Source organism: Methanomicrobium mobile BP (genome assembly GCF_000711215.1).
Taxonomy (GTDB): Archaea; Halobacteriota; Methanomicrobia; order Methanomicrobiales; family Methanomicrobiaceae; genus Methanomicrobium; species Methanomicrobium mobile.
In genome coordinates this window covers 288,358-336,021 of sequence record NZ_JOMF01000006.1, presented here as the reverse complement: position 1 = coordinate 336,021, position 47,664 = coordinate 288,358, and the positions used below count along the sequence as shown (strand labels likewise).

Below are 47,664 nucleotides of genomic sequence, written 5' to 3'. Positions count from 1 at the left end.
TACTAACGTCCGATAATTCAGTAATTGGTTTAGGTCCGTTAAAATCCAGACGAAATCCGTTATGTTATATCTGGTATGATACTTTTTGTGCAGGTTCACTGTTCCTGTAAAGAAGTCTTCAATTGCGGCCATAGCAGCAGGGTCACACCCGGACTCATTCCGAACCCGGAAGTTAAGCCTGCTCACGTCGGATGCGGTACTCAGATACGCGAGTTCTCGGGAAACATCCAACGCTGCAATTGTCTGAGATTGGATTGAAGTTTTGTGATTGTTTTGTAATTGTTTTGTAATTGTTTTGTAATTGTTTTGTAATTGTTTGATGTAAGAGCGGATGCTCTGGTGTTTTGAAGTTTTCAGATTTCCGACCGCAGGTTAGGTGCGGCATGTCTTCACTGTTCTTTACCGGAACTCTGCGTGGATTGTGTCTTCAGCGCGATTTTTCTGTATGCGATGTTATGTGATGCACTGTCCGTTTCCCGCAAAGGCTTCACAATTGTGAAAAAGAAGAATAATTGATACTTCGTTTTAAAATATCTTTATAAATTTCTAATTTTACAAACTGGCGGTAAAATAGCGATTTGCCTGTAAACATTTCATATCAAACCGATAGTTTTTAATCATGCAACCGCTAACATTTAGAGGCACTACGTGTGCACTGCAACTGTGCCAAGGTGGCGGAGCGGCTACGCGGTCGCCTGCAGAGCGACTATTACTCCAGTTCAAATCTGGACCTTGGCTTCTCCCTTCCGAAAGGACAGGGACTATTCAATTGCGGCCATAGCAGCAGGGTCACACCCGGACTCATTCCGAACCCGGAAGTTAAGCCTGTTCACGTCGGATGCGGTACTCAGATACGCGAGTTCTCGGGAAACATCCAACGCTGCAATTGTCGGCAATGAATCGAAGTTTTTCCGCAGTTTTCTAAGTTATCTGTGTTTTCTATGCTTTTTCTGAGTTATTCTAAGTTATTCTAAGTTATTCTAAGTTTTTTATGTTTTTTATGTTTTTGAGTTTTCTGAGTTTTTATGAGTTTTTTGTTCGGGAGCGCAAGCTGTCCATCCCGTGATTTTCAATATATTCAATATATGCCGTCCTTAAAAATCTCTTTTGCCGCCGATTCTTTCAGCATAAATATAATTATCTAACAATTCCCATTATTAAGTTACAATGGTAAGGGTAGGTCTGTTAGGTTGCGGCAACGTAGCTGAAGTGGTGGCGGGCAAAGAGAACGGTATCGACATTGTCGCTCTCTATGACCTCGACACAAAGCGTGCAAAGTACCTCTCGGAGATATCGGGAGCGCCGGCTTTCGAGAAATTCGAGGATTTCCTCGCATGCGATATGGATATCGTGGTTGAAGCCGCATCCGTGGGCGCGGTCTGCGCAAACGCCGAGGCAATCCTTAAATCCGGCAGAGACATGGTCATACTCTCGGTCGGCGCACTTGCCGACCCCGACTTCAAGCGGAAACTCATCAAACTTGCCGAAGAAAACAACTGTAAGGTGCGTATCCCCAGCGGCGCCGTAATCGGACTCGACAACCTCAAAATAGGTCAGATATCGCCTATGAGCGAACTCAAACTCCGCACGACCAAAAATCCGCGGTCGCTCAAGCTTGACGTCACCGAAAGAACCCTCGTCTTCTCCGGAAGAGCCGACGAATGCATAAAGAAATTCCCCAAGAACATCAATGTTGCAATCGCTCTCGAGACGGCGGGCGGCAGACCCGTCGAGGTCGAATTGTGGGCAGACCCCGCGGTAACGAGGAACACCCACGAAATCTTCGCAAAAGGCGATTTCGGCGACATATACATGAAGATTGAGAACAACCCCTGCCCCCAGAATCCGGCAACAAGTTATCTGGCGGCGCTCTCGATAATAACGCTCCTGAAGAATCTCGGAAAATCCATAATAATAGGCACATAATACGGATCGGAAAAACCATGACAGTAATCGACGAAATAAAAAAACTCAAAGCGGAGAAGAACGCGGTCATACTCGCTCACAACTATCAGCCCAAAGAGATACAGGATCTGGCAGACTGCCTCGGAGACAGCCTGGAACTTGCAAGGGAAGCAAAGAAGACCGACGCCGATATAATAGTGCTCTGCGGCGTCATGTTCATGGCGGAGACGGCAAAGATAATCAACCCCACGAAGAAAGTCCTCATTCCCAATCCGAACGCCGGCTGTAAACTTGCCGATTACGTAAACCCCGCCATGATAAAAGCGGAAAGGAAAGCATATCCCGACGCCGAAGTCGTCCTCTACGTCAACTCGACCGCGGAATCGAAGGCGGAGGCGGACATAACCTGCACATCATCGAATGCCGTCGCGGTATGTAAAAGCCTCAAATCAAAGCGGATACTCTTCGGACCCGACTCCAACCTTGCCTCGTGGGTGGCCGAACAGCTCCCCGAAAAAGAGATAATTCCGCTTCCGTACGGCGGATGCTGTCCGGTTCATGCCGAAATCAAACCCCAAACCGCACGCGAGGCAAAGGCTGCCGGCTACACCGTCATCTGTCATCCCGAATGCCCCAAAGCCGTCCGCGACGAATGCGACGTCGTGGCATCGACAGGAGGCATGCTTAAGGAAGCCGCAAACGCCGACAGATGGGCAGTGCTTACCGAACGCGACATGACATACCGCTTAAAGTGCAAATATCCGGAAAAGGAATTTAAGGGCTATGAATCGGCATTCTGCGAGAACATGAAGCTGATAACCCCCGAACTGCTCAGGGACTCTCTGCGCGACGAGACAACCGAGGTTGTCCTGCCCGACGCTCTCATAAAGGGTGCCGGAAGAGCAATCGAGAGAATGCTCAATATCTGAAGGGCACATAACGCGGCATAACACAGGTTTCATCATGACGATATCACCCAAACTCATCGCATATCTCGAAGAAGATATCGCGGGCGGCGACATAACCACCTCGGCAATAGTGCCGAAAGGGAAGACGAGCGCGGTTATCGTCTCGAAGGACGACGGCATAATCGCGGGCTTAAGCGAGGCGAAGGATATCTTCAATTACTGCGGAGCCGATGCCGAGATCAAAAAAGCCGACGGATCGCGGGTCGCAAAAGGCGACATCGTCATGGAGATATCGGGCGATTCCCATGCCGTTCTGATGGCGGAGAGGACGGCGCTCAACATAATAGGCAGGATGAGCGGCATTGCCACCAAGACCGCCCGCATCTCCGCAAAAATAAAAAGGATTAACCCGAACTGCAATGTCGCGGGCACGAGAAAGACCTCCCCGGGATTCCGCGAGTACGACAAGAAAGCCATCTTCCTCGGCGGCGGCGACCCGCACAGATACAATCTCTCGGATGCCTTCCTGATAAAGGACAACCACCTCGAACTCTGCACGATAGCCGACGCCGTTGCAAAGGCGAAAGCCTATTCCGTCTATAAACTTGTCGAGATAGAGGTCGAGAACACCGCCGATGCCCTTGCCGCAGCCGCCGCGGGTGCCGACATAATCATGTTCGACAACATGACCCCCGATATGATAAAGCGCACGATTGCGGCGCTCTCGGAGAAGTATATCGGAAAAGGCATAACAATCGAGGTCTCGGGCGGAATCCGCGAGGAAAATCTCGGCGATTACGTAATCCCGGGCGTCGACAGAATAAGCATGGGCGAACTCACGCATTCGGTCAAAAACTTCGACGTGTCGCTTGACGTAAAGCCCGCACTCAAGACCGTAAACATCGTGAAAACCGTTAAAATTTGAAGATTTTCCCTTCTCTCTTTTCCCCGTTATTCCGTTGCAGCAGTTAAATACGGTTAAAATATATTGAACAGGGCATTCAGAATTATACCCGTCACGAATCCGAGCGAGAGGGTATAACAGCAGACCGCAAGCGAGATCTTAAGCCCCATCTGCCTGTATAAGACCGCTATCGTCGAGACACAGGGCACAAAGAGAACGCTTACGACGGCAAAGACGTAGAGCTGCGCCGCACTCATAACCGCACCGAGATTCGCCGTTCCCGACAAGATAGCAAGCGTCTCGAACGCCATCTCCTTTCTCAGAATGCCGAAGAGAAGCGATGTCGAGGCATAGTCGGGAAGCCCGAGCGCCGAATACATGAATCCCTCGAAAAGCACCTGGAAAGCCGCGATAACGCCGAAGAACTGCAAAATGCCCAGAACAACGCTGGATACGAGGAGAAGCGGCATGGCAATGAAGAGGAACTCCTTCATCCTCAGCCACGCCCTTGTAAGCGTCTGCTTTGCACGCGGTTTGCGCATCGGCACCATCTCGAGAATCATGCCGAACTGGTCGCCCGGGGTGATCTTTGTAAGCACAATACCCGTCAGTATGATGAGAACAAAGACAATCAGGTAAATCGAGAGCGCCGCGAAGAGACCGACGAAGGTAAAGACAATACCCGCGATTATTACCGTTCTTGCCGAGCAGGGCACCATGGTGATGAGGAAGGACGCGAGAATCTTCTCCCTCTCCGAGAACTGCCGTATTGCCATGATTGCCGGAACGTTGCAACCGAATCCGAGAACCATCGGAATCAGCGCCTGCCCGTGCATGCCGATATTGTGCATGGCGCGGTCGGCGAGGAATGCCGCTCTCGTCATATATCCCGTATCTTCCAGAACCGAGATGAGAATATAGAATACGAAGACATACGGAAAGGCAATACCCAGACCCGCTTCCACGGCAATCAGGAGCGAATAGAGGATATTCTCGGCAAGCGGCGGCAGGGAAAGCTCATACATCGGGTGAATCAGGAAGGTCTCGAAGAGTTCGACTATCGCCTCTTCCAGAAAAGAGCCGATGATAAAGACGCAGATAAGGGTTGTCAGCAGGACAACCGTCATTATCGGCACGCCCGTTGCGGTGCGGGTAAGCAGGCGGTCGAAGTTTCTCGCCGGCTTAAACGTCCCGTCCTTCTCTATCAGACCCCGGATTCGTTTCGCCTCGTTGTGACGGTTGGCGGCAAGAATCTGATGAACCGACATCCTGTGCTGATCTTCTATCTCGGCGGCAATCACGCCCGCCGTCTCGGAGAGTTCGTTATCTTCGGGGAGCAGACCCTCCAGCGCCAGAAGACCGCTGAGTCTGTCGCTGCCGTTCACCTTCGAGAAACTTCTGAGTGCGGCTTCTATATGGTCGTCGTAGCGGGTGACGAGATCGATTGTCTTCGCCCCGTTCTCGGCGAGCGGGATTATCTTGTCGATATTCCTGCCCTCGACGGCGGCGGTCTTGATGACGGGGCATCCGAGTATCTCCGAGAGCTTATCGCCGTCTATGACAAGACCCTGCTTTTCGGCCTCGTCCGTCATGTTCAGGACGACAACGGTCGGAATCTTGAATTCCGCGATCTGAAGGAGCAGGTAGAGATTTCTCTCTAGGCGTGTCGAGTCGAGGACGGCGATGAGCCGGTCGGCTTTCTTCTCGAGCAGGAATTTTCTGACCTCGGTCTCCTCATCGTTCACGCCGTCCAGCGAATATACGCCCGGGAAATCGATTATCTCGTAGTGTTTATCCCTGTGCACGAGGCTTCCCGTGTACATGCCGACCGTCGTGCCCGGGAAGTTCGATATCTCGACGCCTATACCCGTAAGGCTGTTGAAGATAAGCGATTTGCCGACGTTAAGGTTGCCTATGAGAGCCAGTTTCAGCGTATCGGATTTTTCAGGCACCCCCGATCCCGACCCGGAACCTCCGGATTTGTCCCTTTTTTCGTCGTCCGTCTTATCCGCCGCCACCGTATTACACCTTCTCGACAAAGACGAGGCGCACTATCTCGGGGCTGATTCCGACCTCGCTCGATTTGATTGCGACGACCATGGCGCCGTTGGAGAGTTTTCTCTTTATCGTTATCGTCTCCCCGGGTATCAGCCCCATATCGCAGAGTCTGTCCGTTCTCCTTGAGCCGCCTTCGGTAAAGAGTATCTTAACGGCATCGTCTTCGTCGAACTCCGAGAGATTTCGCCCCATTCCTTCATGCCAGTCATCCCCGTCACCTTCATGCGCATTTCGGGCGTGAAGACGGTGTCTTGCGCCCCTCTCTCTTATGTAATTCTTAAGACGCTTTATCGTATCCGGCGAGGCGCCGTGCTCGAGGACGCAGGCTTCTTTTGATGCGGAATCGGAGTCCATGCCGAGTATCTCCGTGAAAAATGATTCCAGAACGAGATGCTTTTTTATTGTGCATTCCCCGAGTTTTCTGCCGGAATGCGTGAGTTTTATCTCCGGATATGCCCCCGCGTCGCTTATTCGGATAAAACCCTCATCCCTTAAGGCATTAAGCCCGCCCTCTATCTCGGAGACGTCTTTGTTAAGGGCGTCCGCAAGTATCTTCAGGGAATCGGGCGTAATCCCGTCGACTGAGTTGTTTATTATTGCCTCAAGGTAATCTTCGCACTCGGTGATCTCCATTTGCTCTCTCTGTTTAACCTCTCTAATTTTTTGAGTACACAGTAAAAAATCTTTGTAATCTTAGGAAATATGCTAAAAACCGAAATAAGATAATCTTAGGAATCCCCACTCCCTGCACCGTGCCGCATGCGCCGCAATGCCGAAAGACAAAAATTCAATCATGTGTAATTCTAATGAGGATATACGCAGGAGGAAATTTCATGAAGAAGATAATAGCAGTCAATGCCGGACCCAGAATGGGATGGAACACCGATACCCTGATAACGGAAGCATCCAAAGGTGCGGTATCCGCGGGTGCGGAAGTGGAGAAGTTCAATCTCTTCAAACTCGAGAAATATACGGGATGCAGGTCCTGTTTCGGCTGCAAAAAAGAGGCGAATAAAGGTCACTGCATAATAAAGGACGGACTGACGCCGGTGCTTGACGCAATCAGGGAATCTGACGGGCTTATTATCGGTTCACCGAACTATCTGAGCGAGCTGACCGCATCCTTCAGGGCACTCTACGAGAGGCTTGTCTTTCAGAATCTGACCTACAATGCGGAGACGCCCTGCTGTAACCCGAGGAGAATCCCCGTTCTTCTCATAATGACCAGCAATGCGCCGGATGACATGTATATGAATCTTATGCAGAATTATAAGCAGGTATTCGACGGTTTCGTGGGTCCGACCGAGATACTTATCAGCGGAGATACCCTTCAGCTCAAAGATTACGGCAAGACCGACTGGCCGTGGACTTATTTCGATGTCGAAGCCAAGAAGGAGCGTCACGAGAAGGTATTTCCGCAGGAGTGCAAGGCGGCATTCGAGAAGGGCGCCGCTCTGGTGAAAGGAACACAATAACCGAACACAATAAAGGAACACAATAAAGGAACACAATAAAGGAATACAATAAAGGAATAGAATTACGGAATACAACAGATGAAACCCGAGATAATCCGTGCGACCGAGAGATGGCAGCAGGCGGGCGCCTGTTACGTAAGGATACAGGCGATGGCAAAGAAGCACCATATCACTCTGCGTCAGGAATTCGACGAGCACGATGCGCCGGATACGAAATATATCCTTGCGCTGGACGACGATTTTCCGATTGCCACCGCCAGAATGTATGAGCGTGATGCGCAAAGCGTCATCATCGGCAGAATCGTCACCCTTCCGGAATACAGGCATAGGGGAATAGGCTCGGCGGTGGTGAAGGAGTGCGAACTGTGGGCGGCGGAGCTCGGCTATAAGAAGGTCGTTCTCGACAGCCGCGACAACAAGGTCGAATTTTACAGGAAACTCGGCTATAAGGAATGCGGAGAGCCTTACATTGACGGCGACACCTTCCGCTGTATCCGTATGGAAAAAGACCTGCCTGAAAAAGATATCTCTTAAGGCGTTGGATAAAATGGCAAAAAAAGCGAATGATGACGGACACCCGAAAGATGCGGCGCAAAACCCCGCGTCTTCGGGGACGCGGTCGTGGGGATTCTTCAGCATCGGCGGAAGGCGGCAGAAAAAGAAGGAGAAAGAGGCTGAGCTCGAGCGGTCGATATTCATCGAGATGGACGCCGCGGGAGACGGGGGCGACAAAATCCTTCCCGATAATGCCGCGCTCATAAACGATATGACCGTAACCTTAAATCTGCTTTCGGAGGCGAAGACGCTTGACGGTCTTATAGAGATCCTCGGCGATGAGATGAATAAGTTCAACCGTCAGGATATCCGCATGCTCATCTCACAGGTCGAAGGAAAACTCGGGGGAACAAACCGTTCTTATGTTGAAAGACTTGTTGCAAAGCTGGATGAGATGTATTGGGGCGCATTCAACGATATCGCTATGCTTGCGCAGTCCCGCGATTCGGAGGAGTATCGGTCGCCGCCGGTCGCGGCATCCCGCGATTACTGGATGATGGCGCTTAAGTCCTGCAAGAACACCGCGTCAAAGACAAGCCCGCGGCTTTTGTATCTTAAGTATCTGCTTGTCGGCTTTCGGATGTTCGTGCTCGGAGAACCGGCGCACCCTGTCGGCACTCCGTTCCCGGGCGGTCATGAGGTCGAGTCGGAGTCGGGCATCTTCTACTGCCCCGTAAGAGAAAAGGCGGATGACGTGCCCTACGCGGTCTGCCCCTTCTGCCCCGCGATGCAGTCGACCGAGTTTATGCTCGAGTTTACGAAGGAAGAACGTGAAAAGAAGGTCAAACAGGGATACATACAGAACTATTTTACGAACTTCAAGGGATAAGCGGATAATAATTCATTGCCCGTGTTTTCCCGCCGCGTTTTCCGCTTTTGCCCGTAAAAAAGATATTGTTTTTTTTGATTTTTTGTTTTTTTTTGATTTTTTGAATTTTTTGATTTTTTAAATTTTAAAAATTTTAATTTTTTAATTTGTTTTTAATTTGCTTTTAATTCGGTATTTATCTGCGGCTGCAGACCGCCATGACCGCCATCGTGCACGCAAGTGCGAGAACCGCAATCAGAGCACCGAATCCCGGAGACCCTGTTGTTGGGACGGTCGGCGATGGCGTATTCGAGCCCGGTGCCATGCCGAGAGTAAGCTGGGAGACCTGTCCCGAATTGACGACGACTCTGGAATATGTGTCCTGATATCCCGAAAGACGAAGCATGACCGTATGTTCTCCGGCGGCGACATTATTCAGGTTGCACGGGGTGTTGTAGCCCGTATAAGCGTTGTCAAGGTATACCATCGCACCCTCGGGCGAGGACGAAACCGCGATTGAGCCCGCGTTTGCCGAAGACTGCGTCATATCCGCATTTACGGTAATCGACGCACCGTTCATGGTCACCGGCGTCACGTAATCGGCATATCCCGCAAGCGTCAGTTTAAGCGTGTGCTGACCGTTCGCGACATCCTGAATCGGGAATGCCGCTCCGTTAAGAGTCTCACCGAGGTAGACGCCGTCGAGGTAGATCTTCGCTCCCCACGGCGTTGACGTCACGAGAATCTGGTTTACCGACGAGATCGGCTGAAGTTCGGCGTAGACAGGTATCTGTGCCCCGTCCTGGACGGTGACCGACTTCTTCCAGTTGTAGTAACCGTTCAGCGTGACCTCAACCTCGTGAGTTCCGGACGAAAGCCCCGTAACCACGCACGGAGTCTTGCCTTTGGCAACGCCGTTGACCGAGACATAGGCATCGCTCGGATACGAGGTCACCGAGATCGAGCCCGGCGATGCCAGAGAAAGCAGAACGGTCTCGGTGCCGCCCGGGCTCAGGTAGACGGATTGCGTGACGCTCTTATATCCGTCCATCTCGGCGTTTATCCTGTAGGTCTTTCCGGCATCCAGATTGTAGAGCGTAATTGGCGACAATCCCTGATAGATGTCATTTACATGGATTCTTGCGCCGCTCGGGGATGTCTCGATCTGGAGATTTGCCTTTGTGGACGAAGTCGGCGATGCCGTCGGGTTCAGCGTAATATACACGCTGCTCGTCGTTCCCGCAGCGGGCATCGCCGGAAGTGAGGATGTCGCGGAATAGTAACCCGCCTTGTCGACCCTTACGGTCGTATAGGGTTTTGCCGTGGTATATACGGCAACGGTGAGGACGCCGCCGGAGGTAAGTCCTTTGTATTCGTTGTCGAAGTAGACGCTTGCCCCGTCGACATTGCAGTAGATATTATACCAGCCCATATCTCCGCCGACAGCGGCGGCATTGGGTATTATCAGTGTAAGCATCAGAATAACGGCGGATGCCGCCACGATAAAAGATCTTTGCTTCATACTTAAAGATCGGTATATGGAATAATATAACTGTTGATTACCCGTCGAGTTGTTATTTTGCAAATCCATGCGTAACGTTCCGGCTGTCTGAAGGTCTGACGCTCTGACGATCTGCCGCGGGCTGTTCTCCCCACCCCCAAAACACACACAAACTCCACACCTGCATATCACCCCCACACAACTCTCTCTCCCCGCCATCCGTAACATCCGGCGGACATCAAAGGATAAATGCTTTGTATAATCCAGATTAATATGTATTGATAAACAGGTATCCGAAGATATGTACGGCAAAAATGCCGTGCATATCGTGTAACACGATATGATATAAACAGGTGATTTTGACGAAGCTTCCCGATATGGCACCGAATGAGCGTCTTCTTGCTGAAATACCCAATATTGACATAAAAGGCAAGAACTTCAGGCTGTTTCTGACAAACCTGAGGCTTGTCCTCATGGAAGGCACGGGACGCGGGAAGGCTCCGGCAATAATACCGCTCTCTATTATTCGCAATATTGCGTCAAGTCTCAACTTCGCCGACGACCCCGTCCTCACCCTCACTCTCGGTTCTCCCGACGGCGGTCAGAAAAAGATGGTTCTCGTCTTTACGCAGGAGTTCAGCGGCGTTCGCGACAAGGAACGCGATCAGCTCAAGAAGGTTCTCGAAGGCGTGGTCTCCGAGTCGCGGATGACCGTGAAGTCCGCGGGAATGTTCGGGCAGTCTCCCATGGGCGGCATGGGTATGGGAGGCATGGGCGGCGCAGGTGCCGGTTACGGCGGACAGCAACAGTTCGGTTTCGGCGGTGCGGGCGGTCTCGGCGGCGGAATGGGAAGCGGCATAGGTGGTATGGGAGGCGCCGGTTTCGGTGCACAGGGCTACCCGCAGAATCAGGGATACGGACAGCCCTTCGGACAGTCCCCAATGGGCGGCATGGGCATGGGCGCAGGTCAGGGTATTGGGGGTGCAGGCGCAGGTGCCATGGGCGGCGCCCCATCGGCAGTAGCGGGTGTCCCGGGCGCAATACTCTCGGCAGCAAACGTCGTCGTAAAATCACAGGAGTATACCGTCTCAATCACGGGCGACAAGATAGTGCTCTTAAATCCCAATCAGCCCGCAAAACCCTCGACAATACCTCTCGGTGCGGTCAGAAGCGCCGAAGGGGAGATAAGCGAGGAAGGGGAGCCTGCCGTTGCTCTCATGGTCGAGTCCCAGAACGGCAATATGCGAAGGATGGTCCTTCGTTTCTCGCTCTGGTATAACAAGAATCGCTGGGGCGAACGCGAGACATGGGTTCACGCCATACAGGACTATATCGCGACCGGCAGGATAACCGAGCTTTATACCCCGACTCCAGAAGAATGCCTTCCCTCCGGCGGATTTTCGGCAGTGCCCCCGTCGTCGGGCGGCATGGGCATGGGCGCAGGTCTTGGCGGTGCGGGCGGTCTCGGCGGCAGTACGGGCAGCGGTATTGGCGGCGGATTCGGCAGAGCGCCAACCGGCGACGATCAGCAGTGCCCGGTCTGCGGAAATGCCGTTGCTGCGGGCGCGAAGTTCTGCGGCAACTGCGGTCATACGATGCCGGCGGGTTCGGGAGGAGATTCCGGCTTATCCGGCAGTTCGCGTTATGACAGCGACGAGGACGTGGAGATCCTCGGCGGCGGATCACGCGACGACGACTTTTTCCCCTCGGCAAAACCGCAGAAGAAAGCCAAAAAGGCTAAACAATCGGGATTTATGCGTTCATCGGCGAGTTCATACGACGGCGATTACCCCGTCCGCAGACAGAGAAGGAGCGGACCGATATTCTCGGAAAGTTCTCTTCCCGGAAGGCTTATCTCGTTTATCAGGACGCCGTGGGACGCATTTCAGAATACACGCGGTCAGGACGTGCTGGATGCACTGCCCGTCTTCGGAGTCGTCCTTGCAATATTCGTCCTCATAAACTCGATACTCTACTCGATAATCGCCTCAGATCTCAGCGCCGCCGAGTATCCGGTATTGAGCACATTCTCGGATTTCTTCTCGTCATTCATATTTTCGCTTGAATCCGCGATTCTGATAGTCATATTCACCGCAATATACGGCGTCCTGATTCACCTTGCAATCGGCATAATCGGTTACACAAGCGATATCAATGACGGACTGAGAATATCGGTCTACTCCCAGACTGCCCTTCTTATAACGGTAATCCCGTTCATCGGGCTCTTCCTTTATCCGCTGTGGGCATTTCTGCTTCAGTTCATGGGCATACGCGAGACCTACCGTCTTGAAAACGGAACGTCTCTGTTGGCGACAATAATCCCCGCCGTTATCATTTTAGTGCTCTTCGTGCTTTTTCTGACATTCGGTGAGGATAACTTCTCGATTTTCGGAGAATAAGCGATTGGAAAGGAATAAACAAACTGCCAAAACCCTTATCGGTGTCGCGGTCGGGGTATTTGTGCTCTTTGCACTTTTTTCACCGGCATCAGCGGCAGCCGTCGCGGATTTTCAATTCGAGCAGGGCAATCCCAATTCACATGAGTATCTGCGCGTAATCTTCATGGGAAGCCTTGAGGGTGCGACGGCGTCAAATGATTCGCAGTGGGTCTGGAACTTCGGCGACGGCACCACAGGCGTCGGAAAGAACGTGATTCACACCTATTCGGATGAGAACATACCGACCGACCTTTACGATCCGATTATCTTCATGGTGCGCCTCGATGTCACGCCCGACGGCGGGGGAAAACCCTGCAGTAAGAGCTACAAGGTCGCCATAACGGAACCTTCTCTTGCGGCGCAGTTTGCTTTATCGGCAACGCAGGGACCGCCGCCGCTTGAGGTCACGTTTACCGACACCACCTTCGGGCGTCATGCCGTCGACAGCCTCTATTTCGGATATCCGGGTTCCGACACGACCGTAAGTTCTCTTCCGGCGACTCATGTCTATGAGAGGGAGGGAACCTATCCCGTGACATTCAGGGTCTCGCGCGGCGAAAAGCAGGCAAAGGCAACAAAGCAGGTCATTGTAAGGAAAGACGCAATATATATCGGCGAGACTTCGAATACGACCGAAGAAACCGATGTTACCGTGACCGAAGTCCCCGATACTACCGAAAATCCGGAGGTCACGGAGACGGAGACTCCGGAAATTACCCCCACGGGGCAGGGCGGGGAGGGTCCCGCAGGGGAAGCCGCGGGTGACATCCTCTTCTCGACCGCAGGATCCTTCAAACTGCCGGATACGGGGAATATCAGTGCAGTCGGTACCGTAAAATCAAAGAAAGATCAATATTTTGCGTTCTTTGAAGATATTATCCGATTTCTGAAGAACATTCTCGGCATACGCGGTAACTGAAGTATTGAAGCGGGATTTTCGTCCCGAAAAATAGTATTAAGAGTATATTGCGGACGGGTATCGCCGCTGCCGGATTTCCGGTTATTTCTTTGCCGTGCCCTGTTTTGCGACCGCTTCCATTGCGGCTTTAATCTCGTCCTGATTGCCCAGGTAATAATGGCGAATCGGTTTTAAGTTCTCGTCGAGTTCGTATACCAGCGGAGATGCCGTGGGGATATTCACCTGCGCAATGTCGTCGTCCGAGACATTGTCGAGGATTTTAACGAGTGCCCTTATGCTGTTTCCGTGAGCGGCGATAAGGATTTTTTTGCCTGCCTTAATCTGCGGGCAGATTTCATTTTCCCAATACGGTTTAACCCTTGCGACCGTGTCTTTTAAGCATTCGGTCAGCGGCAGTTCCTCCTTCGTAAGCGAAGAATAGCGCCTGTCGAATGCCGGACTTCTCTCATCGTCGGGGGTGAGCGCCGGCGGTGCGACCGTATAACTGCGCCTCCAGATGAAGACCTGCTCGTCGCCGTATTTTGAGGCGGTCTCCGCCTTGTCAAGTCCCTGAAGCGCCCCGTAATGCCTCTCGTTGAGTCTCCACGAACGTGTGACGGGTATCCACATGAGGTTCATCTCGTCGAGGGTGATCCAGAGTGTGCGTATCGCACGTTTTAAGACCGATGTGTATGCCATATCAAAGGTATAGCCTTCCTTTAAGAGGAGTTCGCCTGCGCGATGAGCCTCTTTTATTCCCTGTTCGGAGATGTCGACGTCGGTCCAGCCCGTAAATTTGTTCTCTTTATTCCATTGGCTCTCGCCGTGGCGCAAGAATACTATTTTGTACATATTTTGGCTCCGCATTAATTGCATGATATGATTGAATCGTATGGTAAATATCAATTCTGAATGGTATCGGTCTGAATGGTATCTGTTTTGAAAAAAGAATATTTGGTTATTATTTTGGGTTGTCTACAGCGTTACCGTTGCGGTGACCGTGTTTGAACCTGTCTGTGTCGAACTTGCCGAGCCTTTCGTCTGACTCTTTTCGTTCTGAATATCGATATCAAGGAAAGGCGCTTCTGCGGCTTTTGTTGCCGTTACCGTGATGGTTCCGCCTGTCGGATATATCAGGACATTGTTTACGGTTCCTTCCATTGTCGTTGAGCCGTCCGGCATTGTGAACTGGTGTTCGACGCCGTCAACCGTGTATTTTCCCGTCCAGACACCCGGGCAGTATACATCGATATTCCATGTTCCGTAACTTTCCGATGTCTTGGTTGAGCCCGGCGCTACAGGGGTTCCGGATGACGAGCCTGAAGAGCCCGAACCCGATGAACCCGACGAGCCGCCGAGTGAAAGACCGCCGTTCATGAAAACAACGGCAACTACGGCTATTACTATTATCGCGAGGACAACGCCGGCGATTATCTTCACATCCGGCATCCTGCTCTCTTTGTATCCGTAGTCGTCGTAACCGCCGCCGCGCATCTGCTGTTTCATCGCCTTCTTGCGCTCTTTTTCGGCAAGTTTCTCCTCCTTTGCACGTCTCTTCTCCTCTTCGCGCATCCGTTTCTTCATTGCGGGATCCATTCCCAGCGGCATGTCCTGCGGAGCGCCTCTTCTGCCGCGGTTCTGACCGGCAAACTCGGGATCGTCGGCAAGGCTGTATCCTCCGCGACCCTGCGGTTCCCTGTTCTGCATTGGCGGTCTCTGTCCGAAGTTGTTCTGCTGCGGCATTCCGCCGGGCATTCCACCGCGTCCCTGTGGACCCTGATTCTGCATTGGGGGTCTCTGTCCGAATCCGTCGTTCTGAGGAGGCATGCCTCCGGGCATTCCTCCGCGTCCCTGCGGTCCCTGATTCTGCATAGGCGGTCTCTGTCCGAAGTTGTTCTGCGGGGGCATTCCGCCCTGCATACCCTGGGGACCCTGATTTTGCATAGGCGGTCTCTGCCCGAAGTTGTTCTGCGGGGGCATTCCGCCCTGCATACCTCCCGGCATTCCCGGATGACCTGCGTTCTGCATTGGGGGTCTCTGTCCGAAGTTGTTCTGCGGGGGCATTCCGCCCTGCATACCATGGGGACCCTGATTTTGCATAGGCGGTCTCTGTCCGAAGTTGTTCTGCGGGGGCATTCCGCCCTGCATACCCCCGTGCATTCCGGGCTGTCCCATGGAGCCTGCCGCGGCACCCATGCCCATACCCATTCCGGCAGCGGCAGCTGTGTTGCCTGCGGGGCTATACGGGTTGCTCTGCGGAGCGGCATGTCCCATCGGCGCTCCCGAATTGATTCTCTTTAAGAGATCAATCCACTCGTCGCGCTCGGCATATCTGTATCCGTTATTCTGCGAGAATTTGAGGATAAGTTCGCCCATGGAGCCGTCGGGTTTCTGGATACCCAGATCGATAATCGGCGTTCCCGACTGATCCGAGGCAGGATCATACTTTCGGACCAGATTTACCGGAAAAACAAGCTCTTTCTTCGCATAGAGATCGTCGGTCTTCTTTGCGAAGATTATTCGTTTATTTGTCAAAAATGCGTCAAATAAGGTATTTTTTACGGTTACGTCCGGCGACGTCTTGAGTATCTCCTCGCCGGGACTCATTGCAGGCATGTACATAGTATTGATTTATATTTAGCATCTATTGCATAAATACATTCTATAAAAGGAATGTCAGCGGAGTGCAAAGGGTGTACGTCTGTGGAGTGTTGTGATGTAATTGTGATGTGATTGTGGTGTAAACTGTGTGTAAATGTGATATGTGTGGTTTGAAGCGGTGTAAACGGAATGTGAATGAATTGCGGGGTCGTCCTCTCACCCGTCCGTCTGCCTGCCCCACCTCTTCAGAGATTTTTCGGGTCCTGTTTTGCGGGGCAGAAATTGCAGATTGAATGGAGAATTTCTTCTTCCTTGTCGCGTATAGGGCAGAGGTAGCCTTCCTGCGTCTGCGTCACCGTCATGCCGCCCGGAAACGGGGTGCCGACCGGATGCCCGGGTTCGTCCATGACAAACATTGCAAATGCGTTGAGAAGATAATAAAAAAGATTGTGTCTGGGGAGTCTTCGTAAAATCTCCGCTTCATCATCCTGCCCGTCATCGTGCATGCACCCTTCGTGAATAACGGCGCAGAACTTTTTAAACGTCTCAATATCGGTAATATCGCGGCAGAAAGGATTCTCTGCGTTGCCGCGTCCGTCGGCGGCGAACGCCTTCTCCCCGCTTAATAGGAGAAGCTTATGGTATCTTCCGAAGAACCATATCTCCGAATAGGGGCGGAATTTCGACCTGTAAGGCTCGGGGAGAATATCCACTTCCCTTCTTACGCGGGCAGAGATAATCTGGAGATCGTATCGCGAATATTTTTTTATTTCCGCGGCTATAAACTCTCCGAGTTCACATTTTCGTCGGCATCCGCTCATCCTTTCCGCAATATCTTTTATGTATGCGGATTCCCCGTCCCGCTCCCCGTCGGATATAAGATTTCTCCCGTTCGGCATGATTCTGATGCCCTTTACGTTTTTCAATGTGTTTTTACGACTCGCCGAGCATCTTGATAACCGACTTTATCATGTATGCAATCTGCGGAATCTGAATACTGACGCCCATCATCTGACCGTTGTATTTGCCGACCGTAAAAGCCGCCTTATCGTCAAATACCAGAATTAATTTGTTCTTTTCGGTGTCGCCCAGTTCAATCACGGATTCGGCACCTTCTATGAACCTGAAATGATTCTGATTGAACTCGGTAATGCGTAGCTTTGAACCGGCGAAATCGGACTTATTCTCCGCGTATATCTCGACATTCACCTTGCGCTTGAGCTTGAGGAGTTCGGGTTTAATCCAGTTGAAGATGCTCGGATCATTGATCCAGATGAGGATGCTCTTCTCCGAACTCTGAATCAGCGTCTTAAGGCGGTTCTTGATACCCCATTCCGAGTGAATTGCCCAGATCATCACGGGCGGCTTCGACTCCAGATGGAGATTTCCGAGAAACTCCATGGTCTCGTCCACGGACTCGTTGAGTTCGCCCTTGAGCCTGGTTAAGATTTCGGTGGGGTTGTCGGCATAATAATACGAAGGATTGCCTTCCTGCATTATGATGTAGTTCTTGTCCAAAAGGCTCTTCAGCACGGAATATATTCGTCCCTGCGGCACCTGCGAATGCTCGTGAATCTCACGCGCCGTTGCCATGCCGAAACCGACCAACGATATGTAAGCCTTTGCCTCATACTCGGTAAATCCCAGTGTCTTCAGTGTCGAGATTGCCTTCTCGTTCATCAGTTAGTTTACAACTCCTGCAGTTTAACATACTTCTTTTAGCGGCATACAATATATACCTTGTATATATCGCATATTCCCCGGGACTGCGGGAATGGCGGATTGACGGGTATGACGCGGACGACGGAGATACTTACCTGTTTCACTACCTTTTAATAGATCTATAATTATATTTATGCCACAAATTGCCTTAATCGAAAAATATCATAGTCTTGAAATTTAAAAGTAATAGAATAACTTTAGGTCAGGCTTTAGGCATGCATAATCTCTTTACGACCGGAGGAAATTAACTTTGAAGTCACCATACGAATATCTTGCGGATATAATAGTCAAAAGACCCAGACTTGTAGCCTGTCTGCTGGTCCTGATGCTTATATTATCGTTAGTCGGCGCCTCACTCACCGAGATGAAGACCGGAAACGAGACCTATGTCTATAAGGATGAGCCGTCGGGTTCTCTTGTTCTTCATTATGCCGACGCATTCAGCTCGAAATCCATCATTCTTATAGTGGAGGGTGCGGATGTGACAACGCCGGATGTCATCGCATATCTCGATATGCTCGAAGGTGCGATACGCAATCAGCGCTATGTCCTCGGTGCCGTCAGTTATGTCGATCTGCTGAAATCCGCCAACGGAGGCGTTCTGCCTACAAGCAAGGGTGAGATCATCACATTGATGGATGCGCTTCCGTCAGACAGCATGTCGAATCTGCTTCCGTCAAATACACTTGCAATGGTAAACGTCCCTCTGGAAACAGGTTTGAGTTCCGATACCGAGGTTGAAATTGTTAACAACATCGAGAGTCTTGTCGAATTCTCTGGCGCACCCGCAGGCATTACCGTATCCGTGTCGGGTTCCCCCGCCTTTACCGCCGGAATGAGGGACGATATGAGCCAGAACATGAGCACCTTAATCACGCTTGCAATGGTGCTGATGGTCGTCGCGGTAATGCTCCTCTTCTCTCATGTAAGGTATACTCTTCTCCCCGTGATTGTGGTTTTCTGCGGAATTATCGCGACATTCGGATTCATGGGCTTTGTCGGAATCGGTATAAGTTCGATTGTCATTGCCGCATTCCCGGTACTTATCGGTATAGGTATAGATTATGCGATTCAGTTCCATTCGAGGATAGATGATGAGGCGCGGGAACATCCCATCGATGTTGCCGTAAAAAGAACCATCGTAAATTACGGACCTGCGGTCATGCTTGCAATGATTGCAACCTCGCTCGGATTCATTGCACTTACCATTCTCGCGCCCGCTCCTTCCGTTGCCGATTTCGGATTCATCTGTACAATCGGTGTTGTCTGGTGTTATCTTGCCGCGCTCTTATATGTGCCGACCTTTGCGATGGTAATCAACTATAAGCCCAAACCGCCGAAGGTGAAAAAAGACGGTTCGAACGGTACCAGTCTTATGTCGAAGTATGATGATCTGCTCGGAAATACTGCGGCGGCAATCGCAAAAAGGGCATTGCCCGTCCTTCTGTTTCTTGCCATGTTTGCCGTAGTGGGCATTCAGCTCGATGAGAAGGTTATCATAGATACCGATGAGGAGTCCATGGTGCCTGCGGATATGCCGGCTATGACTTCGATGAAGAAGATCACAAGCATTGCCGGTTCAACGAATACGATTACGGTTTATATCAAGGCGGATTCGATACGCGACCCGCAGACGCTGAAGTGGATCGATGATTTCGGGAAGTATACTCTGAATAAGAACGGCAAACTTCGCGGCGTCACGAGTATTGCATCCATAATAAGGGAATATAACGGCGGCATCCTCCCGACCACTATTCAGGAGATCGATGATATCTGGGCAAAAGTGCCGCAGACGACGCTTAACAGGTATGCGAGCGGTCAGACCGAGACCGTTATGGAGTTCTCCATGGATTCGATATCCATACCTCAGACGCAGTCGCTTATCAAGGATATGGAGAGGGATCTGGACTGGTTCGTTCAGCACCCGGGTTTGAGTGCCGATTTCACCGGCAGTATGTCCATGTTCTCGGAGATGATCGATAAGATCAGCGATTCAAAGAATCCGATGACCTACTTCGGTTTCCTGCTCATCTTCATCTACCTGATTATAGTCTACAGGAACTTCTCTGCCGTCACTCCGCTGATTCCGATTATGATGATTGTCGGCTGGAACGGTATGGTCATGTATGTTCTGGGACTTACCTACAGTCTTCTTACGGCAACTCTGGGAGCGATGACAATCGGTGTGGCATCGGAGTATACGATACTGATCATGGAGAGGTATCTGGAGGAGAAGAAAAACGGTCTGGATCTCATCCCCGCGATTCAGATTGCCGTTCAGAAGATCGGTACCGCAATCACGGTCTCGGGTCTTACGACGGTTTTCGGTTTCGCGGCATTGCTGCTTGCGACCTCTCCGATGATTCAGAATTTCGGAGCGATTACCGTGGTGACCGTGGTCTTCTCGCTTCTGGGCGCTATCATTGTCATGCCCGCGTCTCTGGCGGTGTTTGAGAATCTGAAAGCGCATCTTGACGCTAAAAAACAGGAAAGGCTGAGCAAACGCGGAATATAAACAATTCCGCATTCACACTTTTACACATTTACACTTTTGCACTTTAACACTATCACACACTTACACTTTTACACATTCACGCATTCAGCTTTCACACTTTTGCGCATAAATTACATGAGAATGACGGCAAGCAGCGGTATGGTCACTATGCTCAGAAGGGTTGTGATGAATACGCCTTTTGACGCGAGTGATGAGTCGGCATTGTATTCTTCGGCAAGAATGACCGAGTTTGCCGCCGCAGGCATTGCCGCAAGTAGAACGGGGATTGCGAAGATTACCGGGTCGGTCGCATAGGGACTGATGACAAGGTAGACGATTACGGGGATAATCAGCAGGCGGAATGCCGATAGGATATAGATACGGTAATCACTGAAGAGGTTTGAGAGCGGCATCATGGCAAGAAGGGCGCCGGTGACGACCATTGCCAGCGGCGTTGTCGTCGAGCCGAGATAATCCATGACGTCATAGAGGGGCGAGGGGATGGTAAAGCCCGTGAAGAAGAAGAGCATGCCGATAATCGAGGCTATAATGCCCGGATTTACGAAGAGTTTGGGGTTGAAGTTCATGCGCATGTCGGGGCGGAGCATGAGGATTCCGATTGTGAATACGAGCAGATTGAAGGGAAGCATGAAGAGCGTCGTGTAAAAGACGGCATCCGTGCCGAATATTGCCTGAGTTACGGGTATGCCCATGAATCCGAGATTGGAGAAGACGAGCATGAAGGAGAAGACGCCGCGTTCCGAGTATTTTGCGGGTATGAACATGGGAACGATGACGGCTATCGCGATTGAGATTGCAAAGAAGACCAGCGCCAGCATAAGGGTCGTCTGGGTCTTTCCCATAGTATCGGCGTTGACGGGTATCTGCATCGAGATTACGACAAGGCAGGGAAGAGCGATGTTGACCAGAAAGGATGAGAGCGCTTTTGATCCGTTTCTGTCGAGAAATTTTGCCTTCGAAGCCGCAAATCCGATTCCCATAAGCAGAAAGAGGATGATGATACTGTCGGCGACTGGCAAAATATCCATGGTTGTAAAATGATATGCTTTTTTTGCAGATAATCTTAAGGTAGAAATAAAAAAGGTATTTGGTCTTTGGACCGGTTCAGTACCGGTTCAGTACCGGTTCGGTACCGGTCAGTACCGTTTTTTCAGTATATGTCTTCAGTATCTTCTGAGGACTGCAACAGCCGAACCGATAATGCCGGCGATGATTATGAGTTCAAAGCCGAGTCCCGACTTAGTCGGCATCGGCGAGGGTGTCGGAGCCGTCGTTACGGGAGGGTCGCGGGGTTCGGGGGGAACGGGTGTCGCTTCGGTGACTGTCGCCTGTGCGGGTGTTGCGGTCGGCGTCGCGGTCATGCTCTCAAGGATTGCACTTCTCTGCGTGTCGTAGATTGTGAAATCGTTTATCGGCTGCGGTCCCACCATCATCGGTGCGGACGAACACTCTTGCGAGCTTGTCTGACCGAAGTTGTAGGTTACCTGAAGGACATACTGGTTCTCGGTGTCTTTGCCGAAGACATAGGTCTCGCCCGGGGCCATCTCCTTCTCCTCGATGATTTCGCCGTCTTTGGATACGATTACGAATGCGGCTTCGGAGGGACAGACCGTGCCGGTACATGATTCGCATTGCGCTACGGTTGAGTATCTGAAGACATAGCCCTGATAGAAGTCGGAGAACAGTTTCGACGGGTCGCCGTAGAGTGTGATTAACGGCGTCTCGGTTGAGCTGACCGAGCCTATTTTGCCCATCGCTATCCATTCGCCGTTTCCGTCGGTGTCGCCCATTAAGCATGCCTCAACGGCATCGCCCTGCTTTAATTCCTTCTGGATTAAGGGGTTGTCGGTCTTGCCGCGGATGATGTTGCTCGGGATCGTGGTTGCCTTCGAGTAGGGGACCCATTCGGTTCCTTCGTAGACATAGTTTACCTGCACGGTCATCGTGTTTTTTGCGGCGTCGATGACGGAGACCTGACCTTTGAAGTGCTGCTCCTGAATGACTGCCGATACGGGCATTACCGCAAGAGATACCGCGAGTAAAAGCATGGTTGCTAGGATTATTTTCTTCATTTTTTTCTCCGGAGGTTTTTGGAAAACCTGTTGCAATAAATCTCTGAGTATATATGATAAATAGGTTTGTAAACCCGTAACCGGAAACGGCGTGCGGATGCGGGATGTAAAAATGCGGTTTTGGAAAAATATCGGTGATCTCTTATGATTTTAGGAGAATGCGGCTTTCTACATCCGCAGTAATTTCTTTATCTTCATGCTCATGGTCTGCACAAGGGGTATCTTTGTCGATCTGTAGGTCAGGTATCCCGCTATTATTGTGCTTGCGCTTCCCGCAATACCGATATAGTATGCGTATTTGTAGTTCTGGAAATTATCTCCCGATAAGAAGAGGATAAATGAGAGAAGTGTCAGGAGTCCGAAGAAGACCATTGTCCTGCCTGCGTCTTTCAGGTCGTTTATCGTTTTTCTCTTTATTCTTGTCGAGGATACTCCGATTATGAGTCCGATAAGTATAAGGAGTATGCCCGTTGATCCGCCGAGTATCAGGTATATAATGCCGGATACGATAAGCAGAGCCGTTCCGGTTAATGCCGCGTAACAGGGGAGTGATATTTCTGACATTTCCTTATATTTTGTTTATTTTATGGTATATCTAAATATACCCGACGGTGACACGGTTAATGATAAGATATTTACGTTTTTTAGGCTATTGTTAATTATGAAGTCAGTTTCAATTAAGGTTTTATTCGCATTTGCGGTTCTGTTGACTGCCGCGGCTGTCGGTTCCGTATCCGCGTATGTCATAAATTTCGAGGCGCCGAGCGAGATATCCTCGGGAGATTCCTTTGTTCTTTCGGGAACGAGCACATTGCCGGAGGGCTTCTCGAGCGAGGTCGTTGTCTTTAAGAAAGCTCAGGTCGGCAATAAACAGGTGGGTAAATTCCCCTTTACAATCGGTGCCGATGGCATCTGGACGCTGAAGATTGACACTGCGGGATGGGAGCCGGGCACATACAGCCTTGAGGTTCAGAAGGATTCCGATTATTCCTACGGCGGTTCTTCCGATATTGCATTTACGTTTACCGTAGCGGAATCGGCAGGACAGGGACAGCCGGAGCAGACCCCCTCTGACGCAACAACCGCAACCTCGGTAACCACCACGGGAAGCACCGAACAGGCAGCGACACAGTCCGCACAGACATCACCGTCAACACCGACACCGGCTCCCGCTGCCAAGACCTCACCTGTTGCGGTCTGGACCGCGTTACTCGGACTTGCTGCCGTTGCCGGCGTCTTTGCCGTCTCTGAAAGAGAGTGAGGCGAAGTATTGGCTACTGATGATTGCAAAGCAAATATATGTAACAAATTTAAAACTCAGCTTTAAAAAACGATTAAAGCAGAAAATCAACCCAAAAAAGCAAAAAAATTATATTTTTACTTTTTTACATCGTCCATGTGAATGATTCATTGACGGCAATGTCGGATGTATGGGCGAGCATGAATACGACAATTACCACAAAGACGACAATCAGGAAAATTGCCGCGAGGACGAACAGCAGCGTAAGAATTACCGCGATTGCCGCACGCGCCGTCGAGATCTCATGGAGATCGCGGATTGCGATTGCCTCAAGCACGAGTGACCAGATGCTGCCTATGATGCCGGCAACGGGTATCCAGCCGAGAAGCGCAATCGGCGTAAACGAATATATTGCCGCTTTCATCGTCGCCTCTATGCCTTTTCTGCCGCCGAGGCAGTATACAAAGACATGCAGCAGGACCGAACCTATGATAAGTCCGATAAAGCATCCGATATAGCCGCCGATAATGTATCCGACAAGATAGACGATCAGGAATACCGATGACACATGCATTGTCAAAGCCGTGATAATCACGGAAGCAACCGCCATGAGCACTATGAAGACCGCGGATACTACTAGGTAATAGACAAATGCCTCTTCCAGCGGTTCTTCGCGCAGTCTTTTCATCTCTTCCGCAGGATTTAAGAGCAATCCCTTGAAAGTCCGGGTGATATTTTCTAACATCCTCAAAAGTTTGCGCCAGTATGATATTTTAATTGATCGGCGATTTCGGATAAACGCGGATACGGAGTGCACATGTCCCCGTATAGCGCCGGAATTATCGAAAAAAAGTATGGTTGGTTTTTACATTGTTGCCACGTATGTCGTGCCGACAACGACTAACAGGAACATAAGCACAAGCACGGCAAGGACAATCAGGATTACCAGCGGCAGGATTACCGCGATTGCCGCACGTGCTGTCGACATATCCTGAAGTTCGCGGACCGCGAGAATCTGAAGAACGAACGACCAGATAAGACCGATTATGCCCAGAAGCGGGATCCATCCGAGAATCGCAACGGGAACAAATGCGTATATCACAGCTTTAACGGTCTGACCAATACCGTTTCTGCCGCCGAGGATGTATACGAAGATATGCACGATAACCGCACCTATGATTGTTCCGATGATGCCGCCGATTATTGAGCCGACCAATCCGAACACCAATGCAACAATGCCTAACGCCAATCCCCCCATAAGTGCGGTGACGACGGCTGAGAGCACGCTCAGAATAACGATCAGTGCGATTAAGTAGACAAACGCATCTTCAAGTCTCTCGTCCCGAAGAGCTTTAAGTTTCTCTACAGGATTAAGGAGTAATTCTTTGGTAGTTTCAACGAAATTTTCAAGCATGCAGAATAATATGCACGGATTATATTTTAACAGTTCGCATATTTTCCAAAACGCCGTGGATATGTGGGCTTATTCCCCGCAAACTACGTGATTGTCGGGTAAAGTGCCTGCCCTCATTACCGCGGTATGCCGCATAAGAAAGATTAATATGCTAACATGCCAATTGTAAATTAGTTAGTGGTGTGGCGAACGTTCGATATATATGCCACAATCTACATGGAGGACATATGACGGATTATTTACAAAATATATCAAATTCACCGATATTTCACGCGCCGCATTCGGCGAATATCTCATATGGCAATACCTACCGGTCGGTTATAATAATGGAGCTGTTCTTTCTGGCTGCATTGTTTATCCTTGATGTCTGCACAACCGAATTTATCCTCATGAACGGCGGTCAGGAGATGAATGCCGTGATGGTCGGCATTGTCAATTCTTCGAGCGCACTGCACCTCATGGTAAAGGGCATCGTGCTTGCGATGATAATTACGACGATATACTATGCAAACCGCGTCATTAAGCATTCGGGAACATTTGCGCTGGTCATCCTTATCGGCTGGTATATCACGGTCATCTTCCACAACCTCGGTGTAATATTTTTATAATTATAAGGCGAATTTCACTAAAGTGAAAATATGACAGACATTGAAGAAGACGGACATTTCGTAAACGGCGTTTGGGTAAAGAACTCCGAAGAGGAAAAGAAAGAGTCGGAGACGAAGAGCAATTCCGGCAGCGGAAGCGAGCCCGATTTCGACAGGATGGTCTCCGATGCGGCGGCATCGCTCAAGGCCACGGTCGACAATATTGTCAGTACGGGCAATGAACTGATAAACTCCGAGGAGAAGCGTGCCGAACTTGAGACAAAGGCGATAGCCGCGGGTCACAGCATCCTTAAGTCCTTCGAGAATGCCGTGAAAGACGTAAAAAAGACAATCGACGAGCTGGAAAAGAAGAAATAATCCGGTTTTATTTTTTTAAATTCGTTTAAATTCTTTTAAAAAATTTATTGAATCTTTTTTGAATTTGTTTTAATTTGTTTTGAATTTTTTAATCCGTTTTGGATCCTTTTTGGATTCATTTTCCCGCAATTCTTCCCGTTGATATCAGAGTATTCGTTTTCATGTCATAGACGGAGTAATCAAGGTGTTCGCCGGAATTCAGCACAAACTCTCCCCAGCCCGTTTTATCGTCATATTCCGAGAGAAGTTTGAATCTGCCGCCGAGAACAATAATTCCGTCGCCGGAGTAACTTTGAAAGAGCGATGTGTCGCTGCCGGAGAGCATGATGCTCTGAATCGGTCTCTCGCTTATACTCAGACTTATGCCGATTCTGTCCAGAGTAAAGGGTTCGCCGTAGACATTGTCGAAGATGATGTCGTAATCTTTAATCTCCGTTGCCGTAACCGTGGACGAGATGGGCTTCTCATGAGTCGAAGTGACGGAATTTGCGGAGATCAGGACAAAACCCGCCAGTATAAGCGTCACCGTTATCATTATCATAACGCCCACAACCTCGGAGACGCCGCTATTGTCGGAACCTGTCGATTTCATCACGGCTTTGCCCCCAATATGATTTTTGACTTATACAGAAGGGTATTGGACGGATTGTGATATATCGCGACTTCCATGGGCTTGCCTGTTTCCGCAAAGCCGTTCAGAGCACTCTGCGTAAGACCGAGGAGTTTTTCTGTTTTCGCAGTCTCGGCGAACGCTTTTTTGCCTGCCGCAAGTTTTTCGCAGTCAAGGTCCGAGAGCATGAAAGTACTCTGTTTATCGTCGATAAAAGTCACGATACTGCAATCTCTGCCCGAAAGCACATCCCCACCGCGATTTTCGACAATGAATACGACTCCGGATTCGGTATACGGAGCACTTACCGCAAGATTTGCGGATGGCAGATCGGTCTTCACATTCATGTTGCCGTCCGCGAATCCCGATACCATTGCCGCAAGTATGATGACTATTGTCAGCATCATCATGACGCCGATGACATTCGAGACCCCCGATTCTCTATCCCGGTTTTTCCCCTTTATTTCAGCCGTTCTCATTGATTCACTTCTCCCGTTTTTTTCAAGCCTTCTTTTTTTCATGATGTGTAAACCTCTATTTTCAGTATCTTAAGGGTCAGCGTTGTATTGCCCGAAAACGGCATACTTTTCCCGTATCCGTCGGTATTCTTCAGAATAACCTCCCCCGGCTTTTCAAGGATATACTCCTTTGAATCTTCGACGGCACTTGAAACAAGCACTGCCGACCCCGAACCCGATATCGTATCCGGCTTAACCGCATTCATTGTGACGATTGTAATCTCCGCATTCGCCGTCCCGAGGTCCGGCGCCGGATACGTCCTCCACGTATCCGCCATACCTTCGAAATACTTCCGGATTGTGTTCTTTTCGTTCTCATAGCCGTCATTGACCGAGTTAAGGGACAGAGATGCGGGAGCGGTCTTTGTCTCATTGTTTTTGGTTACCCAGACCGTGCCTTTTCTGTAAAGATATCCCTGATTCTCCCATGATGAGAAATACGGCGTGTATTTCACGCACGTTGAATTGATTGCAACCGTATCGACGGGCGAGCCGTCGCCGGTTATCAGGAGTTCCCCTGCCCTGAAATCCGTTATCTCTATCATGCCGCCGGATTTTACCGAGCTTAGGAGGACATCACCGCCTCCGAGCACAACAGGTTCGCTGAACTTTGCTGACTTTTTCTGACCGTATATGTTGTCAACGCCGGATGCAAATCTCAGAAAAGCCTGTTCCACGGACTGACTGTGCATTATCTCCGCCTGCTGCTTTAACCCCGGGACATATGTCGATGTGTATACGCTGATGCAGGTCGCAAGTATCGCAAGGATGAGCATGACGGCAACAACCGTGGATACGGCTTCTTCACGGTCGTATTTGCGGTCATATTTCCGGCGGTATTTACGGCTGCATTCACGGTCACATCCACGCCCGTATTCATCCGATTTCCGCACAATCTCTGCTCTTTTCATTTAAGAATCACCCCGTCGTATGCCGCAATCACGCTTTTGCCGGAGGTAAGACGTATATCGTATTTTGTGCCGCCCGAGACCCCCGAGGGCTTTTTCGCCTCAATGCGTGTGCCCAGATCGAAGGTATCCGATTTTACCGTATAGTCTTCCGTGACTTTGGAATATGCGTTCACTTTAAGCCCGCTGTCTCTCTCAATCGGAGCAAAACTGCCGCTGCCGTCCGATTTCATGATCCGCACCGTCAGGTCGCCGGCATCGACCCAGTCGCCGCCGTGATGCCAGAAGAAGATATGCGTGCCGTTCATGCTCATCGAGATATCCGTCATGGTCTCGCGTTCCCCCGGGAGCATGCTCAGAGCCGATGCCGCCATGATGGAGACAAGTATGATTACCAGTACAAGAAGAAGCATCTCGCCGACAACCGAGGTCACGGCGGATTCGTTTAATCTCATTCCCCTGTTTGTTTTCGGATTAGGTCTCTGAATCATTTTTTGAAGCATTTTCGGAATTATTTTCGGACACATTTTTCGGACCCCTTTTTCAGATGAAATACACAAATACCGCAACCGCGGCAATGAGGAGGATTGTCGAGTGTTTCATACCCGCGTATATGCTGTTGGACGAGAGCTGACCTGCCATGATTCCCGAAAAGAAGCCGAGAATAATTCCTATGTGGAACATGGTCGTTTTACTGGAACTGATGTCGAACGTGATGTTGTAACTTTCAAAACTCGATATGAAAGCCACGTTCATCTGATATGCCGAGTAGAGATATATGCCGTATGACAGGTAGATTACCGCAAGATAGACGAAAGACACATTGAGTCTCTTCGACTTCATCTTGATGTAATGATCGAGGTCGGATATGGCTATCGCAAGTATCTCGCGGAGTGCGTCCGTGACCTCGCTTGCCTTAACAAGGAGGGATATTGCCCGCTTTACCGTAATAAGCCCGATACGTTCCTCCATCCTTACGAGTGCGCTTGAGATGGAAGAACCGTAGTGTATCTCATCGGAGACGATCTTAATCTCGGAAGAAAGGACGCCCGTCTTGTTATTCGAGATCATCTTGATTGCGCCCTGAAGCGTCATTCCGATATCGCGCATATCCGAGATATCTCTCAGAAGAGTCGGCAGTTGTTTCTCCACATTGCTTACATAGCGGTTGCGGATCTCATAGGCAAGCATAATCGGGAACATTGCGGCAATAAGAAGACAGCATATCAGTGCCTCGGATGTCTGCGTCGGGAAGACCGATGCGAATTGCCCCGTATAATAGGTAAAGAATACGGCGCCCGCCAGTATGACGCCGAATAATATGCCGATATTGTAATCCGCGATATAGTACTTGATCGGATTTTTGAGAACGTCCAGAATCTTAAGTATCTGCTTTCTTTTGTTGAATTCCTTGAGAAATTCGTCGGTGTTCTCGACCTTTCCCTCGGGCTTTAAGAGTTCGGTACCGAATTCGTTGTCGCGTATCTTTCTGCTCGAGATACCTAAATCATCGGGCGGAAGAAGGATGTAGAGGACAAATATCAGTGCCATTGCCCCGAGCGGCAGTCCGAAATAGAGGATGGGCACGACGCCGTCGAGCTGGTTCTGACCAGAGAGATTCTGTGCAACGAGCATTATGATGATTGCAATCGGTCCCGCAACGAATGCGGTGACGTAAATTTCGGCTATCATCTCGAGGAACTGGAGTAGTGCTTCAAGTTCCTGTTTTGCAATCTCCCTGTAAGACTCGGATTTCGCATTGAAAAAGTTCGTCAGGTTTCCGCCGGAGCGGTATATGAGCATTAAGTCATTCATCAGTTCTTTGAACTTATCCGAAGGCGTTATCGCGATTACGTCCGACATTGCTGAGAGCAGATCCTCACCGAAAAGCTCGACATCGCGCACGATTATGCCGCATTCCCTTGAGACTTCGCCGTAGAGGTCTTCGGCCTCGTAGACGCTTCTGAATATGTCGTAGAGGACTATGGTCGACGAAAGCGCCTGCATATAGGTTATCGCATAGGGGAGATCCATGTCGATTTTTGTCTTTCGTCCCTGTGCGAGCAGTTGCGGGTAATAATAAAATCCGCCGAATACGACCGCGGATATAACCGCGCCGGCGACGATAAGGACGATAAAGTCGGGAATATTCTGATATATACCGAGACTGATGTCGAATGAAAAAAGCAGGACGCTTACCATCATGACCGCAAAAAACGGGAGCACACTCAGAAGTACCGCCGCCATCATATACTGCTTCGGCTGCGCGGTAATGTGAGCGGAACGCAGTTGCAGTGACAGCTGTTTATTGTTGAGGAATTTGTCTATACTTTCCGAGTAGTTCATCATCTTTCGGTTTGTCCCGCGTTTATACGTGGTCTTCAGATCTCGCCCGCGTAATCCGTGGGTTTCATGCGTCCGCCGTATTCCACGGTTACCTCCATGGGCAGTTTGTTTTCGTCAAGATTTCTCGCAAAGACGCCGAGGATATATTCTCCCGCCGGAAAAGGTCCCACGGATTTTTTCGTGCCCGAATCATATCCGTTCTGCCATCCCCACTGTCGAATCTCTTTTGTCTCGCCTGTGTTTTTATCTACGGAATACAGAATGAATCTGACATCATTGTAAGGGCTGATTCCGTATTCGTTGGTATTCCCGCGGCCTATTGCTCCGGACGAGCCCGATGTCTTCAGATTGTAGGTAATTCTCCATGCCGATGTCGTATTGGTCTGCGCATATCCCCACGGCGTGAAGAGACTGCGGTTTTGCTCCTGCATATTCAGGGTATTCTCATAGATCTTCCATTTATCCGTAAGTTCCCACGAGATTCCCGACGGATACCAGACATCTTTATAATATTCTTCCTTTTCATTCAGCCACGGATATCTTGTGCCCGGATCTCCGGAATATGTCTCGCTCACGATTTTGCCGTAGGTTATGTTTCCGCTGACATAGGTCCTGTAATACGTGCCCGTATTCGAGAACCGGCTTCCCAGAGTTTCCGAATGTATCCCCATATCCTTTACGTAATCCGCTCTGAAGTTATCCGCGGGAGAATAGGATTTGCCGTCCGTAAGATCTTCGTTAGTGTAAATCACGGGGGTTATGCCGTAATATGCGGCTTCGGGGTAACCCTTTTCCGTGATGTCCGTGCACCAGAACGGGATGACAAACGTATTTTCGGGATTAAGCACGGCTTTGAAGTAGGTTTCCCTCTGCTCGGTCTGTTTAGTCACGTTTGCGCCCGTGTACGTATCGCCGTACCCGTATGCAGGTGTGTCGTGATCGTAATTCGAGATGAGTCCCAATGCCGCCGCCTGCGGAATAACCGTCTGTTCGTCCGTCGATGTCGGCGGATACATTATGACCGAGACGGCGTATCCCAGTTCTTTCAGGATTGCGGCGGCAAGAATCGCATGATCCGCGGAATCTCCGGTCTGTTCCGCAAGCGTTACCGCAGGCGTTCTCGGATATCCCGCACTGTGATCCGTCTCGGAGTCGGTCTGATAGGGAATCGACCTAACGAAGGAGAGCACGAGTCCCAGTTTATCGTCTTCCCTTTTCATGCCCTTGCCGTCGATAATCTCCCGCAGTTCATCCGCTACGGTTGAGACTGCATTTCCGTCTTTTTCGTAAATGACGTAGTCCGCCGTGTCCTGCGGATATACCGTGCCGCTTATGCCGTAGCAGTACCTCAGATATGCCGATTTCTGAATATTTACTCCGAGTGTGTATTCTTCATCCCCGTATTCCCATGCAAATTCCTTGTATCCCCAAGGTCCCGCTTCGTTTTCTTCGGATGTGTCCTCATACGGCAGATATACCTGCGAACTCTCCGCGGGCTTTAAAAATGAGAATCCGTCGGTTGCTTTGTATGCAAGCGCCGCTGCGCAGACGATGCACATGACAACGATTGCGATGACTGCCCATTTGAAGAGTTTTTGGTCGATTTCGACAGCCATAAAGCTATACCCTCCTTATTCTTGCCACCGCAACGATAAGCACCAGTACAAATATAAGCGTTATCAGGACGGGTATCGCGGTTGTGACCCCCGACTGGCGTGTATTGCCCGTATCGGTTTTTTCGGCGCCGTAATACGATGCCTGCCGGGTGGGTTCGGGTGTGATTACCGGGGTATTGGTTACGGTCGGTCTTGCTTTCTCGCTGAGTGACGGATCCGCCCGTGACTTTGAGTCGTATTCTTTCGAGGAATAGGTGTCGGACGTCAGTTCAAAGGAACTGCTCTGCTTATACCCCGTATCTTTTGATGTGATTGTTACGAGATATGACCCGGGATACCATGTGCTTGTGTCTATCTCGTCATAACGGAATGCGTTATACCCCGCATAACTGTTTGATCTCGACGGCATCGTCGTATCCGAAGGAATTATCATCGCGGTATTCGACTTGGTCGAATCGAGATCCATATCCATTCTGTAAATGGTTAAGGAGAGTTTATCCGCGGTTGCCGACCCGTCGGGTGCCGTATCGGATGACGCAAGATTTGTCGTGCCGAGTATCTTCAGTTCATCGCCTACCGTAATCTTATCCGGTAGATTCAACCTTATCCACGGATCTTCGATTATAATCTGTGTTCTTACATAGAGATCGTCGGAATTGGGACTCTTAATCATCTCAATCAGGGCATTTGCGGCGTCGCTTCCCTGAAGATCGTTTATATTCGCATTTACTCCCGATGTTGAATTGATTGTAAAGTGCGTCGTCTTGAATGCCGAAGCCGTGGTCTCGAATACTTTATTGGGTCCGGGTCCTGTGCAGACCAGATAGTATTTCCCGGGTGAGAGTGCCTGTGTAAATGCCCTGCCGTAAGTGAAGCCGTATTCATTGTACGGTGTCCCGTCCGCACTTGTGTACGGGTCGCCGCCCGCCGTCACGCCCTCCGAAAGATGATCCATCCTGTCGGCATACTTGAAGTTCGTTCCGAAGATATACCATCGGATCTCGGTTGCACTGCCGCGAGAGAGCCATCTTCCGTACAGTACGTCTCCTTTGGAGACGATTCCGTTGTTTGACATGGACACTCCGAGCGAGGGTTCGCTGAGCGGGTAATCATGTGAGACAGGAACGTTTCCTTTCGCATCCGTGCCCGGATCTCCCGGGAATCTGCTTGAGAGGTAACCGTACGGTTTTAAGCTTGCATAAACCGTATAAGTGCCGTCGGCGAGTCCCTCCGTTTTCCATGAATAGGTCCATTCATTCATTATTACGCTGTAGGTCGTTACCGTGAACGTGGCGGGATCTCCGTCAACCACGGGAGTATGGGGACTGTCAAGTTTTGCTCCGTTCGGTGGCAGATTCGGTCCCGTTACATACAGATATACGGGGACGGGTCGGGTTGCCCCCGGGACGTCGCCTTTGAGCGGGATTTGATCTCCGATTGCGTATGTGCCGCTTGTAAGCTCACTGTTCGGTTCCTCAAAGGTAACGGAGAGTTCTCCCGAACTTACCGAAAACTGTTTTTTGACCTCGATTCCCGTGGCATCCGTAAGAGTTACCGTATACACATTCTCTATCGATTCTTCGGGAACGAAGATCTGGACGGTTTTCGTCCCCTGCCATTCCGTGTGAATCGAGATCATCTGTTCGTTAATCTTCGTGTCCCATGCGCCGGATTCGAATCGCGGTGCGTTTGCCGAGCCGGTCGGCGTAATCCCGCTTCCCGTTATCGAGATATTGTAGGATGTGTAGGGGACTCCGGTTATGGTAAGGTCGACATATTTACCCTGCGCAACCTCGGTACTGCTCAATGCCAGCGCGGGCGAGAAGAGTGAAGCCGTAAAGGAGTATGCCGATGTAACCTCAAGTCCGTTAAGATACTGCGTGGTGAATGTCACGGTCATGGGCACATCGCCGGTCTGCGAGGATACTATGGACTGGTCAATCAGGGAAAAAATGGGGGCGTTTGCGCCCGCAGCCGGCGCAACACGCGGATCCGCCGTCAGTGCGCTTAAGTCAACGCTGTTTCCGTTGGTGTTTATTATCGTCGATGTCGTGACCGTATCTCTGGCGATTGTGTATTTGTACCAGCTTCCCGTGAGATTTGCGCCGTCAATGTCGGCGGATCGGATTACGAATGCGATGTCCGTGGTCTTTGCTATCGCCGGGGGCTGCTGCGGGAGTGATGCCGGAACGATATCCGTGTTGTATGTGTAGATTCCTATGGGTCCTATCGATAAGTCCTGGACAAGAATCCATTTTGTCGTGCTCGTTGTTCCGTCCGAATAGTGCGGGTAGTACCTGCCCGTAGGTGCGCCTGCGGGCACCGTGCCTATGCCTCCGGGCGTTGAGAAGGCTCCCGTCTGACCCGGTCCCGTCTGTTCGAAGCTGTCGGGCAGGAGACCTACCCCGTTTTTGAAGGCACTGAAATTGAGGAGCTGTTCGCCTCTGAAAACGGTATCCGTATTCGATATGCCGCCGTTCGGACCCGAAGGTATCGGATATCGTGCAGATGCCGGATTTATGCAGATAATGCAGATTAGAATGAGTAATATGACTGTGCAGATTTGATATTGATATTTCATTATGGCTCCGGGTCGGTACGGTACTTAATAAGGTTAATTTGTTGTTGTTAAAAAGTATTTGCACAAGATGATTTTTAGAGGCAGAATGCGACATTTTTCAAATAATATATATCTTGCGCAAAAAAATGTAAACTATATATATTTTTACTAAATTTGCCTGATATTCGCATATCCGTTCTGTATGTATATCTGCAAAGCATATGTGCAAGGCGCGTCTGTGAAAGAATTTAAACGCAAATATGCGGTTAAATTTGCAAAATAATTCTGTTTTGAATAAATATATCTTTGAGCGGACTCATATAGGTACAACTCAATTAAATGTGACTTATATAAATTTACATTTGGTTTAGAGTGGAGTTTGATTTAATGGAAAAAATAGCTGTAATAACGGGCAGTATGCGCAACGAAGATGCGGTATCGCCTGTTGTCGGTGTCATGCTGATGCTGGTTGTCACCATCATAATTGCGGCCGTGGTCAGCGGTTTCGCATCGGGTATCGGTGCAACTTCGCAGGCCGCACCTGCCACATCATTGGGTGTGTCGGTGTCGGCGGCGTCAAACGACATATCAAAGTATGTCGTTATCGAAAATCTCGGCGGTGAAAGTATCCCGACGAAGGATCTGAAGATCGTCAGTACTTTTACCTGCCCGGATTATGTTAGGAAGAACCTCGTTAACAATGCCGGAAAGGTAATTAAGCACACCATTGACGGTTCGCTTGAACCGATTTCGGCAAACGATCTGGTAACCGATACGGGAATAATCGATTATCCGTGGGCTGCACAGGTGACAAACAACGATAATATCGTAAACACCAGAACTGCCGACAGAACCTTCGGAACCGCGATTCTCACACCCGGAAGTTCAATCCAGTTTGACAGATCCTATTTCCTGGGCTTTGACACGGATGAACAAGTACGTGTGTATGGTTTCTCTGGCGATGAAACCGTGCATGTAACGATTGTGCACATTCCGAGTCAGAAGGCAATCTTCGACAAAGACGTGGTGATTACATGGTAAGAAAAATCTCTTTTGATGAAGCCGTATCCCCCGTTGTCGGCGTAATGCTCATGATAGTCGTCGTGGTAATCGTCGGCGCCTCCGTAAGCGCGTTCGGAATGGGAATGCTTTCCAATACCCCTTCGGCGCCTGTCGCAAAGATAGGGTATGTCGGCGTAATGGACGGCGATATCGGAGAAGCCGGAAAGATTGGTCTTGTATTTGAACATCTCGGCGGCGACGACATCCGTCTGGATGATTTGGTCCTGAATTTAAAGGACACTCAGATTACAAACATTACCGATTCCGAGGGTCATGTTCTCGGAAAAACGAAGGGACATGAAGTAACCGTTGCATATCGCGATCTTCCTTCCGAAACGATCATGGAAGAGGGACCTGACAGCAATACCGCGGTCCTAGACTCAGATCAGTATATGGATTACAGATTCTCCAAACTGCCTGCACGAAAGAACGGAGTCGGTGTAATCTCGGAGGATAGCAGTGTAGTTATTACCGCGGCAAATCTTCTGATAAGCCCCGGTCAGAAATTCATTGTTCTTGCCGATAAATACGGCATCGAAGAAGGATCACGTAACGGAAAGGTCTACTATGTTGCCGAACGCGGCAGTGCCGAAAATCCGTATTCAAGCGGCTGGTTCGAGGTCAGCGCCGTTACTACCTACTCTATTGTTCACGAACCTTCCGGAAACGTCATCGCATCCGGAACACTCACAGGAAGCGTAATATGAAATTGAAAAATTATCTCAAAAAAATTCATGAGAGAACACTCTCGGATAACTCTGCAGTATCTCCGGTAATCGGAGTAATGCTCATGCTCGTTGTTACAATACTCATTGCGGCTTTTGTCTCCGCATTCGCAGGCGGCGCCGTCGATTCCGCATCGGTCGCACCCTCGGCATCCTTTGACGTAAATATCCTCTCCGGTCAGGGAGATTCAAAGGATCAGTATGTAATGCTGATTAAGCACCTCGGCGGCGACAGTATCCCGTCGGGAGATCTGCAGATCATCTCCTATTACACATCCGCCGACGGCAAACAGATGCTCAGCGGCGCAATCGGACGTACGAATATGGCAATTCCGGCAGGTCAGATTGCAGAAAATAAGGTAAAAATTCCTTATCTTACGGATCTTGCAAAGGGAGCCCCCGGAGAAACGGGTACAAACTTCGGTGAGTACAACTTTAATGCCGGCGACGTAATCAGCACGGGAAACAGTAAAGGAACTGCCGTTGCCGTTTTCGGAATCATTCCTTCAGAGGCAAACTCCGTAGATGCCGACACTTACAAAGATTACGGTTTCAAGAAGGGATCAAAAGTAGAAGTCGAGATAATTCACACACCGAGTCAGAAGAGCATCTTTAAGAAACAGGTGACAGTAGTATGAAGAGATCGGATATCATAAACGAAGAAGCAGTCTCGCCCGTTGTCGGCGTCATGCTCATGCTTGTTGTTACAATCATAATTGCAGCTATCGTGTCGGGTTTCTCCGGCGGAGTGGTCGGTTCCGAGAAGAGTGCACCTCAGTCTGCATTCGTCGTCGGATACAATGCACAAATAACGGATACGGATAAGACAAACGCTCAGGCAGACAGCCCGAAGACAAACAACGGTCTTACATTCAGACTTGTCAGCGGCGATACAGTTTCGCTTGACAATATCATGGTCGAACTTCAGTCGGGAACCGATATCATGAAGTTTACAACCGATACCGTCCTCAATTCGAGCACGGGTGCGGTGGAAGAGAACGGTAAGATTAAGATAATAAAGAAGGGCGAAGATTCGACATACTTTGCGGTATTACCCGGTATGGATGAGATTATTGGAATCGGCGATTCCTTTACGCTTCTTGCCGACGGCAGCTATGACAGCACGCTTGCAACCGATCCCGCAATCGCAAAGGGCAGATTCCTTACATGGAGTCCCGAAGGATCATCCGGTGTATTCAAGGTAAAGCAGAATGTTCCGTTCGATTACGCCATCTATGATACCGTCAGCAATAAGATAATTCAGTCGGGAACCGTTACCGTACAGTAATTTTCGGAGATTGCAATGTACAGAGAAATCAGAACAAAAATCTCCGGATATCACCCCTCTTTGGATGACGGCGGAGTCTCTCCCGTGGTGGGAGTCATGCTGATGCTGGTTGTCACCATCATTGTTGCTGCTGTCGTAAGCGGTTTTGCGGCAGGTCTCGGCGATACCGCGCAGAAAGCCCCGTCGGCGGCATATCAGTTTGATATTGATGCTTCCGGTTTTTCAACCAAATATACAGGTTATCCCGTAGAACTTCGTGTTCTTGCGGGTGACATGATTCCGAGTGGAGATCTCCAGATTATTACCGAATATACCGTTCCGGAAAAATTCAGAGGTAATGATCTTGCAGACGGCGGAAAGGTAATCAGGCACATCATGGACGGTTCCATCATTCCGTTTGAAACTATATCACTCGGCGTTAATTCACGCATAACTGACAATAGTAAAGCCAGAGTCGATAAAACCATTGAGGGTTATCCGTTTGTCACTCAGACGACAGGTTATACCGATTCTTTATTCCCTCCTTCGTCAGGTTTTCAGAATTCGCAGTATTTCGGTCTCTGCAACTTTGAGACAAACTGTGTCTACAAATTTGGCGAACCCGATCAGTTCTTCGGATTTGATATCTACGATCCGCAATACGGATTCGGTGAAGGCTCAACCGTTCACATCACTGTAATTCACAAACCCAGTCACTCGGTAATCTACGATAAGGATGTGGTGGCAAAATGGTAGGCAAAGCAGAAGTTAAAACGACCTGCATAAATTTCGGTATGACGGAAGCCGTGTCTCCCGTGGTGGGAGTCATGCTCATGCTTGTCGTCACAATTGTTATCGCCGCCGTCGTCTCGGGATTTTCAACCGGTATTATGAGCGATAAAAAAGCCGATCTTCCGGGCAAGATAACTTTCCACGGAATAGCCGGTGGCGGAACGGATCCGGTTCTTGATGACGGATTCGTCGGTCTGCTCTTCGATGTAGAGGGCGGAACGGTCAACCTTGAAAATATGAAATTCTATATTTCGAGCAGTGATTACGGCGGCGGTGAAGCTTATCTGACATACAATGATCCTCTCTGGGGCAAGTACTATGTCGGCGGAGAGGGTTCAAATAATGGTCAGCTTAAACGTATGATCAATAACCCCGGGAAGGGAGTTTTGGCAAGCGATCCTGTAGATTTTTACTCAAGTGTCATGAAGAAATACACTAATCTCAATCCCGACGGTTCGGGAATGAGCAAGGATACCATACTTACGGCAGGCGATAAATTCATCATATTCATGTGTTATCATCAGCTTGCGCAAACCGCCTTATATACTCCTAATAATCCTACCGACCCCAATAAGCCTGATACGCTCGGCTTCGGTATGTATCGCAGATACGGTAACGGCGCAACTGCCTGGCAGAGCGGTGCCGTGTATGCCAACGGCGACGGGCACTATATTCTCTCGGACACGGGGGGAACAGTGTACTGCGAAGGCTATCTGAAAGAGACTGATTTCATCTGAAAAAAAGTAAGCAATACAAACACAAACATTTCCAATTCATACTCAAATTTTATTTTTTGTCCGCGTTACCCCGGTAAAACGGGGTGTATGCGGGATTAAAACAGTGTAATACCAAAAAGTAAAGAAAATTTTACTTATAACAACATAATATTAATATATCTGCCCGAACTACATATATAGATTGGCAAAATAACATGCGGATCTATGCAATTCCGTATAAATCAAAAGCAGCGGTATTTACGTGAATTTTTTATCGCGTGAAGCGTCGCCCGAAGGTGTTAAATGATTGCGATGGATGTACAGGATGAAATAACGGCAAGACTCATGAATGCGCTTCGCGGCAGCAATTACGGGCTGTCAATTGCAGATCTATCCAGAAAGACCGCTATTAACAGGAATACTGTCGCAAAATATCTTTCGATACTGTGCACTCTCGGTCAGGCGGAGATGCATGTCGTAGGTCCCGCTCAGGTCTATCATCTCTCAAACCGCATTCCGATAACCCCGATATGGCTCTCGACAATGCCGATGCCGTATGTTCTGGTCTCCAATGAGGGCATAATATTCAATGTAAGCACAAAATTTGCCGAACAGTTTCTGAAACCCGACGAAGATATTGCCGGAAAAACCGTGGAAGAATCCGGCGTCCCAATCCTTGAGAAAGTTGCCGACATGACCGAATATAATCTTGCACTGGAAGGAAAAATATCAAAACACAATGACTGCGAGATCGTCACGGTAAACAGGCACAGCTATTCCTGCTGGACGTACCCTGCGGTATTCGCGGACGGCAGTCCGGGTATTGTGATCTCGTTATTCAGCATTTAACCGCGTAAAAATGAAACGATTCTTATGAAGAAACCACAGTTGACATTGCCGAAATCCCTACTCAAGAAAAAATCGGCACTCGGCGATCTCGAGATCAATGTAAAAAAAGTGGGGCGGCAGGGCAAAAAAGGGCTGCTGCTCCCGTGGAGGAAAGCGTCCGCGGGCAGTAAGGATTCCGGCGATGTGCCGGTTTCTTCCGATTCGAAGAAGGAGGACGAGACTTCGGGGGAGTCTTTGCTCTCGAAATTCGGATTCACTTCAAAGGAAAAGCCCGACCGAACCATTGAGGAGATACTCAAAGAGTACGATGACTTAAAGACCGTGCCGCTTCCCGATCTGCTACCCGAAGAGAAAGAATGGGTGGTAGACCGATACTGGCTGAAAGCTCCTTTTTCGTATGCGAAGATAGTCCTGAACTGGGAGCACGACCTCACGTACATGATTGTCGAGCCGAAGATCGACGAGAAAGAGCTTATCGTTCTCGAGGAGACCTACGAATATCTCCGTTCGGTTCTCGTCTACGATTCGCCGAAGATGAAAGACGAGATGACGCTGGATTTAAGGTTTGCACGCCGCGCCGTACGCTCTTTTTATCCCGAGATACCGGATGAGCGCGTCGAAATTCTTCTGTATTATCTGCAGAGAAATTTCCTCGGATACAGCAAGCTAGATCCGCTCATGAACGACGAGAATATCGAGGATATTACCTGCAACGGCGCCGGCGTCCCGCTTTTCATATTCCACCGCAAATATTCGAATCTTGAGACAAATCTCATCTTCGACGATCTGGAACTCAATAAATACGTCTTAAAGCTCGCACAGAAGGCGGATAAACAGCTCTCGCTGACAACGCCGCTTATCGACGCGGCGCTTCCGACGGGCGCACGTGCACAGATAACTTACAGCGATATCGTTTCATCGAAGGGAAGTTCGTTTACCATACGCAAATTCAAGAGCGATCCCATGACCCCCGTCGATCTCATCTCGATTGGGACATACAGCGCCGAACTTATGGCATTTATCTGGCTTGCTGTGGAGAACGGCAAGAGCATGATCGTCGTAGGCGGAACCGCGTCCGGAAAGACCTCGACGATGAATGCCGCTTCGTTCTTCATCCCGCAGATTGCCAAGATCGTATCCATCGAGGATACAAGGGAGATTCAGCTTCCGCACAGAAACTGGCTTGCGATGCGGACACGCGAGACGGGTATCTCCCAGACAAAGAGCGATGTCGATATGTTTACCCTGCTTAAAGCCGCACTGCGACAGCGTCCCGAATATATCATCGTCGGAGAAGTCAGGGGCAGTGAGGCACAGACACTGTTTCAGGCGATGAATACGGGACATACCACCTATTCCACGCTTCACGCCGGCGGCGTGAGCGAAGCGGTAAACAGGCTGACGCATGAACCAATCAATGTCCCGCGTGTCATGTTCGGCGCTCTCGATCTGATGCTTATTCAGGGTCTTCAGTTTGAGGAGGGGCACGGTTTCAGGCGCTGTCTTTCAATCAACGAGATGATTGTAAACGACGGCGATATCAGATGGAACGAACTCTTCAGATGGGATCATATCAACGATAAGTTTGTGAGGACTTCCGCAAAGTCCAAAGTGTTGAGCGATATTGCATATACGCACGGATGGAATGACGAAGAGCTTGAGTACAATCTGAAACTCCGTCAGAATATGCTTGAGAGGCTGGCGGACAAGAAGATAAACGACAGCGTGCAGATAAGTCATTTCATCAACGAACTCAGAAAATCCTGCGAAAAATCCCGTGAAAAATCCGGTGAGAAATCCGGTTGACCGCATGTGATCGGGCATGTGACGAAAACACTGAGAAAACCCGAAAACCTGCGATAAATTCCATTTCTTTGATTATATGATGATTTAATGATATGATAATTTGATGATTGATAATTTGATGATATGATAATTTGATGATTGATAATTTGATGATTGATAATTCGATGATTAATTTGATAATTTGGCAATTTGACAATTTAATGATTTGATTGGCATTTGGAGGCATAAAATGGTTGAAGATCTTATTCAGTATTACACAATTGTTCTGTTCGGCGTTGTCATTCTTTTTCTGCTCTATCTGGTCTATATTATGGAGAGAAAGATGAGTGCAATGTCGGAAGAGTTCAATGAATTGAGCGGCGCCATCGACAAGACCTGTCTGGGTCTTGAAGAGCTGAACAGGCATGTCGAGACATCGATAAAAATATCCCTCTCTCAGCATGTCAGAACCGAGCTGGACGACGTGCAGAAGAAAGTCTGATTGATTCCGGCATATTCCGAGATATTACAAAATATTCCGAGATATTTCTATATCTCCCGATAATCTCTGTTTTTTGACAGGTATTCCCGTTTATCTTTTAAAAATCACTAAAAGTGTTTAAAGCGCGTTAAATGTTTAAAAAAAGTTATTTTAATTTTGATTTAGATGAGGAAGAGCGGTGCAAATACAACAGCCACAATGCTCATGAGCTTTAAGAGGATGTTGAGTGCAGGTCCCGATGTATCCTTGAACGGATCACCGACAGTATCTCCGGTGACTGCCGCCTTGTGAGCATCCGAGCCTTTTCCGCCGTAGTTTCCGAGTTCGACGTATTTCTTTGCATTGTCCCATGCGCCGCCGGCGTTAGCCATCGTGATTGCAAGCATGAAACCGGAGACGAGCGAACCCGCAAGAAGTCCTCCGAGTGCACCCTTTCCGAGTACAAGACCGATGATGACCGGAGCCGCGATTGCAAGGACACCCGGTGCAATCATTTCTTTAAGTGCGGAGTGTGTCGAGATTGCTATACATGTATCGTATTCCGGCTCGGCAGTTCCTTCCATGAGACCTTTGATCTCTTTGAACTGTCTGCGGACCTCGATAACAATCTGGTGTGCCGCACGTCCTACAGCCATCATTGTCATGGACGAGAAGAGGAACGGAAGCATTGCACCGATTAAGAGACCGATGAATACGTTGGAGTTCATTACATCGATGAAGTCCAGTCCGACCGCGATTCCGTATGACGAGAAGAGTGCCAGTGCGGTAAGAGCCGCCGAACCGATTGCAAATCCTTTACCCATTGCCGCTGTCGTGTTTCCGACGGCATCGAGTGTATCGGTGATCTCTCTGACCTCTTTCTTCTGGTGGCTCATCTCGGCGATACCGCCGGCGTTATCCGCAACGGGGCCGTATGCATCGACTGCGAGTGAGATACCGAGTGTTGCAAGCATACCGACGGCCGCGATGGCGATACCGTATAAGCCCGAGAGCTGGTAAGCGATGAAGATTGCAGCGCCGATGATTAATACCGACCAGACGGTCGATTCCATTCCCTTTGCAAAACCGGTGATGATGTTGGTTGCCGAACCTGTCGTACAGGACTCTGCGATTGCAAGGGTCGGTTTTCTCTCGTAGGATGTGTAGTATTCCGTAATCTGACCGATCAGGAAACCTGCAACAAGACCCGCGACAGTTGCCGCGAATGCTCCGAGACCGTATGATCCGAGAAGGTTTCCGGTAATGAAGTATGATGCGATAACAACAAGTACAAGTCCGATAATCAGACCGCGGTTGAATGCCGCATGGATGGCTGATGATTCCGTCTTATTGGTGCGGACAAAGAATGAACCGATTACCGAGGCGATGATACCTACGGCTGCGATTGTTAACGGAACGATAACTGCGTTGATAACAGGTATTCCGGGGAATGCGACCGCTGCGGTAAGTGCCGCAAGAAGCATTGTTGCGATGATTGAACCGACGTATGACTCATAGAGGTCGGCACCCATACCTGCGATATCTCCGACATTGTCACCGACGTTGTCTGCGATAACCGCGGGGTTTCTCGGGTCATCTTCGGGGATACCGGCTTCGACCTTACCTACAAGGTCTGCACCGACATCTGCCGCTTTGGTAAAGATACCGCCGCCGACACGTGCGAAGAGTGCGATTGAGGAAGCACCGAGTGAGAATCCGGTAAGGATGCTTATCGTGGTTGCGAAGTTGTCAACGCCGACAACCTGCGAGACGGCAATGAATGCGATTGAAAGACCCAGAAGTCCGAGACCTACGACACTCATACCCATTACAAGACCGCTTGAGAAAGAGACCTTGAATGCCGCGGCTATTCCGCGAATTGCGGCGGTTGCCGTGCGTCCGTTCGCATTTGTTGCAGTGAACATTCCGATATATCCCGCCGTTGCGGAGAGAAGAGCGCCGAGGATGAAACAGCCGGCGGTTAAAGCTCCGTTTGGCAGAACAAGTGCAATAACAATTGCAAGTACTACGACAAAGACAGCGATTGCACGGTACTGTTTGTTAAGGTATACCATGGCGCCGCCGTGGATTGCCGCAGTAATCTTTTTGACGACCTCAGTGCCTTCGTCTTCTTTTTTGACACATCTCAGTGAGTATGCCGCGAATAAAAGACCGACGAGTGCACATACGGGTGCGAGATAGATTAACATATCCATAATCATTCAACCATCCCTTTGCCGGATTCAGCCTTTTAATAAAAGTTCGTGAACCGGCAAAGTTACAATTTGCCTATTAGTTTTGTCTTATGTGGTAAAAAGAGTATCTTTTTAAATGGGCGGCAGGTTATTTCCGCCGCACCTTTACACGCTTTGCCGCGCCGCACGCCGCCATGACGCGCCCGTATCCCGTGTGCCGCATGCGTGCACCCGCAGACACCGCGGACCGCATTTCCGCTATGCCGGTGCCATATCCTGCGTTATGCGTTCATCTTAGTGAATACGAGCAGCACTTTGCCGTTATCGTCCGAGAGTTCCAGTTTGTCTCCCGATATTTTATAGGAGGCGACCTCGGTCAGTGCCGTTTTGTATGCCGCTTCGGTGGGGCTTGATGCATCGCAATACATAAGGGTGGAGATGAAGCTCTCCTGATTTATCGAGAGTTTATTGCCGTCTGTCGTGTAGGTTGCGCCGTATCCGTTGCACCCGCCGTTGCCGCCGAGATTCTTTTCGTCAAACTTCAGCGTGACCGTAACTCCGTTCGGGACCGGCTGAAGACCGCTTTCGTTTGCAATAGATTCTAGGATCCATTCCGTGCCGATTAACACGCTGCCCGTGCTGTCCTTACCAACTGTGGCGTCTGTGCCGACCGCGTTTCCTGTGTTCCCCGTGTTTACTGCGTTAGCCGCGTTGTCCGCAGTGCCGGCATTGCCCGCATTGCCTGTCGTGTTGTTTGCGATGCAGCCTACGGTAATTGCGACCGCGAATACGACAACAACTGCGCAGGCAAGTGTAATTATCTTTAATGTGTTTTTGTCCGTCATTTTCTCACTGCATACATTTTCGTCATCAAAGTATATATCAAAATCTTTGACTTCGAAAAAATTTGAAGTCTATGCGACATCTGTTTGCAAAAATAACCGTGAAAATTGTGTTTATAAGTGCTCATAAATTGACAAGGGTCGGGCTTTCTCCGCTGAAGTCATAGAGTTCGCATGAAAGCGTCTTCAGATCAATCATGAACGCACGTGCGGGATTCGGATTGATATTCATCTGTTTCTGGAAGGATGTCTGCGACTGCCAAGTTCCCGCGTTTATGCAGGTGACGCCGTGATACTTCTTATACCCGGTAATATGCACATGCCCCGTATGCAGAATCTCGGGGATGGGGTCTATTACGAGTTTGTCCTCTTTTGCGGGGAAAATAGGGGTTCTCTCGCCGTATGTGCAGGCGAGAAGGCGGCGTTTTAGCATCTCCTCCATCATGTTCTGCGGCTCGTTGTAGCTTGCGCCGGGAATCATCGCGATAAGGTCGTCGTAACTTCTGCCGTGATACATGAGCACCCTCACGCCGTGGATGCTCACAAGCGCGGGATTCTCGACAAGGGTCACGTTCGGCGGAAAATGCTTTGTAAATATCTCGGTCAGCGCCGGCTGCGGCTCGGAACCGCGGATGGCGTCGTGGTTGCCCGGCGAAACTATGATGCGCATATCGTGCGGCAGCTTCTGAAGCATACCCGCGAAAACCTCATACTGCCTGTAAATATTGGGTATCGTAAGTTCTTTGTCCTGATCCGGATAGATACCAATGCCGTCGACGACGTCGCCGGCGATGAGCAGGTATTTTGCGCCGCAGTTAACCAGCCAGTCCGAGAATCTCTCCCATTCATCCTTAAGGAAGGTATTGCTGCCGACGTGCACATCCGAGATGAAAACGGCTTTTGCCGGTTCTTTACTCCGAAAAGGCGCATTCATCGGGGGAATGTCGGGTCTGAACATGGTGTCGGAGTAGATGATGTTTCCGTCATCCGAGAGCGTTCCCTTTATCATGACGACTTCGTCGGGGATGAGCCGTTCGGCCTCGGCGAAGAGTTCCTGTCGCATTCTGTCGCGTTCGGGGTCGCGATTCGGAGAAGCCGCCTGCAGCTGCGGGTTCATGAAGAGGACGTTTACGGTATCGGTCGGGTCTTCGAGAACCGCGATTCTGTGCCCCTTTGATGTATTTCTGACCTCCGAGACCATTCCCACGATACAGACCTGCTGTTTTCTGTATCTTACGGTCTGGGTCAGTGCGGATATGGGAATATATTCCCCGCGTCCGCGCAGTATTTTGGCAAGTTTTGTGTATCTGTTCCTGAAATAGTACGCAAAATCGGTGTATTCCGCGCCGCCGTTGAGCTCGGACGGAGACCCGGCAAGTATCTCTATATCTTCCGGCAGGTCGAATCTCGAGAACTCGTTCGGGTAGGGACTCTCCGCTTCGGTCTCATCCGCGCTTCCCGCGGGACTGTCTGCGCCCGCAGCGCTCTCTCCCTGCACGGATTCGGCGGGCGTATGCGGCAGCGGCGGCTCGTATCTCTCGTTTACGTATCCCGGGATATGCCTCGGGAGCACCACGAGTGCATCCTTCGGAACGTTCTTTATGATTGCGTCAATGAGAGTCGGATCCTGCGATTCCAGCACAGTCAGGACTACATCCGGATGAACCTGCAGGTTAGCCTGCAAAAATTTTCTGGTGATCGCGGTCGGAGAGTCCTGCATCATCTCACTATTGGTTACGGAATTAGAAAAGAGTTGGCAATCGGTGCTACAACTTGCTGCGGTTATATATGATCTCTTGAATAAGTTTATGTCTTGAACATCATATGATATTCAAGGGATATCATGCTCTTTGAAGAAACTTTGGTATTTAACAGCTACGGAGATGCGCGGGAGTTCAGAAGGCAACTCATCGCGTATGGCTATGATTCTGATGTTTATGAGAGACACACCTTATTATACAATGAGGAGATAATCGGCAGAATTCGCGATTTGGCGGCGTTTTTCACGAATGAAAAACAGGAAATCGACGCAGACAATCCGTTTGCACGCGACTTATCCGTGAGTTATGACATAATGAACAATTATCTGGGGGATCTGCGCAGGAGGATTCATAAATATCTGGATTCCCGCGATGACGGTGCCTCTTTAGGCGATGACCCCGATTATAAGCGTTACTGGGATATTGTGAAGAAGAAAAAAGATTATCTGGGCAGAGATCTGCCGGAGAACGAAAGAAAATTCCTGTCAAATTTCGAGGATCTGGTTTCAATTTTTGGTAATAACAATATGTATGGTACTTTACCCGAAGAAAACGGCATGGATAAATCGATTCTGCGAAAGAGGTATAACTCCGTAGATGATCTCACTGTTTCCGTTCCGGTACCTGCCTGTATGCGTAAAGTTATGATCGGA

The 47,664-nt window shown here is 49.8% G+C and carries 44 protein-coding genes, 1 tRNA gene and 2 rRNA genes (1 of these 47 only partly in view); 25 read left to right on the top strand and 22 right to left on the bottom strand.

Annotation, left to right across the window (positions count from 1 at the left end):
• Window positions 1–120: 120 nt before the first annotated feature.
• From rrf (T502_RS05685) to nadC, 6 genes are all read left to right on the top strand, one after another.
• Window positions 121–242: ribosomal RNA gene (gene rrf / locus T502_RS05685) — 5S ribosomal RNA — on the top strand.
• Between the two features lie 423 nt (window positions 243–665).
• Window positions 666–738: transfer RNA gene (locus tag T502_RS05680), tRNA-Cys, on the top strand.
• 29 nt (window positions 739–767) lie between these two features.
• Window positions 768–889: ribosomal RNA gene (rrf, locus tag T502_RS05675) — 5S ribosomal RNA — on the top strand.
• A 278-nt stretch (window positions 890–1,167) separates the two neighbouring features.
• Entirely contained in the window at window positions 1,168–1,926 is a 759-nt protein-coding gene (nadX, locus tag T502_RS05670) for an aspartate dehydrogenase (RefSeq protein ID WP_042706149.1), read from the top strand.
• 17 nt (window positions 1,927–1,943) lie between these two features.
• Window positions 1,944–2,834, top strand: coding sequence for a quinolinate synthase NadA (gene nadA / locus T502_RS05665; RefSeq protein ID WP_042706148.1), 891 nt, complete (start codon window positions 1,944–1,946; stop codon window positions 2,832–2,834).
• A 34-nt stretch (window positions 2,835–2,868) separates the two neighbouring features.
• Window positions 2,869–3,738: a carboxylating nicotinate-nucleotide diphosphorylase gene (nadC, locus tag T502_RS05660; RefSeq protein ID WP_042706147.1), complete on the top strand. Its 870-nt coding sequence runs from the start codon at window positions 2,869–2,871 to the stop codon at window positions 3,736–3,738.
• A 53-nt stretch (window positions 3,739–3,791) separates the two neighbouring features.
• Here the strand turns inward: nadC and feoB are convergent, their stop codons facing one another.
• The gene (feoB, locus tag T502_RS05655) at window positions 3,792–5,735 is read right to left on the bottom strand and encodes a ferrous iron transport protein B (protein WP_342665746.1); all 1,944 of its coding nucleotides are present in this window, start codon (window positions 5,733–5,735) and stop codon (window positions 3,792–3,794) included.
• Window positions 5,736–5,739: 4 nt separating this feature from the next.
• On the bottom strand, window positions 5,740–6,408 hold the full coding sequence (locus T502_RS08615; protein ID WP_052359197.1) for a metal-dependent transcriptional regulator: 669 nt from the start codon (window positions 6,406–6,408) through the stop codon (window positions 5,740–5,742).
• A 200-nt stretch (window positions 6,409–6,608) separates the two neighbouring features.
• Here T502_RS08615 and T502_RS05645 point away from each other — a divergent pair, with 200 nt between their 5' ends.
• The 3 genes from T502_RS05645 to T502_RS08610 all read left to right on the top strand — a co-directional run bounded on the left by T502_RS05645 (window position 6,609) and on the right by T502_RS08610 (window position 8,634).
• Complete coding sequence (locus tag T502_RS05645) at window positions 6,609–7,250, top strand: flavodoxin family protein (protein WP_042706224.1); 642 nt, start codon at window positions 6,609–6,611, stop codon at window positions 7,248–7,250.
• Between the two features lie 78 nt (window positions 7,251–7,328).
• Window positions 7,329–7,784, top strand: coding sequence for a GNAT family N-acetyltransferase (locus T502_RS05640; protein ID WP_042706146.1), 456 nt, complete (start codon window positions 7,329–7,331; stop codon window positions 7,782–7,784).
• Between the two features lie 13 nt (window positions 7,785–7,797).
• Window positions 7,798–8,634: a DUF2115 domain-containing protein gene (locus T502_RS08610; RefSeq protein ID WP_052359196.1), complete on the top strand. Its 837-nt coding sequence runs from the start codon at window positions 7,798–7,800 to the stop codon at window positions 8,632–8,634.
• Window positions 8,635–8,809: 175 nt separating this feature from the next.
• On the opposite strand, the gene T502_RS05630 is transcribed toward T502_RS08610, so the two are convergent.
• Window positions 8,810–10,135, bottom strand: a complete 1,326-nt coding sequence (locus T502_RS05630; protein WP_042706145.1) for a PEGA domain-containing protein — start codon at window positions 10,133–10,135, stop codon at window positions 8,810–8,812.
• Between the two features lie 356 nt (window positions 10,136–10,491).
• Between T502_RS05630 and T502_RS09195 the strand changes: the two genes are divergently transcribed.
• Both T502_RS09195 and T502_RS05620 read left to right on the top strand, forming a co-directional pair.
• Window positions 10,492–12,513 (top strand): YIP1 family protein, encoded by a 2,022-nt coding sequence (locus T502_RS09195; protein ID WP_157197482.1) that lies wholly within the window; start codon window positions 10,492–10,494, stop codon window positions 12,511–12,513.
• 4 nt (window positions 12,514–12,517) lie between these two features.
• Entirely contained in the window at window positions 12,518–13,471 is a 954-nt protein-coding gene (locus tag T502_RS05620; protein ID WP_157197481.1) for a PKD domain-containing protein, read from the top strand.
• 81 nt (window positions 13,472–13,552) lie between these two features.
• Here T502_RS05620 and gpmA read toward each other — a convergent pair whose 3' ends face one another.
• The 4 genes from gpmA to T502_RS05600 all read right to left on the bottom strand — a co-directional run bounded on the left by gpmA (window position 13,553) and on the right by T502_RS05600 (window position 17,731).
• Window positions 13,553–14,302: a 2,3-diphosphoglycerate-dependent phosphoglycerate mutase gene (gene gpmA, locus T502_RS05615; RefSeq protein ID WP_042706143.1), complete on the bottom strand. Its 750-nt coding sequence runs from the start codon at window positions 14,300–14,302 to the stop codon at window positions 13,553–13,555.
• A 123-nt stretch (window positions 14,303–14,425) separates the two neighbouring features.
• A complete protein-coding gene (locus tag T502_RS08600) occupies window positions 14,426–16,057 on the bottom strand; it encodes a hypothetical protein (protein ID WP_157197480.1) in 1,632 nt (543 codons plus the stop codon).
• Window positions 16,058–16,296: 239 nt separating this feature from the next.
• Entirely contained in the window at window positions 16,297–16,977 is a 681-nt protein-coding gene (locus T502_RS05605) for a DUF2115 domain-containing protein (RefSeq protein WP_052359193.1), read from the bottom strand.
• A 7-nt stretch (window positions 16,978–16,984) separates the two neighbouring features.
• Entirely contained in the window at window positions 16,985–17,731 is a 747-nt protein-coding gene (locus T502_RS05600; protein WP_042706142.1) for a TrmB family transcriptional regulator, read from the bottom strand.
• Between the two features lie 292 nt (window positions 17,732–18,023).
• Between T502_RS05600 and T502_RS05595 the strand changes: the two genes are divergently transcribed.
• A complete protein-coding gene (locus tag T502_RS05595; protein ID WP_042706141.1) occupies window positions 18,024–20,288 on the top strand; it encodes an efflux RND transporter permease subunit in 2,265 nt (754 codons plus the stop codon).
• 110 nt (window positions 20,289–20,398) lie between these two features.
• Here T502_RS05595 and T502_RS05590 read toward each other — a convergent pair whose 3' ends face one another.
• The 3 genes from T502_RS05590 to T502_RS05580 form a co-directional block, all read right to left on the bottom strand.
• Window positions 20,399–21,316, bottom strand: a complete 918-nt coding sequence (locus T502_RS05590) for an AEC family transporter (protein WP_042706140.1) — start codon at window positions 21,314–21,316, stop codon at window positions 20,399–20,401.
• Between the two features lie 135 nt (window positions 21,317–21,451).
• Window positions 21,452–22,360: a hypothetical protein gene (locus T502_RS05585; RefSeq protein ID WP_157197479.1), complete on the bottom strand. Its 909-nt coding sequence runs from the start codon at window positions 22,358–22,360 to the stop codon at window positions 21,452–21,454.
• 168 nt (window positions 22,361–22,528) lie between these two features.
• Window positions 22,529–22,924, bottom strand: coding sequence for a hypothetical protein (locus T502_RS05580; protein WP_042706138.1), 396 nt, complete (start codon window positions 22,922–22,924; stop codon window positions 22,529–22,531).
• A gap of 97 nt (window positions 22,925–23,021) precedes the next feature.
• On the opposite strand from T502_RS05580, the gene T502_RS05575 reads away from it, so the two are divergent.
• Window positions 23,022–23,621 carry a hypothetical protein gene (locus T502_RS05575; protein WP_042706137.1) on the top strand — a complete coding sequence of 200 codons (600 nt, stop codon included), beginning with the start codon at window positions 23,022–23,024 and terminating at the stop codon, window positions 23,619–23,621.
• 124 nt (window positions 23,622–23,745) lie between these two features.
• On the opposite strand, the gene T502_RS05570 is transcribed toward T502_RS05575, so the two are convergent.
• Window positions 23,746–24,345: a YIP1 family protein gene (locus tag T502_RS05570; RefSeq protein WP_042706135.1), complete on the bottom strand. Its 600-nt coding sequence runs from the start codon at window positions 24,343–24,345 to the stop codon at window positions 23,746–23,748.
• Between the two features lie 120 nt (window positions 24,346–24,465).
• Window positions 24,466–25,014, bottom strand: a complete 549-nt coding sequence (locus T502_RS08595) for a YIP1 family protein (protein ID WP_052359192.1) — start codon at window positions 25,012–25,014, stop codon at window positions 24,466–24,468.
• A 326-nt stretch (window positions 25,015–25,340) separates the two neighbouring features.
• Between T502_RS08595 and T502_RS05560 the strand changes: the two genes are divergently transcribed.
• Together T502_RS05560 and T502_RS05555 are read left to right on the top strand one after the other, a co-directional pair.
• Window positions 25,341–25,622 carry a DUF5658 family protein gene (locus T502_RS05560; RefSeq protein ID WP_157197477.1) on the top strand — a complete coding sequence of 94 codons (282 nt, stop codon included), beginning with the start codon at window positions 25,341–25,343 and terminating at the stop codon, window positions 25,620–25,622.
• Window positions 25,623–25,652: 30 nt separating this feature from the next.
• The gene (locus T502_RS05555) at window positions 25,653–25,979 is read left to right on the top strand and encodes a hypothetical protein (RefSeq protein WP_042706134.1); all 327 of its coding nucleotides are present in this window, start codon (window positions 25,653–25,655) and stop codon (window positions 25,977–25,979) included.
• Between the two features lie 115 nt (window positions 25,980–26,094).
• Here T502_RS05555 and T502_RS05550 read toward each other — a convergent pair whose 3' ends face one another.
• The 7 genes from T502_RS05550 to T502_RS08585 form a co-directional block, all read right to left on the bottom strand.
• On the bottom strand, window positions 26,095–26,571 hold the full coding sequence (locus tag T502_RS05550) for a type IV pilin N-terminal domain-containing protein (protein WP_042706133.1): 477 nt from the start codon (window positions 26,569–26,571) through the stop codon (window positions 26,095–26,097).
• Window positions 26,571–27,068, bottom strand: a complete 498-nt coding sequence (locus T502_RS05545; protein WP_169736985.1) for a type IV pilin N-terminal domain-containing protein — start codon at window positions 27,066–27,068, stop codon at window positions 26,571–26,573. Before T502_RS05545 ends, T502_RS05550 begins: the two co-directional genes overlap by 1 nt.
• Before the next feature lie 38 nt (window positions 27,069–27,106).
• On the bottom strand, window positions 27,107–28,018 hold the full coding sequence (locus T502_RS05540; RefSeq protein WP_042706131.1) for a hypothetical protein: 912 nt from the start codon (window positions 28,016–28,018) through the stop codon (window positions 27,107–27,109).
• A complete protein-coding gene (locus T502_RS08590) occupies window positions 28,015–28,470 on the bottom strand; it encodes a type IV pilin N-terminal domain-containing protein (protein ID WP_169736984.1) in 456 nt (151 codons plus the stop codon). Before T502_RS08590 ends, T502_RS05540 begins: the two co-directional genes overlap by 4 nt.
• 88 nt (window positions 28,471–28,558) lie before the next feature.
• Window positions 28,559–30,364, bottom strand: a complete 1,806-nt coding sequence (locus T502_RS05530) for a type II secretion system F family protein (protein WP_042706130.1) — start codon at window positions 30,362–30,364, stop codon at window positions 28,559–28,561.
• A 32-nt stretch (window positions 30,365–30,396) separates the two neighbouring features.
• The gene (locus tag T502_RS05525; protein ID WP_042706129.1) at window positions 30,397–31,977 is read right to left on the bottom strand and encodes a hypothetical protein; all 1,581 of its coding nucleotides are present in this window, start codon (window positions 31,975–31,977) and stop codon (window positions 30,397–30,399) included.
• 4 nt (window positions 31,978–31,981) lie between these two features.
• The gene (locus T502_RS08585) at window positions 31,982–34,558 is read right to left on the bottom strand and encodes a hypothetical protein (protein WP_052359188.1); all 2,577 of its coding nucleotides are present in this window, start codon (window positions 34,556–34,558) and stop codon (window positions 31,982–31,984) included.
• Window positions 34,559–34,924: 366 nt separating this feature from the next.
• On the opposite strand from T502_RS08585, the gene T502_RS08580 reads away from it, so the two are divergent.
• The 9 genes from T502_RS08580 to T502_RS05475 all read left to right on the top strand — a co-directional run bounded on the left by T502_RS08580 (window position 34,925) and on the right by T502_RS05475 (window position 42,235).
• The gene (locus tag T502_RS08580; protein ID WP_084173070.1) at window positions 34,925–35,578 is read left to right on the top strand and encodes a type IV pilin N-terminal domain-containing protein; all 654 of its coding nucleotides are present in this window, start codon (window positions 34,925–34,927) and stop codon (window positions 35,576–35,578) included.
• Window positions 35,572–36,306, top strand: a complete 735-nt coding sequence (locus T502_RS05510) for a type IV pilin (RefSeq protein WP_042706128.1) — start codon at window positions 35,572–35,574, stop codon at window positions 36,304–36,306. Before T502_RS08580 ends, T502_RS05510 begins: the two co-directional genes overlap by 7 nt.
• Window positions 36,303–36,962 (top strand): type IV pilin N-terminal domain-containing protein, encoded by a 660-nt coding sequence (locus tag T502_RS05505; protein WP_042706127.1) that lies wholly within the window; start codon window positions 36,303–36,305, stop codon window positions 36,960–36,962. The genes T502_RS05510 and T502_RS05505 overlap by 4 nt, the downstream gene beginning before the upstream one ends.
• Complete coding sequence (locus T502_RS08575; protein WP_052359186.1) at window positions 36,959–37,612, top strand: type IV pilin N-terminal domain-containing protein; 654 nt, start codon at window positions 36,959–36,961, stop codon at window positions 37,610–37,612. The genes T502_RS05505 and T502_RS08575 overlap by 4 nt, the downstream gene beginning before the upstream one ends.
• 15 nt (window positions 37,613–37,627) lie before the next feature.
• Window positions 37,628–38,347 carry a type IV pilin gene (locus T502_RS05495; RefSeq protein WP_042706126.1) on the top strand — a complete coding sequence of 240 codons (720 nt, stop codon included), beginning with the start codon at window positions 37,628–37,630 and terminating at the stop codon, window positions 38,345–38,347.
• Entirely contained in the window at window positions 38,341–39,120 is a 780-nt protein-coding gene (locus T502_RS09115) for a type IV pilin (protein WP_052359185.1), read from the top strand. Before T502_RS05495 ends, T502_RS09115 begins: the two co-directional genes overlap by 7 nt.
• 291 nt (window positions 39,121–39,411) lie before the next feature.
• Window positions 39,412–39,948 carry a hypothetical protein gene (locus tag T502_RS05485; RefSeq protein WP_169736983.1) on the top strand — a complete coding sequence of 179 codons (537 nt, stop codon included), beginning with the start codon at window positions 39,412–39,414 and terminating at the stop codon, window positions 39,946–39,948.
• Between the two features lie 45 nt (window positions 39,949–39,993).
• On the top strand, window positions 39,994–41,754 hold the full coding sequence (locus tag T502_RS05480) for a type II/IV secretion system ATPase subunit (protein ID WP_245597768.1): 1,761 nt from the start codon (window positions 39,994–39,996) through the stop codon (window positions 41,752–41,754).
• A 229-nt stretch (window positions 41,755–41,983) separates the two neighbouring features.
• A complete protein-coding gene (locus T502_RS05475; RefSeq protein ID WP_052359184.1) occupies window positions 41,984–42,235 on the top strand; it encodes a hypothetical protein in 252 nt (83 codons plus the stop codon).
• Window positions 42,236–42,396: 161 nt separating this feature from the next.
• On the opposite strand, the gene T502_RS05470 is transcribed toward T502_RS05475, so the two are convergent.
• The 3 genes from T502_RS05470 to T502_RS05460 form a co-directional block, all read right to left on the bottom strand.
• A complete protein-coding gene (locus T502_RS05470) occupies window positions 42,397–44,430 on the bottom strand; it encodes a sodium-translocating pyrophosphatase (protein WP_042706207.1) in 2,034 nt (677 codons plus the stop codon).
• Between the two features lie 260 nt (window positions 44,431–44,690).
• Window positions 44,691–45,254, bottom strand: a complete 564-nt coding sequence (locus T502_RS05465) for an META domain-containing protein (protein WP_042706124.1) — start codon at window positions 45,252–45,254, stop codon at window positions 44,691–44,693.
• A 121-nt stretch (window positions 45,255–45,375) separates the two neighbouring features.
• Window positions 45,376–46,971 (bottom strand): DNA-directed DNA polymerase II small subunit, encoded by a 1,596-nt coding sequence (locus T502_RS05460; RefSeq protein WP_084173077.1) that lies wholly within the window; start codon window positions 46,969–46,971, stop codon window positions 45,376–45,378.
• 123 nt (window positions 46,972–47,094) lie between these two features.
• Here T502_RS05460 and T502_RS05455 point away from each other — a divergent pair, with 123 nt between their 5' ends.
• On the top strand, window positions 47,095–47,664 hold the 5' portion of the coding sequence (locus tag T502_RS05455; RefSeq protein WP_169736982.1) for a hypothetical protein. It continues 426 nt past the right edge of the window; only the first 570 of its 996 coding nucleotides appear in the window; it begins with the start codon at window positions 47,095–47,097; its stop codon lies beyond the right edge, outside the window.

Bases quoted from the DNA above. Each gene is read 5' to 3' on its own strand.
- nadX (WP_042706149.1), top strand. From the start codon at position 1,168: ATGGTAAGGGTAGGTCTGTTAGGTTGCGGCAACGTAGCTGAAGTGGTG.
- nadA (WP_042706148.1), top strand. From the start codon at position 1,944: ATGACAGTAATCGACGAAATAAAAAAACTCAAAGCGGAGAAGAACGCG.
- nadC (WP_042706147.1), top strand. From the start codon at position 2,869: ATGACGATATCACCCAAACTCATCGCATATCTCGAAGAAGATATCGCG.
- T502_RS08615 (WP_052359197.1), bottom strand. From the start codon at position 6,408: ATGGAGATCACCGAGTGCGAAGATTACCTTGAGGCAATAATAAACAAC.
- T502_RS05645 (WP_042706224.1), top strand. From the start codon at position 6,609: ATGAAGAAGATAATAGCAGTCAATGCCGGACCCAGAATGGGATGGAAC.
- T502_RS05640 (WP_042706146.1), top strand. From the start codon at position 7,329: ATGAAACCCGAGATAATCCGTGCGACCGAGAGATGGCAGCAGGCGGGC.
- T502_RS08610 (WP_052359196.1), top strand. From the start codon at position 7,798: ATGGCAAAAAAAGCGAATGATGACGGACACCCGAAAGATGCGGCGCAA.
- T502_RS05630 (WP_042706145.1), bottom strand. From the start codon at position 10,135: ATGAAGCAAAGATCTTTTATCGTGGCGGCATCCGCCGTTATTCTGATG.
- T502_RS09195 (WP_157197482.1), top strand. From the start codon at position 10,492: ATGGCACCGAATGAGCGTCTTCTTGCTGAAATACCCAATATTGACATA.
- gpmA (WP_042706143.1), bottom strand. From the start codon at position 14,302: ATGTACAAAATAGTATTCTTGCGCCACGGCGAGAGCCAATGGAATAAA.
- T502_RS08600 (WP_157197480.1), bottom strand. From the start codon at position 16,057: ATGAGTCCCGGCGAGGAGATACTCAAGACGTCGCCGGACGTAACCGTA.
- T502_RS05600 (WP_042706142.1), bottom strand. From the start codon at position 17,731: ATGAACGAGAAGGCAATCTCGACACTGAAGACACTGGGATTTACCGAG.
- T502_RS05590 (WP_042706140.1), bottom strand. From the start codon at position 21,316: ATGGATATTTTGCCAGTCGCCGACAGTATCATCATCCTCTTTCTGCTT.
- T502_RS05585 (WP_157197479.1), bottom strand. From the start codon at position 22,360: ATGAAGAAAATAATCCTAGCAACCATGCTTTTACTCGCGGTATCTCTT.
- T502_RS05580 (WP_042706138.1), bottom strand. From the start codon at position 22,924: ATGTCAGAAATATCACTCCCCTGTTACGCGGCATTAACCGGAACGGCT.
- T502_RS05575 (WP_042706137.1), top strand. From the start codon at position 23,022: ATGAAGTCAGTTTCAATTAAGGTTTTATTCGCATTTGCGGTTCTGTTG.
- T502_RS05570 (WP_042706135.1), bottom strand. From the start codon at position 24,345: ATGTTAGAAAATATCACCCGGACTTTCAAGGGATTGCTCTTAAATCCT.
- T502_RS08595 (WP_052359192.1), bottom strand. From the start codon at position 25,014: ATGCTTGAAAATTTCGTTGAAACTACCAAAGAATTACTCCTTAATCCT.
- T502_RS05560 (WP_157197477.1), top strand. From the start codon at position 25,341: ATGGAGCTGTTCTTTCTGGCTGCATTGTTTATCCTTGATGTCTGCACA.
- T502_RS05555 (WP_042706134.1), top strand. From the start codon at position 25,653: ATGACAGACATTGAAGAAGACGGACATTTCGTAAACGGCGTTTGGGTA.
- T502_RS05550 (WP_042706133.1), bottom strand. From the start codon at position 26,571: ATGAAATCGACAGGTTCCGACAATAGCGGCGTCTCCGAGGTTGTGGGC.
- T502_RS05545 (WP_169736985.1), bottom strand. From the start codon at position 27,068: ATGAGAACGGCTGAAATAAAGGGGAAAAACCGGGATAGAGAATCGGGG.
- T502_RS05540 (WP_042706131.1), bottom strand. From the start codon at position 28,018: ATGAAAAGAGCAGAGATTGTGCGGAAATCGGATGAATACGGGCGTGGA.
- T502_RS08590 (WP_169736984.1), bottom strand. From the start codon at position 28,470: ATGAGATTAAACGAATCCGCCGTGACCTCGGTTGTCGGCGAGATGCTT.
- T502_RS05530 (WP_042706130.1), bottom strand. From the start codon at position 30,364: ATGATGAACTACTCGGAAAGTATAGACAAATTCCTCAACAATAAACAG.
- T502_RS05525 (WP_042706129.1), bottom strand. From the start codon at position 31,977: ATGGCTGTCGAAATCGACCAAAAACTCTTCAAATGGGCAGTCATCGCA.
- T502_RS08585 (WP_052359188.1), bottom strand. From the start codon at position 34,558: ATGAAATATCAATATCAAATCTGCACAGTCATATTACTCATTCTAATC.
- T502_RS08580 (WP_084173070.1), top strand. From the start codon at position 34,925: ATGGAAAAAATAGCTGTAATAACGGGCAGTATGCGCAACGAAGATGCG.
- T502_RS05510 (WP_042706128.1), top strand. From the start codon at position 35,572: ATGGTAAGAAAAATCTCTTTTGATGAAGCCGTATCCCCCGTTGTCGGC.
- T502_RS05505 (WP_042706127.1), top strand. From the start codon at position 36,303: ATGAAATTGAAAAATTATCTCAAAAAAATTCATGAGAGAACACTCTCG.
- T502_RS08575 (WP_052359186.1), top strand. From the start codon at position 36,959: ATGAAGAGATCGGATATCATAAACGAAGAAGCAGTCTCGCCCGTTGTC.
- T502_RS05495 (WP_042706126.1), top strand. From the start codon at position 37,628: ATGTACAGAGAAATCAGAACAAAAATCTCCGGATATCACCCCTCTTTG.
- T502_RS09115 (WP_052359185.1), top strand. From the start codon at position 38,341: ATGGTAGGCAAAGCAGAAGTTAAAACGACCTGCATAAATTTCGGTATG.
- T502_RS05485 (WP_169736983.1), top strand. From the start codon at position 39,412: ATGGATGTACAGGATGAAATAACGGCAAGACTCATGAATGCGCTTCGC.
- T502_RS05475 (WP_052359184.1), top strand. From the start codon at position 41,984: ATGGTTGAAGATCTTATTCAGTATTACACAATTGTTCTGTTCGGCGTT.
- T502_RS05470 (WP_042706207.1), bottom strand. From the start codon at position 44,430: ATGGATATGTTAATCTATCTCGCACCCGTATGTGCACTCGTCGGTCTT.
- T502_RS05465 (WP_042706124.1), bottom strand. From the start codon at position 45,254: ATGACGGACAAAAACACATTAAAGATAATTACACTTGCCTGCGCAGTT.
- T502_RS05460 (WP_084173077.1), bottom strand. From the start codon at position 46,971: ATGCAGGACTCTCCGACCGCGATCACCAGAAAATTTTTGCAGGCTAAC.